This window comes from Kribbella sp. NPDC002412 (genome assembly GCF_053592935.1).
Map to the genome: position 1 here is coordinate 1 of NZ_JBSFBL010000017.1, position 55932 is coordinate 55932.

Below are 55932 nucleotides of genomic sequence, written 5' to 3' on the forward strand. Positions count from 1 at the left end.
GTCACCACGCTCCGCTCAGCTGGCCAGGGCCAGGCGGCGGCGAGATGCGGTCGACCAGCCGGGCGGCTTGTTTGTGGGGGAGACGCATAGGGGTGTTTGTTCAGGTGGTGTGGGCCTCCAGTCCGGTGAGGATGAGGTTCAGGCCGAAGGTGAAGCTGTCGCGGGGCTGGTTCTGGGTGGCGGCCCGGAGGCGGAGCTGGGTGGGGATCCGGTCGGGTGGGAGGGCGGCCAACGCCTCGTCGAAGGCGGTGGTGGCTGCCTGACTCGAGGTGCTTGCCGCGGCTTCGGCCAGGACCACACCGTGGATGAAGTCGACGATGGTGTCGGCGCCGCGGACGGCATCCAGGGGATCCAGGCCGGCTCGGTCCAGCGCGGCGTACAGGGACTCGTTCGCCTCGGTCGCGGCGATCGCGACCGACTCCAGGTCCGACAGGATCCGCAGCGCGAGGTTGGGATGCGCGAGCGCCATCGCCCGGTACGCCGTCGCCCACGCGATCACCTGCTCACGCCACGACTTCCCGTCCGGCTCGACCCGCAGCCCGCCGTACACCTCGCGCACCACCGCCCGGAGGACGTCGTCCTTGGTCGGGATGTGGTGGTAGATCGCCATCGGATCCACGCCGAGCTCCCGCCCGAGTCGCCGCATGGACAGCGCGTCCAGGCCGTCCGCGTCGATCACCCGCAACGCGGCGGCGACGATCGCCTCCCGCCGCAACGGCGGCTGTCCGGCTCTCCGTGCCATCCAGGTCTCCTTGAACGAGGTTATTCTACGCCGTAGAGTAGCAATTCTACGGCGTAGAACAGGAGATCGACATGCTCGTCGCGGCTTTCGCGGTTCTGTGCGCAGCGCAGGTCATGCTGATCGTCGATGTCGTCGTACTGACCGTCGCCCTGCCGACGATCCAGGCCGCGCTCGGCATCCCCACCGATCAACTGCACCTCGCGGGCATCGCCTACACGCTCACCTTCGGCAGCCTGCTGATCGTCGCCGGCCGCGCCGGTGACCTGTACGGACGGCGCCGCGTCTTCCGGATCGGCCTGCTGGTCTTCACCATCGCGTCCGCCCTGGCCGCGTTGTCCCAGGAGGGCTGGCACCTCTTCGCGGCCCGCGTGCTGCAGGGCGCCGGCGCGGCGATGGTCTCGCCGACTGCGCTGGCGTTGGTCACGTCGCTGTTCCAGGGCGACCAGCGCAACCGCGCGCTCGGCATCTGGGCATCGGCCGGTTCGGTCGGCGCCGTCCTCGGGCAGGTGCTCGGCGGTGTCCTCACCGACCTGTTCGGCTGGCAGTCGATCTTCCTGATCAACCTCCCGATCGGCATCGCCGGTCTCGCACTCGCCGGACGGCTGCCCGACGACCGCACCACCGATCGGCCTTCGTTGGATGTTGCCGGGGCACTCCTCCTCGCCGTCGGGGTGGCCGCATTCAGCATCGGCTTGATCGGTGCGCCGCTGAGCCTGCTGATCGCGGCCGTCGTACTGGCTGCCTTCTGGTGGCACGAGCGGCGGCGGCCGGAGCCGCTGGTGCGGTTCGGCCTGCTGCGAATGCAGGCGGTCCAGGCGGGAAACGGCGTACTCGCGGTCCTCGCGGGCACGACCGCCGCCGCGCTGTTCTTCGCGACGCTGTACCTCCAGGACGTGACCGGGTACTCCGCTCTCCAGGTGGGGCTCGCGTTCGCGCCGATCACGGTGGTCGTGCTCGTGGTCTCGCCGTACGCGGGTCGGCTGGCCGGCCGCTTCGGAGCGCGTCCCCTGATGGCAGTGGGTACGGCGACGACAACGGCCGGACTGCTGTTGCTCGCGTTCGTATCTCCGGACGGCAGCTACTTCACCGACGTGCTGCCCGGTCTCACTCTGGTGGCCCTGGGCAACGGTCTGGCGTTCGCGCCGACCATGATCGCCGCGACCGCGGTGGACGCGGCCGACTCGGGGCTGGCGTCCGGGCTGCTCAACACCGCGCAGGAGCTCGGATCGGCGACCGGCCTCGCCACGCTCGCTGCGATCGCGGCCGTCGCTGCTCAGCCGGCCGTCGGGTATCGCGCCGGCTACCTGGCGGCTGCTGCGCTGGTGCTGCTTGCCACCGTGCTGGCTCTTCGCACGCCGCGGTCGACGGGTGTGGTTGGGTTGGGGAGTGATTCGGGAGCGGCGCGAGGCGGATCTCGCGGGGTGTGTCGAGATCCTGCGGGAGGTGCATGAGGCCGCGGGGTACCCGGTCAACTGGCCGGAGGATCCGACGCGATGGTTGACGCCGCCGGAGATGCTCGGGGCCTGGGTGATCAGCGCGGCGGACGGTCGACCGGCGGGTCACGTCGCGCTCACCGCGGACGGGCCGGACAAGGCGCTGGTGGAGCGGTTGTTCGTGGATCCGAAGGCGACCGGTGGTGGGTTGGGGCGCCGGCTGCTGGAGCACGCGCTGGCGGTGGCTGACCGGCCCGTCGCGCTGGAAGTCGCCGACAACTGCCGCGCCGCGATCGGGCTCTACCAACGGGCCGGTTGGCGGGAGACCGGTCGCACCCCCATCGACTGGGGCGGCGGCCAGGCATCCGCCGTACTCCACTTCGAATCGCCGAACCCGCGGGTAGTGACAGATCGTGACCAAAAACCTCGAGCGATCACGAATTGCCACTAGGCAAGAGAAGATGAGCGCCTTACTATCTTTCAGGCTGACCGGTCCAACACGAGGGGGCGAGGGGTGACCGAGGTCCAAGTACCGCACACCCACGACCGGGTCGAGCTCAGGGATCTTGCCGCGCTTGCGAGCGAAGGCGACCGGACAGCTCTCAACGACCTGTTGACAAGGGTGCGGGCCGTGGCTCACCGCTATGTGCGGTCCCGGCTCTGGACGTACCCCGGCGGCGCCGACATGGTCGACGACGTCGCTCAAGAAGTTTGTGTCGCCGTGTTCGGCGCGCTCAGCCGGTACCGTGATGAGGGGAGGCCCTTCGAGGCTTTCGTCTACGGCATCGCGGCCCGCAAGGTCGCCGATGCCCAGCGTGCGTTCGCGGTGGCCGACGTCTCGACGCCGGACCTGCCGGACGGCGCGGACGAGTCACCGACGCCGGAGGAGCACGCAGTCCGGCACTCGGAGGTCCAGCACATCATGGGCCTGCTGGACAAGTTGCCGGAGAAGTTGCGGGAGATTCTGCGGCTCCGGGTGGTAGCGGGGATGTCAGCCGAGGAGACCGGCCGGGCACTGGGCATGACACCGGGGGCGGTGAGGGTCGCACAGCATCGAGCGTTGAACACGCTCAGGGGGTTTGTGGGGCATGAGGCACAGCTGGAACGAGGAGCAGGGGAGGGGAACCATGGCTGACCGTTTCGACCTTGACGCGATCGATGCCGATGACGCGCTTCTCGACCTGCTGGCCGCTGGTGGGGAGTCCACGCGTACCGCGGGAGAGCACGACCCGGCCGTGAAGCTGCTGGCCGAGCTACGGCTCGCGGTAGAGGTCGAGGACGAGCTCCCGGTGGAGACGATCGACGACCCGGAGAGCTTCCTGGCGCGCTGCGCGGCGCTGAACCCGGTCACGGACCCGTTCGCCCGCAAGGTGGCGGCGCGTGGTCTGGCGCTCGGGGTCGCCGCGGTGGCCGCGCTGTCGGTCTCCGGGGTCGCCGCGGCCGTGACCGGTGATCCGCTGTCGCCGTACGAGAAGGTCATCGAGAAGATGGTCGACGCGGTCCGCCCGCAGACCAGCTTCCCGAAGGAGCAGCTCGACGGCATGCCCGTGGTCGACAAGACGAAGATCGTCAAGGTCGCCAAGGACTTCCAGAAGAAGCAGGAAGAGCGTCGCGAGGCCGAGGAGAAGGCCGCCGAGAAGGTCGCGCCGACGCCGCCGGCGACGGTCGAGCACGCCCTGCCGGAGGTGCTCCAGCGGGTCGTGCCCGAGCAGAACCCGACCGTCACCATCGTCTCCCCGAAGCCGGTCGAGACGACCAAGCCGGCCGAGCAGACCGACACCGGGAAGACGGACGAGGAGAAGCCGGCCGACGACCCGACGACCGAGCCGTCCACGGACCCGACGACCGAGCCGTCCACGGACCCGACGACCGAGCCGTCCACGGATCCGACGACCGAGCCGTCGACCGACCCGACCACGCCGCCGCCGGACCCGACCACGCCGCCGAGCGAGCCGACCGGGGACCCGACGACGACGCCGACCACGCCGCCTGAGAACGGTCAGACCGGTGACACGGGGAACAACCCGACGACGACGCCGACCACGGTGCCGAGCAACGACACCGGATCGGACCAGGGGTCTCAGACCGGCCCGGGCCAGGACTCCTCGGACGAGGGCTCGGACACCAGTGACACCAAGCCGCCGGCCGACGACCCGGCTGAGGACCAGAAGGAGCCGCCGAACGACGGCGCGCCGCTGGAGGGCCTCACCGAGATCATCGAGAAGGTCCTGCCGGACGTGCTTCCGACGCCGACCGGTTCGGCGGTCGAGGTGCCGAGCGCGACGGAGTTCATCGGCAGCGCCGCGACGGCGGAGGCGAAGCATTCCAGCGGCAAGCTGGTGACCGGCTCGGTGAAGAAGACCTACGCCAAGGGCAAGCACGCCAGCGGCACGTACGCCGAGGGCAAGCACGCCGCCATCGCCCGCGCCCACGGCTCGACGGACGCCACCGAGGTCCTCCAGATCCTGGACGTCGTCAACAAGCCGACCACCCGCTGACACCGTCCGCCCGGCCCTGTGCCGGGCGGACTCCGCGGGGCGTCGTACGGCGCGTGTACGGCGGGTGACGGCCGCCTGTGGATGGCGGATTCGGGGGTTGGGTGCGGGCGGCATAGGATGGTGTCCCGTTCTCGCCGTGCAAAGGTGCCTGTTTTCCCCATGGACATCACACCCGCTGGAGTTCCCGACAAGTTCGCCGTCCTCGGTCTCACCTTCGACGACGTGCTGCTGCAGCCCAACGAGTCCGACGTCATCCCCTCCGAGGTCAGCACCCGGTCCCGGGTGAGCCGCAACGTCGAGGTCAACATCCCGCTGCTGTCCAGCGCGATGGACACCGTCACCGAGGCCCGGATGGCGATCGCCATGGCCCGGCAGGGCGGTCTCGGCGTCCTGCACCGCAACCTCTCGATCGAGGACCAGGCCCAGCAGGTCGATCTGGTCAAGCGCTCCGAGTCCGGCATGATCGCGCAGCCGATCACCATCGGCCCGGACGCCAGCATCGGCGAGGCCGACGCGCTCTGCGGGCAGTACCGGATCTCCGGCGTGCCGGTGGTCGACAACGCCGGCGTCCTGGTCGGCATCGTCACCAACCGCGACATGCGGTTCGAGACCGATCTGTCCCGGCCGGTGCACGAGGTGATGACCAAGCAGCCGCTGATCACCGGCAAGCAGGGCATCTCCGCCGACGACGCGATGGCGCTGCTCAGCCGGCACAAGGTGGAGAAGCTGCCGCTGGTCGACGACGCCGGCAAGCTGACCGGCCTGATCACGCTGAAGGACTTCGTCAAGCGCGACAAGTTCCCGCTGTCCACCAAGGACGCGACCGGCCGGCTGATGGTCGGCGCCGCGATCGGCTTCTTCGGCGAGGCGTACAAGCGGGCCATGACCCTGGTCGAGGCCGGCGTCGACGTGCTGGTCGTGGACACCGCGCACGGTCACTCCCAGGCCCAGCTCGAGATCATCCGCAAGCTGAAGGCCGACCCGGCCACCCGCGGCGTGGACGTGATCGGCGGCAACATCGGCACCCGCGCGGGCGCCCAGGCGCTCGTCGAGGCCGGCGCGGACGGCGTCAAGGTGGGCGTCGGCCCAGGCTCGATCTGTACGACGCGGGTCGTGTCCGGCGTCGGCGTACCGCAGGTCACCGCGATCTACGAGGCGTCGCTGGCGTGCAAGCCGGCCGGAGTCCCGGTGATCGGCGACGGCGGCCTGCAGTACTCCGGTGACATCGCCAAGGCCCTCGTGGCCGGTGCCGACACGGTCATGCTGGGGTCGCTGCTGGCCGGTTGCGAGGAGTCGCCGGGCGACCTGGTGTTCATCAACGGCAAGCAGTTCAAGGCCTACCGCGGGATGGGTTCGCTCGGCGCGATGTCGTCCGCCGGCGGGCTGCGCAAGTCCTACTCCAAGGACCGCTACTTCCAGAGCGACGTCGGCTCCGACGAGAAGCTGATCGCCGAGGGCGTCGAGGGCCAGGTCCCGTACCGCGGCCCGCTGTCCGCCGTCGCCCACCAGCTGATCGGCGGCCTCCGCCAGTCGATGTTCTACTGCGGCTCCCGCACCGTCCCCGAGCTGCAGGACAAGGGCCGCTTCGTCCGCATCACCTCAGCCGGCCTCCAAGAGTCCCACCCCCACGACATCCAAATGACCGTGGAAGCCCCCAACTACTCCGGCCGCTGACCCTCAGACCACCCCCGCGCACCCCGCGGGGGTGGTCTTTGCGGGGCGGGCTCGCGCGGCGCGGCCTGAGCGGTCGGTGCGGGAGTGTGCGGAGGCGCGGGTGGTTCTGCCGCCGGTTGGACTCGGTGTCTGGGGAAGCGGGGAAGATCGGTAGATTGTCGGCATGAACGAGATTGAGATCGGGCGGGCCAAGCGGGGGCGGCAGGCGTTCGCGTTTGACGACATCGCGATCGTGCCGTCGCGGCGGACGCGGGATCCCGAGGAGGTCTCGGTGGCCTGGCAGATCGACGCCTACCGGTTCGAGCTGCCGATCCTGGCCGCGCCGATGGACTCGGTGATGTCGCCGGCCACCGCGATCGCGATCGGCAAGGCCGGCGGTCTCGGTGTGCTCAACCTCGAAGGCCTGTGGACCCGGTACGAGGACCCGTCGAGCCTGCTGGAGGAGATCACCTCCCTCGGCAAGGAGCAGGCGACGCACCGGCTGCAGGAGATCTACTCCGCGCCGATCAAGCCCGAGCTGATCTCGCAGCGGGTCCAGGAGATCCGCGACTCCGGCGTCACCGTGGCCGGCGCGCTCTCGCCGCAGCGGACCAAGCAGTTCGCCAAGCACGTCGTGGACGCGGGCGTCGACCTGTTCGTCATCCGCGGTACGACGGTCTCGGCCGAGCACGTGTCGGGTCAGGCCGAGCCGCTCAACCTCAAGCAGTTCATCTACGACCTCGACGTACCGGTGATCGTCGGTGGGTGCGCGACGCACCAGGCCGCGCTGCACCTGATGCGGACCGGGGCAGCCGGCGTGCTGGTCGGGTTCGGCGGTGGCGCCGCGCACACGACCCGCAAGGTGCTCGGGGTCGCGGTGCCGATGGCGTCCGCGGTGGCCGACGTGGCTGCGGCCCGGCGGGACTACATGGACGAGTCCGGCGGCCGGTACGTGCACGTGATCGCGGACGGTTCGGTCGGCCGGTCCGGCGACGTGGCGAAGGCGATCGCGTGCGGTGCCGACGCGGTGATGGTCGGTTCGCCGCTGGCCCGGGCGAGCGACGCCCCGGGCGGCGGGTACCACTGGGGCGCCGAGGCCTGGCACGCGGATCTGCCCCGCGGCGAGCGGGTCGAGGTCGGTGTCACCGGGACGCTCGAGCAGATCCTGTTCGGCCCGTCCTGGGTGCCGGACGGCACGATGAACCTGGTCGGCGCCCTCAAGCGCGCGATGGCCACCACCGGCTACACGGAACTCAAGGAGTTCCAGCGAGTCGAGGTCGTCGTCGGTTGAGGACCGGCGTGCTGCTCCTGCACGGATCCAGCGGTACGCCGGACCTGGAGCGGGCCGGGATCCTCGCGGCGGAGGGGTACGACGTACTCGCGCCTCGATGGTTCGACCAGAAGATCAGCGAGGTCCCGCTGGAGACGTTCCCGCTGGACGAGCTCGAACAGCGCAACGACCGGATCGTCGTGATGGGCACGTCCCGCGGCGCCGAGGCGGCGCTGCTGCTCGGCGCGCTGGACGACCGGATCGACGCCGTGGTCGCGCTGTCACCGAGCGCCTACGTGTGGGGCTGGATCGAGGACGGGCAGCAGACGTCGGCCTGGACCTGGCAGGGCGAACCACTTCCGTTCGTCCCGTTCGACCAGGCGTGGGAACCGGACGACGACCCGCCGAGCTTCACCGGGTTGTACAGCCGGAGCGTCCAGACGTACGCCGCCGAGGCCGAAGCCGCTCGGATCCCGGTGGAACGGATCCGCGGTGAGGTGTTCCTCACAGCCGGCGGCGACGATCGGGTCTGGCCGTCGGCGGAGTTCGCGGAGCGGATCGCGTTGTCGCGGGGCGAACTGCCCACCCGCACCGCCATCGCGGCACGCGCCGGTCACCGGCTGATCCTCCCTGGTGAGACACCGAAAGCCGGCGGCCAGCGGATGGCAAGGGGCGGGACCGAGGAGGCGGATCGGGAGCTCGGAGCCCTTGCCTGGCCGGAGATTCGCAAGCTCCTCGCCGGGTGAGCCAGGTCGCCGGCGCGACGTGCGCCGGGTGCTCGTCGCTTGGGGAGTTCTGGAAGGATTGCCGCATGGGACTGTTCAGCCGAAGGAGCGACCAGGACGCCGACAACGTTGCCCTCGCCGCCGCGCGGGCCAGACTCTCCCCTGACGACGTGGACCAGGTGCGTTTCCTGCTCACCACGAAGAAATCGGTGCACGCGGTGAAGCTGGTCCGGGAGCGGACCGGCCTGGACCTGAAGAACGCCAAGGGCCTCGTCGACGACATCCGGCTCGGACGCTACGTGCCGCCGGTCACCGACACCCCGGTCGTCCGTGTGCCCGGCACGAACCTGGCCGAGCGCACCCGCGCCCTCAAGGCGCAGGGCGAGCTCCACCAGGCCACCGCCCTGGTCGTCTCCGAGACCGGGATGACCGAGGCCGAGGCCGGCCTGTTCGTCGGCGCTCTGAAGACCGACGTACCGGATTAGCCCTTCACGTAGGACATCTTCTCCGCGATCTTGCCGTCGCGCAGGCGCAGTACGTCGACACCGCGGACGTGACCGCGCTGACCCGACGGCTCCCGCCACGAGTACGTCCAGCGCACCACCCCACGGTCACCCAGCACGACGGTCTCCTCGGTCTCGAACCGCGGGTCGTCGGTGTTCGCGAACAGCTTCTCCCACTCCGCGCGTACGGCGGCCGCGCCCTCGAACCGCACTCCGTCCGGCGCGGGTGACGTGGACTCGAAGACGCAGTCCTCGGTGACCAGCGCCATCACGGCCTCGATGTCCCGCCGGTCGAACGCCGCACCGAACTGTGCGACGACGGAATCCGCCGCCGACCAGCGCGGGTTGCGCCCGAACGCGCCGACCAGTTGGTCGGACGGGTCGGTGAACCCCTCCATCGGATCGGCGACCATGCCGGCCGAGCGGTAGAGATCCGCGCGCTGGGCGAACCAGGTGGCGACCTCGTCCACCAGTTCGGGATCGAGCCGGGCCTCGGCGCCGATCGCCGCCGCCAGGTCCCAACCGTGGACGAGGTGGTCGGCGGCCAGTTGCCGCAAGTACTCCGGCGGATCCTCGTCGCCGTACGACAGGTGAACCTTCTCGATCGAAGCCCCGGCCGCCTCCTGGGCAGCGCGGGCGGCGGCAGCGGCGGCGGCCACCGGGTCGTCACCGAGGAGATCGCCGTCCAGCGAGTCGCCGACCTCCGCGATGGTCTTGCCCTCCATCAGCGGTACCGTCCAGCGCTCCTCGCCGACGACGTGGTTCACCAGCTCACGAACGTTCCAGTCCGTGCAGGGCGTCGGAGCGGTCCACTGGTCGGGCCCCACCTCGCCGACCAACCTGGCGAAGTTGCCGACCGTCCGATTGTGCAGTTCCACCACATGCATGACGATTCCCCCTCTCAAGCGTCAGCGTCCGCCTGGTGAGGGGAGGCGTCAATTACCCGGAGGTTACCGGCCGAGCTGGAGCTGCTGGGCGGCCTCGTGGGCGTGCTGGGACGCCATCACGTCCCCGGTGGCGGCGAGCAGGTCGCCGTGGTGCCGGTAGCAGGAGCCGGCCAGGTCCTTCATCACCGCGTCGTCGTCGGTGAACGGGATCAGCGCGGTCGCGACCTCCGCGCACCAACCGCCCAGGTCCAGGGCGAGGTCCGTCCGGCCCGCCTGGTAGTACGCCTCGGAGATGTCGAGCAGCAGCTGGGCCCAGATCGGCGCGTAGGTGCTGGTCTCGTACCGCATCCGCTGCGACTCCCGCTCGGACGAGATCGCGAACAGGTAGTGCGCCTCCATCCCCAGCGTGAGCGCGGCGTCCACGTCCTGCATCAGCAGCGGCCGGACCAGCTCAGCAAGCTCGGTCGCACGTACGGCGGCCGACTCCGGGTCGGTGCGACCGGACACCGTGGCCAGCGTCATCCCGGGCGCGGGCTCGCTCAGCGCGACCAGCCGGTGGTACTGCTCGAACGGCCCGAGCTTGATCTCCGCGTTCTCCAGCGCCGCGACCAGAGTCAGCGGCAGGCCGCGGTCCAGCTCCTCGGTGACCCGTTGAGCGGTCTCCGCGTCGGTGTCGAACGCCGTCCGCAGGCAGGTCTCGCCTTCCATGATCCGGCCGACGACGCCGAGGTGCTTGCCCTTCCGGGTGAGCGCGGCGACCAGCGTGCGCATGTCGGTCGTCGACTCCGAGTCCGCGAGCGTGTCGGCGGTGGTCAGCCCGACCTCGTCCGCCTCCAGCGCCAGGTCGAGCCGGCCCTCGGCGGCATGGACGTCGGCCGACACGGCGGTCGCCGTACACAGGTAGCGCGCGTAGGACAGCGACTGCGGGCTCTCGTTGATCTGGTCCGCGAGCTGCAGGAACAGCTGGGTCGCCGCGTCAGCGGATGCGACCGCCAGCGCGGGGTCGCCGTACCGCCGCAGGATGAGCGCGTTCATCGCCAGCACCCGGGCGAAGTCCGGCTGGTGCTTCAGCCCGTCCTCGCCGCCGACGAGCTGTCCGTACGCGATCACCGCGCCGTCCATCTCCAGTACGGCGGTCGCGCCGTGACCGCGATGCGCCTGGGTCATCGCCCGCCGGGCCCGCACGTCGGCCAGGAAGGAGGTGGCGTCGAGGACGCCGGCGTCGCTGAGCTCGGTGTAGCCGAGCTGGGCCTCGTGGAGAGCGGCAAGCGCTTCCTCGTGCCGGCCGGACGCGTTCAGCGAGCCGGCCAGCTCGTACTGCGTCGCGGCCATCAGGTGCTTGGCCTCGTAGTGATTCGGGTGCCCCTCGGCCCGCTCCCGGGCCAGCTCGATCACGCGTTGCTGGTACGGCCCGGCCTCGTCGGCACGACCTTCCTCGATCAGCACCTGTGCGGTCTGCAGAGCCTCAGCGAGCTCGTCCTCAGGAGGCGTCCAGAGCCCCCCGCTGTCCACCATCTCGACGTTCCACCCCTTCGCAGGTTCAGCCGTTCAGCTTAGTGGTCTACCGGGTGGAACACTTAGGCCTGACACGGCCGATTTCCGGTACTGACATGGGTATTACCGGCAGGTAGCCTGGATCTATGAGCGAGCAGACCTCGATTCCTGCCGATCCCGAGCTCGACCCGACCGCGTCGTACGCGACCGATCAGTCGGTCGTTCGCCGGCTGTCGGGGCTGCTTCGCGCCTCGGCCGGGGTGCGGACGTCGTACGCGCCGGCCACCGGGCAGCCGATCGCCACGCTGCCGGTGTCCAGCCCGGACGACGTGGTCGCGGCGGTCCGTTCGGCGCGGCGGACGCAGCAGACCTGGCGTCGGGTGCCGCTCGCCGAGCGCGCGGCGATCCTGCTGCGGTACCACGACCTGGTCCTGGACCACCGGCACGAGCTCGTGGACCTGGTGATCCTCGAGTCGGGCAAGGCGCGCAAGCAGGCGTTCGAGGAGGTCGCGCACGTCGCCCTCACCGCTCGCTACTACGGCCGCAAGGCCGCCGAGCTGCTCGAGCCGCAGCGCAAGCTGGGCATGTTCCCGATCCTGACCCGGGCCGAGCAGCGGTTCGTGCCGAAGGGTGTCGTCGGCGTCATCTCGCCCTGGAACTACCCGCTCAGCATGGCGATGGCCGACGGTCTCCCGGCCGTGCTCGCGGGCAACGCGGTCGTCCACAAGCCCGACAGCCAGACCCCGCTGACCGCGCTCCGGGCGATCGAGCTGCTGTACGACGCCGGACTGCCACGCGAGGTCTGGCAGCCGGTGAACGGCGACGGTCCGACCGTGGGCGGCGCGATCATCCAGAACACCGACTACATCTGCTTCACCGGCTCGACCAAGACCGGCCGGCTGGTCGCGAAGCAGGCCGGCGAGCGGTTGATCGGCTGCAGCCTGGAGCTCGGCGGTAAGAACCCGATGCTCGTCCTGCGGGACGCCGACATCAACCGGGCCGCGGAAGGCGCCGTCCGGGCGTGCTTCTCGAGCGCCGGCCAGTTGTGCGTCTCGATGGAGCGGCTGTACGTCGCCGACCAGGTGTACGACGCGTTCGTGACCGCGTTCATCGACCGGGTGAAGAAGCTCCGGCTGTCCGCCGGGACCGGCTGGGACGTCGACATGGGCACGCTGATCTCGAAGGCTCAGTTGGAGACCGTGACCCGGCACGTCGACGACGCTCGCGCGAAGGGCGCCGTCGTACTCGCGGGTGGCAAGGCCCGGCCCGACATCGGCCCGCTGTTCTACGAGCCGACCGTGCTGTCCGGGGTGACGCCGGAGATGGAGTGCTTCGACAACGAGACGTTCGGGCCGGTGGTGTCGATCTACCGGTTCTCCGACGAGTCGGAGGCGATCCAGCGCGCGAACGAGGGCGAGTACGGGCTGAACGCGAGCGTCTGGACCCGGGACGGCCGGCGCGGGCGGGCGGTCGCGGCCCAGCTGGTGGCCGGCACGGTCAACGTGAACGAGGCGTACGGCGCGACGTTCGGCTCGATCGACACCCCGATGGGCGGGATGCGGGCCTCCGGCCTCGGCCGCCGCCAGGGCGCCGAGGGCATCCGCCGGTACGTCGACCCGCAGGCGATCGCCACCCAGCGGGTGCTCCCGATCGCCGCTTCGCACGGCATCTCCGACGAGGCGTACGCCGAACTGATCACCGGCGCCCTGCGGGTGCTGAAGAAACTGGGCCGCGCATGACCTTCGACTACGACGTTGTCATCATCGGTTCGGGGTTCGGTGGCAGCGTCAGCGCCTTGCGGTTGACCGAGAAGGGCTACAAGGTCGCCGTACTGGAGGCGGGGGCGCGGTTCGAGGACGCCGGGTTCGCGAAGAACTCGTGGGACAAGAGCCGGTTCCTGTTCGCGCCGAAGCTCGGCTGGTACGGCATCCAGCGGATCAGCGCGCTGCGGGACGTGATCATCCTGTCCGGCGCCGGGGTCGGCGGCGGCAGCCTGGTCTACGCGAACACCCTGTACGAGCCGCTGCCCGCGTTCTACACCGACCGCCAGTGGGCGCACATCACCGACTGGAAGTCCGAGCTCGCGCCGTACTACGACCAGGCCAAGCGGATGCTCGGCGTCACGACGTACCCGCACTTCACGCCCGCCGACGAGGTGATGAAGCAGGTCGCCGACGACATGGGGGTGGGCGAGACCTTCCACCCGACCCCGGTCGGCGTCTTCTTCGGCGAGCCCGGTGTCGAGGTCGACGACCCGTACTTCGGCGGCGCCGGCCCCCGCCGCACCGGCTGCATCGACTGCGGCGAGTGCATGACCGGCTGCCGGCACAACGCGAAGAACACGCTGACGAAGAACTACCTCTACCTGGCCGAGAAGGCCGGCGCCGCGGTCTACCCGATGACCACGGTCACCTCGGTCGAGCCGCTGCCGAACGGCGGGTACGCCGTCGACACCCGCCGTACCTCGAACCGGAAGAGCACGCGCCGGTTCACCGCCCAGCAGGTGGTCTTCGCCGCGTCCGCCCTGGGTACGGCGAAACTCCTGCACCGGCTCCGGGACGAGGGCAAACTGCCGCGGCTGTCCGACCGGCTCGGCGTGCTGACCCGGACCAACTCCGAGTCGCTGCTCGGGGCCATCGCGCGGGACCGCGACGTCGACTACAGCCGCGGGGTCGCGATCACCTCGTCGTTCCACCCCGACGACATCACCCACATCGAGCCGGTCCGGTACGGCAAGGGCAGCAACGCGATGTCGCTGCTGCAGACCGTGCTGACCGACGGCGACGGGGACCGCCCGCGGTGGCGGACCTGGCTGCGCGAGCTCGGCGTCCAGCGGAAGAACATCCGCCGGCTGTACGACCTCAGGCACTGGTCCGAGCGGACCGTGATCGCGCTGGTGATGCAGACCGCGGACAACTCGATCACCACCTTCGGCCGGCGGGACCGGTTCGGCCGCTGGCGGCTGACGTCGAAGCAGGGGCACGGCGCCCCGAACCCGTCCTGGATCCCGGTCGCGAACCAGGTGGTCCGGCGGATGGCGAAGCTGATGAACGGCACGCCGGGCGGGACCATCGGCGAGCCGTTCAACGTGCCGATGACGGCGCACTTCATCGGCGGCTGCGCGATCGGCGACTCGGCCGAGACCGGCGTGGTGGACCCGTACCACCGGGTCTACGGGTACGACGGCCTGCACATCCTGGACGGGTCGACGATCTCGGCGAACCTCGGCGTGAACCCGTCGCTGACCATCACCGCGCAGGCCGAGCGGGCGCTCTCGTTCTGGCCGAACAAGGGCGAGGCCGACGTCCGGCCGCCGGTCGGATCGGCGTACCGGCGGGTGCAACCGGTGAAGCCCGGGCATCCCGTCGTACCGGCCGATGCGCCGGGGGCGCTGCGGCTCCCGATCGTCCCGAAGCAGTCTGTGACGAAGCCGTAACACAACGACAATAGTTCACCGGCAGTCAGGTGAAATGAAGAAACCTCAGCAAACTCGTGGGGCTGCTGAGGTTGGTGTGATTTGCGAGGCCGGCCCATTTCGGTAAAGGGCCCAGAAAAGGGAGCAGGTCCCTCGGGAACGTTTCCGCCCAAATCGTTTCCCGAGGGACCCACTCAAGCCGGGGTGAGGCGCCCGGCGCTTTGGGATCGGGTCACCAACCACAGCTGGCGACCCGAGCTCTTGGTACCCCACTTTACATCCGATCCGGAGAGTTTCGAGGTTTCGCGAGTGGTTGTGACCACTCTGCGTGCTGATCGTAATGATCGGCTTTTCGTTGCTCCCTGTAACCGAGTGGCGGTCTTCCCTGCGGTAACCGCCTCTGCACACATCAACGAGCCCTTCTACGGGGGGTTACGAGGTTCCGCGGAAAATTCCAGAAAGTTTTCTGAGGGCTGCGGAGAGTGCTGAGTCACCTGGGTCCGGGGTGTTCCACGTGACGCCCCTCGCAGCCCGGCGGCGGCCGGCTGACTTACTGTGGGCCGGACCGTCAGATGAGGCAGGAGAACGATGAGCGACATCCTCGAGGTGGCCCGGGAGCAGGTTCTGGAGCAGGGCGTCGGCCTTTCCCAGGAACAGCTGGTCGAGGTCCTGCAATCACCGGACGACCAGCTGGCCGGCCTGCTCGCGCTCGCGCACGAGGTGCGGGTCAAGTGGTGCGGCGAGGAGGTCGAGGTCGAGGGGATCATCTCGCTGAAGACCGGCGGCTGCCCGGAGGACTGCCACTTCTGCTCCCAGTCCGGTCAGTTCACCTCGCCGGTGCGCTCGGTCTGGCTGAACATCCCGGAGCTGGTCGAGGCCGCCAAGGAGACCGCGAAGACCGGCGCGACCGAGTTCTGCATCGTGGCCGCCGTCCGCGGTCCGGACCAGCGGCTGATGTCGCAGGTGAAGGCCGGCATCGAGGCGATCAACGCCGAGGTCGACATCAACATCGCCTGCTCGCTCGGCATGCTGACCCAGGAGCAGGTCGACGAGCTCAAGGCAATGGGCGTGCACCGCTACAACCACAACCTCGAGTCGGCCCGGTCGTACTTCGGCGACGTCGTCACCACGCACTCCTTCGAGGAGCGCTGGGACACCTGCCTGATGGTCAAGGAATCCGGCATGGAGCTGTGCTGCGGCGGCCTGGTCGGGATGGGAGAAACCCTCGAGCAGCGCGCCGAGCTGGCCGCGCAGCTGGCCGAGCTGGACCCGCACGAGGTGCCGCTGAACTTCCTCAACCCGCGGCCGGGGACGCCGTTCGGCGACCTGGAGATCATGGACGGCAAGGACGCGCTGCGCACGATCGCCGCGTTCCGGCTCGCGATGCCGCGGACAGTGCTCCGGTACGCCGGCGGCCGCGAGCTGACCCTGGGCGACCTGGGCACCCGCGACGGCCTGCTCGGCGGGATCAACGCCGTCATCGTCGGCAACTACCTGACCACCCTCGGCCGCCCGGCGACCGCCGACCTCGACCTGCTGGCCGAGCTGAAGATGCCGGTCAAGGAACTCCAGAAGACGCTGTGACCACGCTCGTGTACTGCGGTCACTGCGGCCGCGAGCTGGCCGACGGCAGCCACGAGGACTGCCGCCGGGCCCTGGCTCTGGAACCACCCCGCTACTGCGGCGAGTGCCGGCGGCGGATGATCGTCCAAGTCCACCCGATGGGGTGGTCAGCACGTTGCTCCGTGCATGGAGTGCTGTCCAGCTAGGTAGTGAGAAGGGGTGGCGAGAGGTGGCCAGTGAATGGCTGCAGCGGGACGCCGAGCGGCTCTGGCATCCGTATTCCTCGCTGAGTGAGCCGTCGCCGGTCCGCCTGGTCCGGGGTGCGTCCGGCGTACGCCTGCGGCTGGACGACGAGGCCGGCGGCACGGTCGAGGCGATCGACGCGATGGCGTCCTGGTGGTGCATGATCCACGGCTACCGCAACCCGGTGCTGGACGCCGCGGTGAAGAGCCAGGTGGACGACTTCAGCCACGTGATGTTCGGCGGGCTGACGCACGAGCCGGCGATCCGGCTGGCCGAGCGGCTGGTCGAGATCACCCCGGATCCGCTGCGGCACGTGTTCTTCTGCGACTCGGGCTCGGTGTCGGTCGAGGTCGCGATCAAGCTCGCCCTGCAGTACCAGGTTGCCCGCGGCAACAGTGGACGCACCCGGATGCTGACCGTCCGGGGCGGCTACCACGGCGACACGTTCGCGCCGATGAGTGTGTGCGATCCGGTGAACGGGATGCACTCGCTGTTCACCGGCGCCTTGAAGGAGCAGGTGTTCGGCCCCCAACCGCCGGCCGGGTTCGATCGCCCGGACGACGATCCGGAGCTCCGCGCCTGGACCGCGGCGCTGACCGCGCTCGCGGACGAGCGCGCAGGGGAGATCGCCGCGATCGTCGTCGAGCCGGTCCTGCAGGGCGCGGGCGGGATGTACCCGTACAGCCCAGCGTGCTTGCGGGTCTTGCGTGACCTCGCTGATCGTCATGGGTTCCTGCTGATCCTGGACGAGATCGCCACTGGCTTCGGTCGGACCGGGACGCTGTTCGCGTCCGAGCACGCGGGGATCGACCCCGACATCCTCTGCGTCGGCAAGGCGCTCACCGGCGGCTACCTCTCGCTGGCTGCGACCTTGTGTACGACGGACGTCGCGCACACCGTGTCCAACGGTCCGGGCGGTGCGCTGATGCACGGGCCGACCTTCATGGCGAACCCGTTGGCCTGCGCGGTCGCGCTCGCGTCGATCGACCTGCTGCTGTCGCAGGACTGGGCGGGGCGGGTTGCTCAGATTTCTGCGGGTTTGTCGGCCGGCCTGGCGCCTGCGGCCTCGATGCCGGGGGTCAAGGACGTCCGCGTGATCGGTGCGGTCGGCGTCGTCCAACTGGGTGGTCCGGTCGACATGAAGCGGATGACGGACGCCGTACTGCGGCGGGGCGTGTGGGTGCGGCCGTTCCGCGATCTGGTCTACACGATGCCGCCGTACGTCTGCACCTCCGAGGAGATCGCGACGATTACCTCGGCGATCACCGGCGCGGTGCAGGAGGTCGGCTGATGCTCGAATCTTGGCTCGCGCCGAAGGCCGCTGCTCTGGAGTCGCGGGGCCTCACCCGCCGGCTCCGCGCTCGGTCTGCCGGTGATGACCTGATCGACCTTGCGGGCAACGACTACCTCGGCCTGTCGCGCGACCCGCGCGTGGTCTCCGCCGCGGCCGAGGCCTTGCAGACTTGGGGAACGGGCTCGACGGCGTCCCGCCTCGTCACCGGTACGACGGCCTTGCACGAGCAACTGGAGTCGGCGCTGGCCGCGTACGTCGGTCAGCAGTCGGCGCTGGTGTTCTCGTCCGGCTACCTTGCCAACCTGGGCATTGTCACCGCCCTTGGCGGACCGGGCACGGTGCTCGTGTCCGACGAGCACGTGCATGCCTCGCTGATCGACGCCGGGCGGCTGGCGCGGTCGCGCGTGGAGGTCGTCCCGCACAACGACGTGGATGCCGTAGAGAAAATCCTTGCCGAGCGCAACGAACCGCATGCGTTGGTGATGACCGAGTCTGTGTTCAGCGTGCTGAGCGACGAGGCGCCGCTGACCTCGCTCGCCGCTGTCGCTCAGGCTCACGACGCCGTACTCCTGGTGGACGAGGCCCATGGCCTGGGCGTCACCGGCGGCGGCCGGGGTTCGGTGGCGGCGGCGGGGCTGGCGGGACTCGACCACGTGATTGTCACCATGACGTTGTCGAAGTCCCTGGCCTCGCAAGGCGGCGCTGTCCTCGGCCCGTCGTTGCTGCGTGAGCATCTGGTCAATCGGGCGCGGCCGTTCATCTACGACACCGGCCTCAACCCGGCCGCCTGCGCGGCTGCCCTGGCAGCGCTCCAGGTGTTGCAGGCCGAGCCTGGGCGCCCCGATGCCGTCCACCGCGCGACTGCCCAACTCGCGGCAGCCTGCAACGTTCCGCCGCCGTCCGGCGCAGTCGTCTCCGTCCCGATGCCCGGCCCACGCGAGACCGTCCAGGCCGCGGACCTCTGCCTTGCCGCCGGCGTACGCGTGGGCAGCTTCCGCCCGCCGTCCGTCCCCGACGGCATCTCCCGCCTGCGCCTGACCGCCAACGCGGGATTGACTCCCGCCGACCTGGACCGCGCCTGCACCGTCGTGGTCGACGCGATCGGCCAGGTCTCATGATCATCATCGTCACCGGCACGGACACCGGCGTAGGCAAGACGATCGCCACCGCAGCCCTAGCTGTCCGCGCGGCCGCCGCCGGCTCGGTCGCCATCGTCAAACCCGCCCAAACCGGGGTGACCGCCGAAGAGCCTGGTGACCTCGACGACGTACGCCGCCTAACCGGGTTCTTGACCACCTTCCATGAAGGCATCCGGCTCCGCGACCCGCTCGCGCCCACGACAGCCGCCCGCCGGGAAGGCGTCCCGCTGCCCACCGTCGAGGATCATGCCAAGCTGATCGACAACCTGGCCGCGACCCACGACACCGTCCTCGTCGAAGGGGCTGGCGGCCTGCTCGTCGGTCTCGATGCGGAGGGCCGGGGTCTGGCTGACCTCGCTGCTCACCTGACCACGCCTTTCGGGTTCGTGGTGGTCACCCGCTCCGGGCTCGGCACGCTCAACCACACCGGTCTCACGGTCGAGGCGTTGCGCCGCCGCAACCTTCCGATCGAGGGGCTGATCATCGGCTCCTGGCCGGACGAGCCCGACCTGGCCGAGCAGTGCAACCTCGAGGATCTGCCGACGACGACCGGCGTACCGGTGATCGCTCGCATCCCGGCCGGCGCCGGTCAACTGGCGGATTTCGCGAGCGCCGCCCCGGGCTGGTTCGCGTGACCGGCTGTCCTGCGCGGTACGACGAGAAGCTCGGGTACTGGGTGGTCGACGACCCGGTGCTTGCCCGGGAGGTGTTGCTGGACCCGGAGACGTTCCGGCCGGACAACGCCGTACTGGCGCACACGCCGTTGTCGGTGAAGGCGCTGCGGGTCCTGTCGGCGGTCGGCTTTGCACTCCCGCCGACGCTCGCGAACAACGCAGGCGAGTCCCACCGCCCGATCCGTGCAGCAGTCGCCCGCTTCTTCAGCCCCGCCCGCGTCGCGGCCGTCGAGCCCCTGACCCGATCACTCGTCTCCGCCCGGGTCGCCGCGGCGACGTCCGCCCTGACCGCCGGCGAGCAGATCGACCTGGTCGAAACAATCGCCGCCGAGCCGCCCGCCCTTGTACTCCTCCACATGCTCGGCCTCCGCGATGTCGACGTACCGTCCCTCAAGTCCTGGAGCCAAGACTCCCTGGAACTCTTCTGGGGCTGGCCCGACGAGGACCGCCAACTGGAACTCGCCCACACTGCAGCCGAGTTCTACACCTGGCTCCGCGCCCGCACGACCGCCGCCCGCCGAATACCGGGTGACGACCTGTTCGGCGTACTGGTCGCCCTCGGCCTCACCGACGAGGAAGTCTGCGCCGTCGCCTACTTCCTCCTGATCGCCGGCCAGGAAACAACGACCCAACTCATCTCCACTGCCTTTCAGCGGTGCCTCGGGAGGTCGGTGGAGCCTGCTGAAGTGGTCGAGGAGGTGTTGCGGGAGGCCTCCTCGGTGCCTACCTGGCGCCGAGTCACGGCGAGGGCTGCTGCGGTCGGCGAGGTCGAGCTACCGGCCGCGGCTCCCGTCCTGCTCGGGCTGACCGGCAACGGCGGACCTGCGGACCTCGCCTTCGGGGTTGGCATTCACCGGTGCCTCGGCGCCGGGCTGGCACGCCTCGAGGCCCGGGTCGCCCTCGAATGCGCCGCAGAGTTGCTGGCCGCCGTACAACTGGTGGAAGAGCCGCCCATGATCGACCTCCTGTCATTCAGAGCGCCGAAGCGACTTCGGGCCGTAACGCGGAGTAATACGAGCGACAACTGGCGGCGATAGCGTCCCGCGGGTGAGCTTCCCACCTCGCCGCCGGGTGCGCCTGTGGTTCGGCCGCCACCTGATCGCCGACTACATCGGCGAGCCCGCCTCCGCCGACCGCCACGAGGCCGCCATGCGCCGCCGCTTCCCCGGCCTCCACATCACCAACGAGCCGCTCCGGACGGCGGATTACAGCCCTGCTGACCTGCACCGATAGGCTTTGCGGGTGAGCGAGCATGAGTTGGTACTGGTCGTCGACTTCGGGGCGCAGTACGCGCAGCTGATCGCGCGCCGGGTCCGCGAGGCCAAGGTGTACTCCGAGATCGTGCCGCACTCGATGCCGGTCGAGGAGATGCTGACCCGGAACCCGAAGGCGATCATCCTGTCCGGCGGTCCGCAGTCGGTGTACGCCGAGGGGGCGCCGCGGGTCGACTCCGGGCTGTTCGAGGCCGGGGTGCCGGCGTTCGGGATCTGCTACGGGTTCCAGGCGATGGCGCAGACGCTCGGCGGCGAGGTCCGCCGGACCGGGCTGCGCGAGTTCGGCCGGACCCCGGTCACGGTGGGCTCGGCGGGCAGGCTGCTGGCCGGGATCCCCGAGGACCTCAACGTCTGGATGTCGCACGGCGACGCGGTCCACGCGCCGCCGGCCGGCTTCGCCGTACTGGCTGCGTCCGAGGGCGCCCCCGTCGCGGCGTTCGAGGACCTGGAGCGTCAGCTCGCCGGTGTGCAGTGGCACCCGGAGGTCCTGCACTCGCAGGCCGGGCAGGCCGTGCTCGAACACTTCCTGTACGACATCGCCGGCTGCCACGGCGACTGGACCACCACGAACGTCGTGGAGGAGCAGGTCGAGCTGATCCGCCGGCAGGTCGGCGACAAGCAGGTGCTGTGCGCGCTGTCCGGCGGCGTCGACTCCGCGGTCGCGGCGGCCCTGGTGCACAAGGCGATCGGCGACCAGCTCACGTGCGTGTACGTCGACCACGGCCTGCAGCGCGCCGGTGAGTCGGAGCAGATCGAGAAGGACTTCGTCGCCGCGACCGGGATCCGGCTCGAGGTGGTCGACGCGGAGGACCAGTTCCTCGGCGCGCTGGCCGGCGTGACCGACCCCGAGCAGAAGCGGAAGATCGTCGGCCGCGAGTTCATCCGGACCTTCGAGGCGACCGCCCGCAAGGTGGACGCCGAGCGGCACATCGAGTTCCTGGTCCAGGGCACGCTGTACCCCGACGTGGTCGAGTCCGGTGGCGGCGCGGGTGCCGCGAACATCAAGTCGCACCACAACGTCGGCGGTCTGCCCGACGACCTGCAGTTCAGCCTGATCGAGCCGCTGCGCACCCTGTTCAAGGACGAGGTCCGCGAGCTGGGCCTGGCCGTCGGCCTGCCGGAGGCGATGGTCTACCGGCACCCGTTCCCCGGCCCCGGCCTGAGCATCCGCATCATCGGCGAGGTCACCAAGGACCGCCTCGACATCCTGCGCGCCGCCGACCTGATCGCCCGCACCGAGCTCACCGCGGCGGGCCTGGACCGCGACATCTGGCAGTTCCCGGTCGTCCTGCTGGCCGACGTCCGCTCGGTCGGCGTCCAGGGCGACGGCCGCACCTACGGCCACCCGGTCGTCCTCCGCCCGGTCACCAGCGAAGACGCCATGACCGCCGACTGGGCCCGCCTCCCGTACGACGTCCTCGAACGCATCTCCACCCGCATCACCAACGAGGTCAACGAGATCAACCGGGTAACCGTCGACATCACCAGCAAGCCCCCAGGCACCATCGAGTGGGAGTAGCTGGAAGCAGAGCAGTAGGTAGACAGCCACAAGGCCGTGACCACTTGGTCACGGCCTTGCGCCTTCGTGCGACAGGTTGGCGCGCAGGGTTCCCCGACGTGAGGCCGCGCATGACGAGAGGAGCGCGGCGCAGCACGCGTGGGTCAACTACTCGGTCAGGCGGGACTCCAAGGTTGTGGCTTCCTGCTCCCGCCCCTGGGTGCGCAGACGGTCGACCAGGAGCCAGCCCGCGCGGTGCCAGAGGTCGTGGCCGGTCGGGAGAGTGGTGAAGATCTGCTCGACCAGCTTCTCGTCGGTGGTGCCGTGCTCGGCGACCAGCAACCGCGCGTTGGTGTGCTGGTCCTCGAAGCCGCCTCGTTCGTAGTGCTCGGCGGCCTGCGTGGCGTGCTGTACGGCGGTCTCCGTCTCGCCTTGCTGTAGCGCGATCACCGCAAGATCCCAGTGGATGCCGGCAGTCTGGAAGAGCACGCGCTGGTCAGCCGACGGCAGCGCCTCCAGCAACGGGCGTGCCCGCTCGACCAGCTCCACCGCCTGCGTGAAGTTGCCCGCATAGCGCGCCGACTGCGCCGCCAGCCGGATGGCCTGCGCCTGCTCCACCGGCTGCTCACCGGCCTCGTAGTACGCAGCAGCCGCCACCAGAGCGTCGACTGCCTCCTCGTCGCGGTCGAGCTGGCTCAGCAACATCCCCTCGTCCTGCCGCACCATGCCCAACCACGCCGGGTGCGCCTCCTCAGGCGCCGCGGCCAGCAGCTCGCCAACCTTCGTCAGCGCAGCCTGCAGCTCACCCAGTGCCTTGTAGGCATCGATCAGCACACCACGCGCGTCCGCCAGCGGCTCAGCAAGCTCCGGACTGCTCCCGAGCCCCGGCAGCGCCTCCTCAGCGGTCTCAGCCGCCTCCAACGGGCGCCCGGTCAGCAGGTAGGCACGAGCCAGCTCGAGCTGGGTCAACGCCACGTGCACATCCAGCTCAGGCGTCCCCACCGCCAGCGCCACCGCCTCGACCAGGTCCTCGACTGCCTCGGCCGGACGCTCTAGCTCGAGCCGAAGCCGCCCACGCTGCTTGTACGCGAACGACCGCGCCAGATCAGACGGCGTACCAAGACCAACCGTCGCAGCAGCCTCCGCCTCCTCGAAGCGCCCCAGGTTCGCGAGCAGGTTGCACTCCAGGATCGCTCCACCCGCCCGCAGGTCTTCCTCGATGTCAGTACGCTCGCGGAGCTCAGCCAGCTCGCGTACGGCGTCCTCCAGCCGGCCGGCCTGCGCGTACATGGTCGCCAGCGAGTACTGCCAGTGCCCGCGACGCTGTGGTTCGTCGTTGGCCACCAGCCAGCGAATCGGCTCCTCACCGGTCGCAAGGCCCTCGTCGAGCTGGCCGGTCTCACACAGCAGCCGGCCGATGCGACCGCGGTCGCGCAGTACGCGGACCTCCTCGCCCGCCTCGGCGTACAACGCCAGCGCCTCGCGCCACGCCTCCAGTGCAATCTCCGCCTGGTCGTGCGCAACCAGACCGCGACCGTCCAACACCCGCGCCCGGTCCACTGGGGTCCACTCGCTCTCCGGCACCTCCTGCTCGAAGGCACGCCACGCGGCCTCCGCCTCCTCCGGCTGAGCCTTCTGCCAGGCCTCCTCGGCCCGGTCCAGCCAGCCACGGCCAGTCGGCGCAGGCTGCTCCACGTCGGCCTGCTCCGGCTCCGCCTGCTGAGCGGCAGCCTTGACCACCTGCGCCCGCCGAGCCGTCTCCGACAGCGGCAGGTACTCCACCCACGGCTCAGCCGTCAGCATCCCCTGGATCAACGAGCTGCGGTGAGTCGTGCCGTTCCGCGCATCGAACTGCGCGGCCAGCTCCAGCGCCCGCCCAGCCAACATCTCACTCAGCTCTGCCGCCGGCACGGAGTCAGCCTTCGGCAGCCGGATCATCAGCCCATCCACCCGCCCGAGCGCGTGCGCGGCCGCCGCAGCGAACGTCATCTCCGCGTACGGCGACGGCGGGTCGTCGAACTCCGGCAGGTGCCGCTCGATCAGCTCCACTGCCTTCAGCTCATTGCCAGTGCGAGCCAGGAACTCCACGTGGTCCGCGTGCTCACTCAGCTCACCGACCCGGCTGCGCAGGAGCCGGTAGCCCTTCCGGTGCGCGTCGATCGCCTCGGTGTACATGCCTTCGGCAAGGTACGCGGGCAGCAACGCGGTCAGCATCTGTTGCGGCTGCTCGGCGCAGGTCAGCTGCCCGTCCAGCACGTTCACGGCCAGCGCTACGGCGTCCGCCGTACGTCCGACGCTCGTCAGGTGGTGCACCTTCGACGTGGGGTCGCAGCCGACGCAGTCCGACAGGTCGTCGCGCGGTGCGGTCGACCACAACCGGAACTGCTCGGCCGCCGCCTCGGTGTCACCGATGTGGTGGGCGACCAGCCACCGGTGCTGGTGTACGGCGTGCATGCTGTGACCGCTGAGCTGCCAACGCCGCTCCATGTCGTCCAGTACGGCGTACGCACGGTCCAGTGGGACCTCGGGGAACTTGGTCAGCGTGCTGGGCGCGTACTTGAAGCACCAGTGGAAGAGGTGGGAGTAGTCCTGGTACTTGCCCGGGTCTGCGTCCCAGGCCGCCACGCACCGGGCGAACGGCACCAACGACTTCCGCGGCTCCCCACCCATCACGTACGCCGTCACCAGCGCCAGCCGGCTGTAGAACGCCAGGTCGTCCGCGCCGTCGGCGTCGGCCCGCCGTACGACGTCCTCCAGCAGAGCGGACCGTGCTTTCCCGTACGGCGTGCTCTCGGCACGCTGCAGCCGGTCGATCAGGTCCTGGTTCATCGGGTCGGGTCCTCCTGCGTGGGGACGGCCTGGTCCAGCAGGCCGAGGAACGAACGGTTCACCAGCGCGGAGTCGGCCGGGCTGATCGGGTGGTAGCCGAGCATCAGCGCGTGCCCGTACAGGCCTTCCACGGCGAGCTGTGCGAGCTCACGGTCGTTCAGCGAGGCCATCCGCCGTACCAGTGGACTGCGGTGGTTCAGCACCAGCTGCGGACGGCTGTCGTCGTGGGTGTCGAGTGCGCCGAGCACCTCCGACCACAGCGCGTCGGCACGGTCCTTGGTACTGCGAAGCTCTCTGGCGAACTGTGCGGACCTGTCGACGAGGTAGAGCGCGGGCAGACTGGCCGGCTCGAACGCACGGACCACCACCTCGCAGCCGACCGGGTCCAGCGCGTCCTGCGCCAGCTGGACGAACGGGCGGAGCTGCAGCTCGGTGTCCGGGTCCAGGCTGTCGAAGCTGGTGCTCAGCTCGGTCGGGTCGAACCTGGTGGTGACAAGGTCCGGCACTACCTTCGGCAGCCGCTCCAGAAGCTCGCTGTCGTAGGTATAGCCCCCGTTCACCACAGTGATCTGCTGTGCGGCAGCCACTGCGGCCAGCTGGCGGAACTCCTCGATAGTGGCGACGTACCGGATCTCACCAGTACGTTCCTGGAGCTCTGCGGTCGTCATGCGGCCATGGTTCGTCTCGAAGCGCAGCCAGCGGTGGACCAGCCGGAGCATCTCGTCGTCGTGCAGCGCAAGGGCCTTCACACCGAGCTGGTGGATGCCCAGGAACTTGTCGAGCTTGCCCGGATCCGTGCTGCCCAGCCGGACCAGCCAGCCACGCAGCTGCGCGCCGAGCGCTTCCCGAGTGGCCTCGAGGTTGCCGTCGTCGAACAGTGCCTCCCGGCTCGCGGTCGGGCGCAGCTCGGAGGTGTCGATGACTGCGCGCACGAAGAACGCCCAGTCCGGCAGCAGCCCTTCGACGTTCTCCGCGAGCAGCATCCGCTTCAGGTAGACGCGGTGCGTCGCGCGCTCGGCCGGGTTCGCCGCGAACGGCAGCACGAACGCGACACCCGTGAGCCCGGCGGCCGGGTTGTTCAGGTGGATCACGTCGAACGGCGTGAACCCGAGCTTGTCCTGGGCGTAGCCGACCAGGTCGGCCACGCCGGCGCCCTCCCAGGGCGCCTTGCCGTCGGTGACCTGCTCGTCGTCCACGCGGATCTCGATCGGCAGCAGCGCGCCGAACAACCGGATCAGCTCGACCACCGTGGCCTGCTTGTACCACTGCTCCGCACCACGCCGGGCCTTGAGCGTGACCGTCGTACCGACCTCGGCGCGGTCCGCGGTGTCCGCGATCGTGTAGCGGCCGTCCGCCGTACCGATCCAACGGGTCGCCGGGCCGCCGGCCGGCTGGGTGACGACCTCGATCTCGTCGGCGACCATGAACGCGGACAGCAGGCCGATACCGAACTGGCCGAGGAACTCGGTCCGCGCGAACCCGATCTCGTCGCGTTTCGAGCTCCGGCCGATCGTCGCCAGTAGCTCCCGGACCTCGTCCGGCCGCAGCCCGATCCCGGTGTCGCTGATGGTCAGCACGTCGTCCGCCGTCCGCACCTCGATCCGCTTCGGCGCCTCGGGATCCGTGGCCTGCCGGGCGGTGATCGCGTCGACCGCGTTCTGCAGCAACTCCCGCAGGTACACCCGCGGGCTGCTGTACAGGTGGTTGCTCAGCAGGTCGACGATTCCTTGCAGATCGACCTGGAAGTTCTCGCTCACCCGGGCAACCTACGGCATTCCGGGGGCCCACCCGGAAGTCGGCGACTGTTCGCTTCGAGTTGGTGACGGGCGGTGGCGAACGGCGTACTTTCAGGAGTAGTTCGTCTGTCGGAAGGGGTGGGTGACATGACGCTGACGGTGGGGACGTTCAACCTCAACAACCTGTTCGACCGCTGGAACTTCGCGGGTGCCGTGGACGTGCTCGCGCAGGGCACCAGCTCGGTGCCGGCGACGTACACGTTCGACGACGAGCACCGCCGCCGGTTGCAGCTGGACGGCCGCGGCAAGCTGCTGGTGGCGAAGAAGCCCGAGGACACGAACCGGGTCGCCGAGCGGCTGCTGGCCGCGGACGTCGACGTGTGGGTCGTCCAGGAGGTCGAGAACGCCGACGTACTGCGCGAGTTCAACCGCGAGCACCTGAACGGCGCCTACGAGCACGTGATGGTGATCGACGGCAACGACTCGACCCGGTTCATCGACATCGGCATCCTGTCCAGGCGGCCGCTCGGCGGCGTCACCAGCTACCAGCGCACGTTCCACCCGGCCGTGCCGGACCGGCCGATCTTCTCCCGCGACCTGGTCGAGGCGGAGATCCTGGACGCCCAGGGGCGGAGGGTGCTGACCGTGTTCGGCACGCACCTGAAGTCGAAGTTCGTCGACTTCACCGTCGAGGACCCGGTCGCGGCGTTCGAGGCTGCGCAGCTGCTGCGGACCCAGCAGGCGGACACGATCATGCGGATCATCGCGCAGCGGACCAGCACCCGGCAGCGGTTCCTGCTCTGCGGCGACATGAACGACACCCCGGACTCGCCCGCGCTGGCGGCGTACCATAAGGCCGGGATGGTGAACGCGCTGCTGACACCGACCGAGGTCGGCACGGTCACGACGACCGTCGAGCTGCCGGCGAACCCGGCCTGGACGTCGACGTTCAAGGAGTCCGGGCAGCCGCGGACGTTCGACCTGATCGACCAGATCTGGCTGTCACCGGCGCTGGCGCCGCGGTTGCGGGACGCGTTCATCGGCCGGCGCCGCAAGCTCGCACGGGACGGGACCGATCACGATCCCGCCTGGATCTCCCTTGATCTATAGGGGTTTCGCCTGGGCCTCGATCCCGTCGAGGAGGCGGTCGAGGCCGTAGCGGTACGCGTCGGTGGCGGCCTCGCGGACGGTCTCCTGGTAGCCGTTCGCGTTCCAGATGGCCGTCATCGCGGGATGTCTTTCGACGTCGAAGTACGTCTCCCAGAGGTCGTTGCGGTCGTACCACCACGCCTCGTTGCTCTGCCCGGTGGCGCGCTCGACCAGCTCGTTCTCGGCCAGCAGTCCGGCTGCGGAGTCGACGTACGTCGTGATGGCGAGCGCGGCTGTGTTCGTGTCGCGTGGGCTGAGGCTGAGTGGGAGCAGCGTGGAGAGCAGGTACTCGCGGCCGGCCAGCATGCCGGGCCCGACGGGTGGGCGGACGGTGGAGACGCGGGCCAGCCAGGGGTGGCGTTCGTACATCGCTCTGGTCTGCTCGGAGTACACCTCCACCTGCTCGCGCCAGTCCGACGGTCTGGGCTCGCCAGGTCCTGGTAGCTGCCGCTCAGCCAGGGCCTCGTCGACCATGAGGTCCAGCAGCTCTTCCTTGGACGGCACGTAGGTGTAGAGCGTCATCGTGCCTACACTTAGTGCCTTTGCGACTCCGCCCATGGAGGCTGCCTCGAGTCCACGCTCGTCGGCCAACTGGATGCCGGCTCGCACCACTCCGTCGACGTCCAGCGACGGGCGCCGGCCGGCGGTGCGCCGTACCCGCTCTCGCTGGTTCCGCCAGAGCAGGGCGAGCGTGCGCTCGGGCTGGCCTCCACCGCTGTGCCGCACTGTCACAGTGCACAGCGTCCCATGTGTCAGCGGAACGCGTCGGCGTTGGCTACCGCCCACTCGCGGTAGGTGGTCGCCGGGCGACCGGTCAGCTGCTGCACTGTCGGCTCAGGAGTCATGGGGTGCTCAGCCATCATCCGGAAGCCGTCGAGCAGCCACTGTGCGGTCTCGGTGCCCACGATCGGCGTCCAGACGGCCATGTACTCCTCAGGGGACTGCTCCTCGAACTTCACCTCGCGGCCGAGTGCCTGAGCGATGTACTCAACCTGCTGTGGTGCGGTCAGCCCTTCCGGCCCGCTCATGGTGAGCTTCTGGCCGGTGTAGCTCTCGCTGTTGATGACGACTCTGGCGACGGCGGCGATGTCCTTGAGGTCGATCGGCGTCTGGACCGCCGCCGGGTAGGGCGCGCGGACGACGTTCTCCGCCTTGATCGACGCCGCCCAGTCGAGGGTGTTGTTCATGAACTGGCCCGGTCGCAGGTGCGTCCACTCGAAGCCGCCCTGCTCGATCGCACGCTCGACCTTGTAGTAGTGCCACTCGGCCGGATCGCCTTGCGCTTCGTACTCCGCGGGCTCACCGGACAGTACGACGACCCGACGTACGCCGGCCTGTTGCGCGGCAGCCACGAAGTCGTCGACGTACGCCGGAAGCGGCGCGAGGTAGACGGTGTCGATGCCGCGCAGTGCGGCCGGGAGGGTCTCCGGCTTGCCGAGGTAGCCCTTCGCGACCTCGACGGATTGCGGGAGCGCGGCCTTCCTGGGGTTGTTGGTGAGTGCTCGCACCGGCGCGTCTGCCGCCACGAGCTCGTCGACGAGGAGCCGGCCGACGCTGCCCGTCGCGCCGGTCACCAGGATCGTCATTGTGTCCTCCCTTGCTGGCTATTTCCGTAGGGTATACGGGAATAGCTCGGTGCGCACCTGGCCGACTTGAAGATCTGGGGAACATATGTTCGACTGTGGTGCATGAGATGGGCTGGTCAGCAGGTCGACGCGGAGACTCCGGGGACGTTGCCGGGGCTCGGGTCGATCGCGGGCCTGGTCCGGTCGGTGACCACGCCGGAGTTCCGCGGTGTCACCTTCCATGAGGTGCTGGCGCGCTCGGCGCTGAACTCGGTGCCGGGGACGTCGCTGCCGTTCGACTGGACGATCAATCCGTACCGCGGCTGCACGCACGCCTGCCGGTACTGCTTCGCGAGGCCGACGCACAGCTATCTCGAGCTCGACCAAGGCGAGGACTTCGACCGTCAGATCGTCGTGAAGACGAACGTGGCGGACGTGTTGCGGCGAGAGCTCGCCCGGCCGTCCTGGCGTGGCGAGCAGGTTGCCTTGGGCACCAATACTGATCCTTATCAGCGGGCCGAGGGTCGGTATCGGCTGATGCCGGGGATCATCGAGGCCTTGGCGGGTTCCGGTACGCCGTTGTCCGTGCTGACCAAGGGGACATTGCTCCGGCGTGATCTGGACCTGTTGGTGTCGGCGGCGTCGGAGGTGTCTGTCGGCATCGGTGTCTCGCTGGCGCTGGCGGACGAGGAGCTACGCAAGCTGGTCGAGCCCGGCGTACCGTCCGTCCGCGGTCGCCTCGACCTGATCCGCTCCATCCGGGAGGCCGGCCTGCCGTGCGGCGTCATGGTCGCTCCGGTCCTGCCCTGGCTGACCGATTCCGCTGAGCAGTTGGACTTCCTCTTCAGCCAGCTGGCCGACGCCGGCGCCACTGGAGTCACCACTCTCGTGCTCCACCTGCGTCCTGGCGTCAAGGAGTGGTTCATGGCGTGGCTCGCGCGTGAGCGCCCGGACCTGGTTGCGCGCTACGAATCGCTCTACAGGCAAGGCGTCAACGCCGCCCCGAGCTACCAGAACGCCTTCGAAGCAAAGGTCCGCCCCCTCCTCGACAAACACGGCTTCGGCCGCTCCTCCCGCCATCGCGCAGACCCGATGCCCCCTTCGAGTTCCTCCACCCCTCCACGCCCATCCACCCGTTCCAACCCCACCACCGCCCGCTTCCGCAACCCCTACCACCGCACCCCAACCCCCACCCCCGACACCAACCAACAAACCCTGTTCTAGCCGCTCATCGGCCGCTCCCACCGGGATGCTCGATGGTGCCGTAGCCGCCGATGCGGATGATGACCAGGTCCAGGACGCTCCAGCTGAGTGCCTTGTAGAGCTGGGTGTTCGGGTCGTCCGGGGATTGCAGGTCGTCTGGTCCCGAGGCCTGCTCACATGCATCCGCGGCGGCGGAGGTCACTTCTCGGAGGGCGTGGTCGAAGGTGTCGTCGATCCCGGTTCCGCTTGTCTGCAGCTCGCGGGACAGCTCGTCGAGGCGGCCGGCCAGATCGTTCCGGCCGAGGTGCTGCATGTGCGTTCGGGCATTGGTCAGCACTTGTGCGAGGCGAGTCAACGCGAGCTCGACTGCGGCAGGGTCCTCGATCAGCTCTGACATGCGGTAGCCGTTCACCTCGAAAGTCACGGTCACAACGTGACAGGTCCGCGGGAAAGGAACAAGAACCACACCCCCAGCGCGATAAAGGAGTGCACACGCGAAGGCCACGGCGGTCAACGGGATTGCCGGTTGGCCGATCCGATCCGTAAGGCGGAGGGGAGCTTGACCAGGGTCGCGGTGCCCGGGGGACCAGGCTGGTTCCGCCGCCGCCGCCGTCGGACCGGCCCGGCGATCGAGTCGCCGAACACGAACTCGATGTCCTCGCCGGTGTAGCGGGCGCGTGGGGGATTACGCGAGGGTGAGGATTTCGGGGCCGGATTCGGTGATGGCTACGGTGTGTTCGGCGTGGGCGCCTCGGGTGCCGTCGGAGGAGCGGAGGGTCCAGCCGTCGTCGTCGATGACGTAGGTGGTGGTGGAGCCGGTCCAGAACCACGGCTCGATGGCGAAGACGTGGCCGGGGCGGAGTTTGAGGCCGCGGCCGGGGCGGCTGTTGTTGGGGACGTGCGGGTCCTCGTGCATGCGGCGGCCGATGCCGTGGCCGCCGAAGTCCAGGTTGGTGCCGACGCCGGCCGCCTTGCCGATCCGGCCGATCGCGGCGCCGATGTCGCCGAGGCGGTTGCCCGGGACGGCGGCGGCGATCCCGGCCGCCAGGGCCTCCTCGGTGGTGGCGATCAACTCGAGGTCTTCGGCGCGCGGCGTACCGACGCAGAAGCTGATCGCCGAGTCCGCGCACCAGCCGTCGACCGAGGCTCCGCAGTCCACGTTCAGCAGGTCACCGTCCTGAAGCACGAGGTCTCCGGGCAGACCGTGCAGTACGGCGTCGTTCACCGACGTGCAGATCACGCCGCTGAACGGCGTCGTCGCGAAGGTCGGCTGGTAGCCCTCGAACAGCGACACCGCACCCGCGGACCGCAGCACCTCGCGGGCCACCGCGTCGAGCTCGCGCAGCGACATCCCGACCGCGGCTTCCTTCTTCACCGCGGCCAGCGCGCCGGCGACCGCCCGCCCGGCGGCCCGCATCCGCTCGATCTCCGCCGGAGTCTTCAACTCGACCATGCCCGCTCCTCGACCTCGGCCTCTCGGCCACTGCACCTTCCCGGATAACTATACCGGTACTATTATCACGGTCATGGTACGACCACCTCTGTCCAGCTGGGACCGCGAGCGCGGCCGGCAGCTCGGCGCCCTGCTGCGCGAGGCGCGCGGCGAGCGCAGCATGGTCGACGTCGCGGCGGCCTGCGGCGTCTCCGTCGACACGCTCCGCAAGATCGAGACCGGCCGGATCCCGACCCCGGCGCTGTTCACCGTCGCCGCCGTCGCCGCGACCCTGGACCTGTCCCTCGACGCCCTGGTCGCGGCCTGCGCGGACCACCCGGAGACCCAGGACGACTCCAACCTGATCGCCTGACCCGCGAACCAAACCGCCGGCCCCGGCGTCTCCCAAGCAACTGGGGAACGAAGCTTGGGGGCTTGGAATGGCGGTACGACGTCGTGCTGTGCTGGGGGCGATGCTCGCCGGAGCGGGAGCGTTCGCGACGACCGGCTGTATCGCGGACACCGCCGCCGACACAGGTAGCGCAAGTGACACCAAAGCCAAGCCGAAGCCCAAGGAAAACAAGGCGAATCAGCCCGACCGGATCACCTTGGTGGCGACCGGCGACGTACTGCTGCACGAGCGCCTGTGGACCACCGCCAAGCGTGACGGCCGCAAGGGCGGGTGGGATTTCGCGCCGGTGATGAGCAGCGTCAAGCCGATCGTCCAGGACGCCGACCTCGCGATCGCCCACCTGGAAACCCCGCTGGCTCCACTCGGCGGCCCGTACCGCGGCTACCCGCTCTTCCAAGGCCCGCCGCAGATCGCCGCGGCCCTCAAGCAGACCGGGTACGACGTCTGTACGACAGCCAGCAACCACAGCTTCGACAGCGGCGCGGCCGGGGTCGACCGCACCCTCAAGACGCTCGAGCAAGCCGGCCTCCGCCACGCGGGGATGGCGCGCACCCCGGACGAGGCCGAGACCCCAACGATCATTGACGTTCGTGGTGTGAAGATCGCCGTGCTCAGCTACACCTTCGGCTTCAACGGCCTGCCGTACCCCGACGGCGAGACCTGGCGGGCCGGCAAGATCGACGTACCGAAGATCAAGGCGATGGCGCAGAAGGCGCGCAACCGTGGCGCCGAGATCGTGGTCGTCAGCTGCCACTGGGGCGCCGAGTACTCGAGCAAGCTCAACGACCAGCAGCGCGAGGTCGCCCCGCAACTGCTTGGCGACAGCAACATCGACCTGCTGCTCGGGCACCACGCCCACGTCGTCCAGCCGATGGAGAACATCGACGGCAAGTGGGCCGCGTACGGTCTCGGCAACCTGATCGCCGCGCACCGCGAGCCCAGCACCACCAAGGCCGAGGGCATGCTGGTCCGCTTCACCTTCCAACGCGACGGCGACCGCTGGACCACGGCCGACGCCGAGTTCGCCCCGCTGCTGATGACGGACGCGTTGCCGGTCCGGGTTCTCGACGTACGGCGGGAGCTCGCGAAGCCGGGGCTGGCCGTGGCTCGCCGTACCCGGCTGGAGCGCGCCGAACGCCGTACGACGGCGACTGTCAAGTCACTCGGTGCCACACCGAAGGCCCTCGGTCAGTGAGTGCGCGGAGCTGATCCGCGCGTACCACGTCCCGGGCCCGGTCGCGGGCTGGAAAATGCTTTGAACCCGCGCGGGCCGGCTGTCTAGGGTCGGGGTCATGGTTACGTACTTCGTGATGGTCCGTCGTGCCCGCCTCCGGGCAGGCGAGGGGTGCCTGGGGATGGCATCCGCTCGATAGTCGTTGGGCCCAACGCGTCGTCGACGCCGCCGGGGTCAGACCCGGTGAGCTCGTCCTCGACGTCGGAGCCGGACTCGGCGCGCTGACCGCGCCGCTGGTCCGGGCCGGAGCCCAGGTGATCGCCGTCGAGCTCCACCCCGGCCGTGCCGATCGGTTGCGCCGCCGGTTCGCGGACGCGTCGGTCACGGTGGTCCGTGCCGATGCCGCCGACCTGCGGTTGCCGGCCCGGCCGTTCCGGGTGGTGTCGAGTCCGCCGTACAACGTCTCCACCGCACTGCTGAAGCGCTTGCTGGCGCCGGGTTCCCGCCTGGTGTCGGCCGATCTCGTGCTGCAGCGGGCGGTGGCGAACCGGTGGTCTCGCGGTGACGCGCCTGGTGCGAACCGGTGGCTCCGCCACTACGACCCGTCGATCGGTCTCCGCCTTCCCCGCAAGGCCTTCACCCCGCCGCCGCATGTCGACTCAGCAGTCCTGGTGCTGCGCAAACGGTAGAGAGAGCAGAACCCCCGCCGGTCAGAGGTGACCGCCGGGGGTTCTTGCTGTCAGCAACTATCCGTGCCAGGAGTTCCACAGGGCGGCGTACGAGCCCCGGCGCGCCACCAGCTCGTCGTGGCTGCCCAGCTCCGAGATGCGGCCGTCCTCGACCACCGCGACCCGGTCCGCGTCGTGCGCCGTGTAGAGCCGGTGCGCGATCGCGATCACCGTCCGGCCTTCCAGTACGGCGGCCAGCGACCGCTCCATGTGTCGCGCAGCGCGCGGGTCGATGAGCGACGTCGCCTCGTCCAGCACCAGCGTGTGCGGATCCGCCAGCACCAGTCTCGCCAGCGCCAGTTGCTGAGCCTGGGCAGGTGACAACGCCAGCTGCCCGGACCCGACGCGCGTCTCCAGGCCGTCCGGCAACGCCTCGGCCCACTCGCGCGCATCCACTGCGCCGAGCGCGTCCAGCAGCTCCTGGTCAGAGGCGCTGGGCCGAGCCATCGACAGGTTGTCCCGCAGGGTGCCGACGAACACGTGGTGCTCCTGGGTCACCAGCGCGACCTGCTTGCGCAGCTCGTCCAGCGGCAGCTCGGTCATCCCGACGCCGCCGACCGTCACCGAACCCGTCCGCGGCGGATGGATCCCCGCGACGAGTCGGCCGAGCGTCGACTTCCCGGCGCCGGACGGGCCGACCATCGCGATCCGCTCACCCGGCTCGATGGTCAGATCCACGCCATGCAGCACGTCGCGACCCTCGACGTACGAGAACCGAACGTCCTTCGCCTCCACCAGCTCACCGTCAGGTGACCGCCCGGACGGCGTCCGATCGTCCTGTACGTCGCTGATGCCCAGCAACCGCGCGAACGCGGCGCCGCCGGACTGCAGCTCGTCCAGCCAGGACAGCAACCGGTCGACCGGGTCGATCAGCTGGTTGACGTACAGCACCGCGGCCGTGACCGCGCCCAGCGAGACGTGACCGTTGATGTGCAGCCAGCCGCCGAACACCAGCGTCCCCACGACCGGCACGAGGTACCCGATCTCGGCCACCGGGAAGTAGATCGTGCGCAGGAACAGCGTGTATCGCTCGGCAAGGTAGGAGCCGCGGATGTCGGCATCGGTCCGTCGGACGCGCTCGTCGTACCGCCGCAGGGCCTCGACCGTACGGGCGCCCTCGACCGTCTCGGCGAGCGAGCTGGTCATCTGCGCGTACGCCGCGTTCTCCCGCAGGTAGCCGTCCTTCGCCCGGCGCAGGTACCACCACGTGCCCAGCCAGAGCGCCGGCACCATGGCCAGCAGCGGCACCAGCACCCAGACGCCGACGAGCAGCGTCGCGCCGACCGTGAACAGCACGGTGACGAACGCGATGATCGTCTCCGGTACGGCGAACCGCACCGTCCGCGACAGCGTGTCGACGTCCCGCGAGGTGCGGGACAGCAGGTCGCCGGTGCCGGCCCGCTCGACCGTGCCGATCGGCAGCGCGAGCGCGTTGTCGACGAAGTCCTCCCGCAGCTCGGCCAGCACCTGCTCGCCGAGCGCGAACGACTTGAACCGGGCCCATCTGGTCAGCAGCGACTGCGCCACGATGAACACCGCGATCACCAGGATCACCTGGTTGACCTTGGCGGCGGTCGTGCCGCGCTGGACGTCCTCGACCAGGCCGCCGATCAGCCGCGGCGCGGCCAGGCCGGTGACCGCGGCCAGGCCGTGCAGCAGCAGCGCGACCAGCAGCGTGCGCGGGTGCCGCCGGGCCAACCGGCGCGCGTGCCGGCGGATCTCGGCGGGACCCGCGACCGGGAGGATCTGCCTCATCTGAGCGCCTCCTCCGCTTCGGTCTGACGGGTCACGGTCCGGCGGTACTGCGGGTCGGTCTCGAGCAGCGTGCGGTGCTTGCCAGTGGCGACCACTCGGCCGGCGGCGACGAAGATCACCTCGTCGACCCGGTCCAGCAGCAGCGGGCTGGCGGTCAGTACGACGGTGGTGCGCCCGGCCCGGTGGTCGCGCAGCCGGTCCGCGATCCGCGCCTCGGTGTGCGCGTCGACCGCGGAGGTCGGCTCGACCAGCACCAGCACCGACGGGTCGGCCAGCAGCGCGCGGACCAGCACGAGCCGCTGCCGCTGGCCGCCGGAGAACGACCGGCCCTTCTCCTCCACCTCGGAGTCGAGCCCGTCGGTCAACGCGACGAGCACGTCCTCGGCAGACGCCGTGCGCATCGCTGCCATGACTTCTTCGTCGGTACGGCAGTTGTCCGGGTCCAGCTCTTCGCGCAACGTCCCGGTGAACAGTTGGGAACCGGTGTCGCTCACCAGGATCCGCCGCCGGATGTCCTCACGAGTCGCGCTGGCCAGGGTCACTCCGCCGTACCGCACCTCGCTGGTCTCGTCGTACCGACCCAGGCGGTCGGCCAGCGTGTTGTAGGTGTCCGGCTCGGCCGAGACGATCGCCGTGAGCAGGCCGTCGCGGGCCCGGATCCCGGAGACCGGGTCGACCAGGTCGCCGCCGTCCGGCAGCCGCACGGGCTGCACCGGCTCGGTGATGTCGGGCTGCAGCGCCAGCACGCGGATCACGCGGCGTGCGGCGACCAGACCGCGCATCAACTGGTTGGCGAACTCGGTGGCGGTGCGCAGCGGCAGCACCAGGAACGTCGCGTAGCCGTAGAAGGCGACGAGCGAGCCTGCGCTCAGCGTGCCGCGCAAGGCGAAGTGTGCGCCGATGCCGACCACGAGGACGACGAACACACCAGGCAGCAGCACCTGCGCGGCGTCCAGCACGGACTGGATCCTGGCGACCCGCACACCGGCCTGCCGGACCTGCTGCGACTCACCGCGGTACCGCCGGGAGAACGACTCCTCGCCGCCGATGCCACGCAGCACGCGCAGACCGGCCACGATGTCCGAGCCGAGCGAGTTCAGCTCGCCGACCGCTTCGCGTTGCGCGGACTGCCGCCGGTGCAGCGGCCGCAGCATCGGGCCGAGGCAGAACAGCATCACCGGCACGCCGATCAGCACCACCAGGCCGAGCGTGGTCGAGGTGGAGAGCAGGATCGCGGCGACCACCACGAACGCCACGATCGCGCCGCTGAACCGGGCCGAGATCTCCATCAGGTTGCCGATGTAGGCGAGGTCGCCGGCGCCGATGCTGACCACCTCGCCGGTGGCCAGGTTCTTCGGCAGGGTCGCGCCGAGGTCGGCCGACTTCCGGGTCACCACCTGGACCGTGCGGTAGGCGGCCATCAGCCAGTTCGTCACCGCGAACCGGTGCCGCATGATGCCGGCCAGCGCCTGCACCACGCCGACCGCGAACAGCACCGCGGTCCACTGCAGCAGCCGGTCGCCGTCGCGCGCGGCGATGCCCTCGTCGATCGCCTTGCCGAGGATCGCCGGAATGAACGCCTGCGCACCCATCCACAGGATGCCGAACGCCATCCCGCCGGCGAGCGTGCGCGACTGACCGCGCGCGACCCAGAGCAGGTAACGGGTCGGCGAGCGGTGGTCGGGAACGCCGGGATCGGCGAGGGGCAGCTGTCTCATGGCCCCCTCAGGCTAGGTGTGGCCACCGACGTTCCGCATGCGAATTACTCGCACCTGGGGACCGTCACGGTGCGTGCCGCCACGGTCTCCCCGCGCATCAAAAGACCTTCACCTTGCGTTGGGCAACGAGTTCCCGGGCCGCCATGTCGGCCGCCTGTCCTGGATCCATGCTGGTGATCGCGCATCGGGGAGCGAGTGGCTACCGCCCGGAACACACGCCGGCGGCTTACCGCCTGGCTGCGGCCCAGGGAGCCGACTACCTGGAACCGGACCTGGTCGCCACCCTCGACGGCGTCCTGGTCTGCCGGCACGAGAACGAGATCTCCGGTACGACGGACGTCGCCGACCACCCGGTGTTCGCGGACCGCAAGGTCACCAAGATCGTCGACGGCACCGCGGTGACCGGCTGGTTCGTCGAGGACTTCACGTACGAGGAGCTGCGGCAGCTCCGGGCGCGGGAGCGGATGCCCGCGCTGCGGGCCGGCAACACGGCGTACGACGGGCTGGAGACGATCCCCACCTTCGACGAGGTGGTGGCACTGGCCCGGCAGGAGTCACTCCGGCTCGGGCGGCCGATCGGCGTACTGCCGGAGATCAAGTACCCGGCGTACTTCCGGCGGCTCGGACTGCCGCTGGAGGAGTTGCTGACCGAGCGGATCCTGACGCTGGGCCTGCGCAACGACGAGATCATGGTGCAGTCGTTCGAGCCGACCAGCCTGCGCCGGCTGTCGGTGATGACGCGGGTGCCGCTGGTTCAGCTGGTGGACGCGGAGAGCGCCCCGAACGACTTCCTGCGGACCGGCGACGGCCGCACCTTCGCGGACCTGATCGAACCCGCCGGCCTGCGCGAGGTCTCGACGTACGCACAGGTCTTGGCGCCGCACAAGGACCTGGTCATCCCGCGCCGCGCCGACGGCTCCCTGGGCGAGCCGACCCGCCTCGCCGACCAGGCCCACCGCCTCGGCCTCGCAGTCCAGCTCTGGACCTTCCGGGCCGAACGCCGCTTCCTCCCCACCGGCACAGACTTCCGCACCGAGCTCACAACCTTCACCCGCCTAGGCATCCAAGGCATCTTCACCGACCACCCAGACCTGGCAGTAGCAGCGGTTCGTCGATCCGCTCTGAAGGTCTAAAGCGCACTGCGAAATGCGGCCAGGACCGTCTGACCAGCAGGTGCCAGCTCCGCGTCGACGTTCCTGCTCTCGTCGAGCCCGAGCACGACTCTCGCGCTGGTGGCGGGCCTGGCCCGGATCAGTCTGGTCCGCAGGTACGTCGGCGGATGCATGGCATCGGTCCGAGTCTCACGGCTCCGGCTGGCCCTGACCCGCCGCTCGATCTCGCGCCTCGGCACCTCGTTCACCGCGCGCCGGACGGCCTCCAACGGCTCGATCTCGCTGCCGAACCGCAGTGCTCGCTCCATCGCCCGGAAGGCGGTGTCGCTCAGCAGCAACCGTTCCAGCGCGTGTGCGGTCGCCTCCGAGCCCGCGATCTCACCTGCCCTCCGGTCAGCCAGGTACTCGGCCCGCTGGCTGCCGCGGAAGTACGCCCGGTCCAGCAACCAGCCGTACCCACGCACCAACCCGCCGACCGTGGCGTTCACCAGGCGCGTGATGAATCCGACGTACGTCGCATCCGCGTTGATCTGGTAGCTCAGGTCCTGGCGGTACCTGTCGAGCGGCTGCTCGGAGAAGGTCAGCCGCAGCTCGTGCAGGATCGACTCCGCCGCACCGATCACCCAGCCGTGGTGGGCGTCGCCGTTCCGGCCGTGTCCCAGCTCGTGCGCCAGGACCGCGACGCGCTCCTGTGGGCTCAGGCTGGTCCACAGCGGCAGGCCGATGCCGATCACCGGGCGGAAGCGCCAGCCGATTCGGCCGAACCACAGGTTGGCTTCCGCGTCCACGACCACGGCCGCGATCTTCTGGGCGCCGAGAGCGTCGGCGATGCGGTCCAGGACGCCGTACAGGCTCGGGGCTTGGTCGCGGAGGACGAGTTGGGCGTCAGGAGGCAGCTTGTCGGCGCGAGGGCGGAAGAGGTGCGCGACGGCGAACGCGAGCAGGGCCAGGGGAACGCTGAGCCACAGTGGCCGGTAGAAGAGCAGGAGTGCGATTCCGCCTGCGAGTGCCAGAAGCGGCAGTACGAGGACGAGCGCCGAGAGCAGATAGGCGGCGACGCGGGCCGCGTCCAAGCCGGGGCGGTGGATGCTGCCGGTCTCCAGCTCGCGGTAGAGGGCGTCGGCGAGCCTGTGCTCGAGCCGAAGCCGCCAGGCAGGCGTGGGGTCTGTTTGCGGAGACGGGTCGATGTTCCAGTCACACTGGTCGCACCAGGTGACGTAGTGCTGTTCGACCCTGATCTGGTGCCCACAGTCGGGGCAGTTCGTCACGTCCTCGGTGCTCTGCACGCGAGAAGTGTGCCAGGGCGGGCAGCAGGGCGACGGTCGCTCGCGACTGGGTCACCCTGCTGCTGCGTCGGTCATGCCGCCGGGGGCTTGTTGTTGGTGGGGTTGGTGTCGTCGTAGATGCGGGAGGCGATGTCGGCCTCGGGGGTCGGCTGCGGCTGGTTCACGGACTGCTGGACGTTCTGCCAGACGGCCTTGCCGTCGGACTCGGGGATCACGACCCAGGCGATCACGTAGCCGATCAGGGCGGTGCCGCCGGTCAGCAGGGTCAGGCCGACGATGCCGAGGCGGACCAGGGTCACGTCGATGTTCAGGTACTCCGCGATGCCGCCGGAGACACCCGTGAGCATCCGCTGGTCGCGGGAACGCCGGAGAACCTTGCCGGACAGGTTGGAGAACGGTGCGTTGGAGTTCGTCATGGCTCAACTCTCCCGCCTGAGGGGCCCCCACCACATCCGGATCGGTACCGACCCACCCCTGACCCGACCCCGGGCCCGAACCTCCAGACCCCCGTACGACTTTCGGGCCGGAGCAGGGGCGGAACTGTCGGTGGGGGTGGTTACGGTCGGGGGATGGATGGTGGTGTGCTGGTGAAGGTCGTGCTGGGGTTGCCGGGGGTGGAGGAGCATGAGGGGTGGGCGGGGCAGCCGGTGTTCAAGGTGCGGAACAAGAGCTTCGCGTACATGTCGGAGGACGAGACCAGGCTGCTGCTCAAGTCGCTGCGCGAGGAGCAGGAGGCCCTGGTGGCCGAGAACCCGGAGGTCTTCGCGCCGTCCTGGGCCTCCGGCCGGTTCGCCTGGCTCGACGTCGACATCGAAGCGGCCGACGACGACGAGCTCCGCGAGCTGGTCACCGAGGCGTGGCGCCTGACCGCGCCGAAGTACCTGATCACCCAGCTGGACGCAGCACAGTCGTCAGGTCCCTGAACCACACGCGCGGCCGCAACCCGCTGACGGACTGGCCGAGGACGTTCCAGGTGGGTGTGCCCTCCACGCCGTACTTCTTCGCCTCCCGTTCGGACCGGTCCAGAGCGGCGTACGCCGTTCCGTCGGCCAACGCGGCCCGCAGCCGCGCGGGGTCGCCACCCGCCGCCTCGGCCAGGATCGCGAGCAGGTCGACCGACTCGATGTCCTGCCCCTGAGCGAAGTACGCGGCGAACACCGACTCGGCGAACCGCCGGGCCACCCTCGGCCGGGTGTTCTTCAGCCACTCGAACGCGGCCAGCGCGCGACGCGTGTTCGGCATCCGGCTCGACCAGCGCAGCGGCAGACCGGCCGCTTCGGCCTCCCGGGCCAGGAACTCGTACGTCGGTCCGACCCGCGGCCCGGCCGGCTTCCCACCGGGCGGGATCTCGGGATGGATCCGGATCGCGTGCTCGACCACCTCGATCCCGCGTTCGCGCAGGATCCGGTTCCGGTCCTGGGCGATGTAGCAGTACGGACAGACGAAGTCGAACCAGTGCTCGACGACCATCAAGAAACTCCTCGAATGTTCAACTACCTGCCTCGGTACAACGCGCCCGAGGGCTGGTTCAGTCCCGCGCCGCCTGGCGGTACGCGGACGGGGTGGTGCCGACCTCGCGGCGGAAGGTCTCGCGGAACGTGCTCGCGGTACCGAAGCCGGCCGCGGACGCGATCCGCTCGATCGTCCAGTCCGAGGTCTCCAGCAGCCGCCGTGCGCTGAGCAGCCGCTGCTCCACGACCCAGCGCATCGGCGGTACGCCGGTCTCGTTCTCGAAGTGCCGGATGAAGGTCCGCCGCGGCATCGTGGCGTGTGCGGCCATCCGCTGCACGGTCAGCGGCTCGCCGAGGTGCTCCAGCGCCCAGGCGCGGGTGGCGGACAGGTCCGACCGCGGTGGCGTGCGCAGGTCGACGTACTGCTGCTGGTCCCCGCCGCGGACCGGTGCCGCGACGATCCCCTTGCCCGCCTCGTACGCCGCGGTCTCGCCGAGGTCGGTGCGGATGACGTGCAGGCAGGCGTCGATCGTGGCGCCGCCGCCGGCCGACGTGAGGATCTTGCCGTCTTCCACGAACAGCTTGTTCTCCAGCACGTTGATCCGCGGATGCAGTCGCCGCAGCGGTGCGACGTACTGCCAGTGCGTGGTCGCGTCGCGGCCGTCGAGCAGACCTGCGTCGGCCACGGCGAACGCGCCGGTGCAGACCGCGACGATGCGTGCCGAGCTGCCCGCGAGCAGGTCCAGGTACGGCGTCGGCAGCGGCTCCTCCGGATCGTCGTACCCGGGTACGACGATGATGTCGGCGTCCGCCGCCGCCGCGACGACCTGGTAGCCGGGACAGCCACCGAACAGGTACGACGGGATGCTGAAGTCGATCGGGATCACGCGCGGCAGGTCCAGCACCGCCACCGTCAGCTTGGTCGCCACCCGCTCACCGCCTTCCTCTCGACATCCCGGCACGAACCCTGCGGGATCTGGCACGGCTGCCGCTGTTCGACCCACCGTGCGCTCACTAGGTTGATTGAATCTTAATCTTGTGAACCAAAAGGGGTGCCGAGTGACCGAGAACTTCGGAGTGCCGTGGGAGACCGCCTACGGGTACGTGCAGGCCATCAAGTCCGGCGACACCATCTATCTGTCCGGCCAGCTGTCCCACAAAGGCGCCGAACTGGTCGCGCCGGCGCCGGTCGACGAGTCGGGGGTGGCGACCGACTTCTCCAGCATCGGCGACCAGCTCCGGCAAACCTACGCCAACGCGCAGGAGCTGCTGGGACGGTACGGCGCCTCGCTCGACAACGTGGTCGAGGAGGTGGTCTACGTGCTCGACATGGACGCAGCCTTCGAAGTGGTCGGCCAGATCCGCAAGGAGGCCTACGGCCGCGAAGATCCCCAGGTCGCCAGCACCATCGTCGGCATCACCCGCCTGGCATTCCCCGAGCAGCTGGTCGAAATCAAGTTCGTCGCGAAGGTCTAGAACGTCTTGCGGACCAGGACCCAGCGTGGGTTGGTTCGGCTGATCTCGGTGAAGCCGGCGGTCAGGTAGACCGTGAGCGGGCCGCGGTAGAGGTCGGCTGAGGAGGTGCGGTCTACCTCCTCGACGTCGACCGCGCACGCTTCGACGGCGGAAGCGCCGTACGACTGGGCGAAGTCGGTGGCGCCGAGGGCGAGCTCGCCGGCGATGCCCTGCCGGCGGTGGCCGACGGGTACGACGAAGCAGGTGATCACCCAGGCGTCCGGCTGGTCGGTGCGCCAGTTGGGGGAGGCGACCACCCGTGGGTACGCCGTTCGCGGGGCGACCGCGCACCAGCCGACCGGCGCGCCGTCGTCGTACGCCAGGACTCCAGGTGGGACCTCGCCGTGGCAGACCTGCTTGCGGAGGTCGCTCCGGTTGCTCTGCTGCGTGGCCGCGTTCCATTGCTTTCCGCGCAGGCGGAAGTACTGACAGAAGCAGCGCGCCGGGTCGCCGCGCTCACCCATCACGGCGGCGACGTCCTGCCACGAGTCCGGGCCGGCCGCTCGCACCTCCACCATGGGGCCTACCGTAGCGGGGGCCGGCTTGCACTCGCTTGGGGCGAGTGCTAATACTTGGTTAGCACTCCATGGGTGAGAGTGATAAATCTCGTGCCCGCGGAGTGTGACAGAAGACGGCCTCGATGAGGTGCCGGAGCGTGGCGGGACGTGACCGCCGCGGTGTGGCGCCGTCCGTCGCGGGCATCTCGGCCGGCTGAACACAAAGACTCGACGCGGGAGGACTCGCGGAGAATGCCCAAGCTGATTTCTTTCAATGAAGAGGCGCGCCGCGGCCTCGAGCGGGGGATGAACACCCTCGCCGATGCGGTCAAGGTGACGCTCGGCCCGAAGGGCCGCAACGTCGTCCTGGAGAAGAAGTGGGGCGCCCCCACGATCACCAACGACGGTGTCTCCATCGCCAAGGAGATCGAGCTCGAGGACCCGTACGAGAAGATCGGGGCCGAGCTCGTCAAGGAAGTTGCGAAGAAGACCGACGACGTCGCGGGTGACGGCACCACCACCGCCACCGTGCTGGCCCAGGCTCTCGTCCGCGAGGGTCTGCGCAACGTTGCGGCCGGCGCCAACCCGATGAGCCTGAAGAAGGGCATCGAGAAGGCGACCGAGGCGGTCAGCGAGCAGCTGCTGGCGCTGGCCAAGCCGGTCGAGACCCGGGAGCAGATCGCTGCGACCGCGTCCATCTCGGCCGCCGACAACCAGGTCGGCCAGATCATCGCCGAGGCGATGGACAAGGTCGGCAAGGAAGGCGTCATCACCGTCGAGGAGAGCAACACCTTCGGCCTCGAGCTCGAGCTCACCGAGGGTATGCGCTTCGACAAGGGCTACATCTCGCCGTACTTCGTCACCGACACCGAGCGGATGGAAGCGGTCCTCGACGACCCGTACATCCTGATCGTGAACAGCAAGATCTCCAGCATCAAGGACCTGGTCCCGGTGCTGGAGAAGGTGATGCAGACCGGCAAGCCGCTGGCCATCATCGCCGAGGACATCGAGGGCGAGGCGCTGGCCACCCTGGTTGTCAACAAGATCAAGGGCACCTTCAAGGCCGTCGCCGTCAAGGCGCCGGGCTTCGGTGACCGCCGCAAGGCCATGCTGGTCGACATCGCCGTCCTCACCGGCGGCGAGGTGATCTCCGAGGAGGTCGGCCTCAAGCTCGACTCCGTCGACCTGGAGCTGCTCGGCCAGGCCCGCAAGATCGTCGTCACCAAGGACGAGACGACCATCGTCGAGGGCGAGGGCGACGCGGACCAGATCGCCGGCCGGGTGAACCAGATCCGCGCCGAGATCGAGAAGTCGGACTCCGACTACGACCGCGAGAAGCTGCAGGAGCGGCTGGCCAAGCTGGCCGGTGGCGTTGCGGTGATCAAGGTCGGCGCGGCCACCGAGGTCGAGCTGAAGGAGCGCAAGCACCGCATCGAGGACGCCGTTCGCAACGCGAAGGCGGCCGTCGAGGAGGGCATCGTCGCCGGTGGTGGCGTGGCGCTGCTGCAGGCGTCGGTGATCGCGTTCGAGAAGCTCGAGCTCGACGGTGACGAGGCCACCGGTGCCGCCATCGTGCGGTCCGCGGTCGAGGCGCCGCTGAAGCAGATCGCCGTGAACGCCGGCCTCGAGGGCGGCGTCGTGGTGGAGAAGGTTCGCAACCTCGAGCCGGGTCACGGTCTGAACGCCGCGACCGGTGAGTACGTCGACCTGATCGCCACCGGCATCATCGACCCGGCCAAGGTGACCCGGTCGGCGCTGCAGAACGCGGCGTCCATCGCGGCGCTGTTCCTCACCACCGAGGCCGTCATCGCCGACAAGCCGGAGAAGGCCGCGGCCGCTCCGGGTGGCGCGCCTGACATGGGCGGCATGGACTTCTGATCCACTGAAGTCCAGCAACACCACAGCACCACAAACGGTCCCGGGCCTCGCCCGGGACCGTTTGCTGTTGACGGGAGGAGGCCCCGCAGCGCTCCGAGCAGTCAGTTGCGCAAGCCGCTGTCGAGTCGGTGCGTGAGGAGGCCGACCCGGCTGCGGGAGGGTTCACGGGCCGGCCAGTGACGTACGACGTCCCGGACGGCTGCCGACGCGTGGTCGATGGCCCAGTCGATCTGGCTGTCGCCGGGCTCGTCGGTAGCCAGCTGGTAGGCCTGTGCCATGGCGACCGCCGGCCCGAGCACATGGTTCAACTGGTGCGGGGACTCGAGGTCGTGGATGTACGGCGCCCCGGCGGCACCGACCGCAGCGCGCGCCGCGTACTTGGCGGCCGGGTCGTCGACCTCGCCTGCGGCCTTCTGCGCTGCCCAAGCGGCTGAGCGCTGGCGCTTCGACCGCTCCCCGCCGTTCGCGTAGTCGCGGGCGGCTTCGATCGCCTCGCGAGGCCGGGTGTCGCCGGGAGCCGCTGCCTCGAAGAGCGGCAACGCCCGCTCGGCACAGTCGACGGCGAACTGGGTGATGGCACGACGGTCTTCGTCGGTCAGCTTCATACGTGTCAACCGTATCGTTGAACCTGTCGGTTGAGACTTCACATTCCGGCGATCAGGCGCTTGGCGAGGGTGGCCGAGAAGGTGCCGGCCGGGATGCCCTTGCCGATCCCGCAGTCACCGTCGGAGTCGCCGGGGACCTTGAGCCAGAGCAGCAGGTCCGCGCCGCCGCCGACCTGGGACGGCGCGCCGAGCTTGCGACCAGCCGGGTTGCACCACTCGCCGTTCGAGCCGTTGCCGTTCCGGCTGGTATCGACGACGAACTGGGTGCCGCCGCCGAGTGCGTTCTTGATCGCGTTGCCCTTCGTCACCGACTGCTCTGTGGTGTAGTAGTTCGACACGTTCAGCGCGAAGCCGCGGATCTTGCCGACGTCGGCCAGCCGCAGCCGGCGGGCCATCTCACCGGCCTCGATCCAGTTGGCGTTGCCGCCGTCCAGGTAGGCCCAGGTGTTCGGATTCTTGGTCGCGATCTGGTTGACCGCGTACTTCAGCAGGTCGATCCGCACCTGCCGCTGGTTCTCCGCCATGCAGTCGAGCTGCGCCAGCGCGTCCGGCTCGATGACGACCACGGCCGGCCGGTTGCCGATCCCGTCGGCGAACTTGGCGATCCAGTCCCGGTACGCCGCCGGCGACCCGGCGCCACCGCCGGAGTGGCCGCCGCAGTCGCGGCCCGGGATGTTGTACGCGACCAGGATCGGCAGCTTGTCCGCCCGGTCCGCGGCGGTGGTGTACGACGTGACAGCCGCCTTGATGTCACCGCTCCAGCTGCCGAACCAGCGCCCGCCGGCCTTGGTGGCGATCTGGTTCTTGATCTCGGTCTCGTTCGGGTGCTGCTTCATGTAGACGGCCGGGTTGGAGTTCGGGTCGACGTAGAAACCGTTGGTGAGCTGGACCGGGTTGCCGGCGGCCGGCCCGGGAACGAGCTGGCCGCCGAGGGTGAGCATTCCGGCGGTGAGCAGGGCGGCCGTGGACAGGAGAGCCATCGCGGGTAGGTCCTTCCGTGAGGGAGTGACTACTCAACGTGCCCACGACATTACCCTGCGGGATCAGCTGTCTTCGTCGACCGCGCAGAAGGACGAGTAGTGGTCGTCGGTGTAGTAGACGTACTCCGGCGTGGTCTTCGCGCCGCCGCCGACCAGCCGGCGGGCCCCGCGGTCGTCCGAGCCGGGCGTCTTCACGGTGTACTCGTGGTAGTAGCCACTCGCCTCGTCCGGCAGGATGCCCTCCCGGTTCTGGAACACGGTCCCGTCCTGCGGGTACGGGAACGGCCCGCCGGAGTGGACGAGGTCGAGCGTGTCGGAAGCCTGCGACGGCAGCGAGCTCAGTGCGCAGGTCGGGATCGCGGCAACAGTGCTGACGGACGTCGGCTCAGCGGGTACGGCGTACGCCGTCGAGCCGAGCGTGGTCGCGGTGGCGAGGGTGAGGGCGGCGATGAGGGTTCTCATGTCCGGGAGGCTTCCCGGGCGGAGGTGCCCCGGTACATCTCAGCTGTGAATAACCGCTGGACTATGACCCCGCCCAGCACCTAGTGTCTGCGGCGGCGAGAAGGATTCCCGGAGTGGAAGGAGCGACCGATGAACACACTGACTTGTTTCCCGGCGCGCCCGGTCCGCTCGCACAGCTCGCACTGAGCGGACGATCGCGCCTCCTGCTGGAGGATTCGTGAACATCCGCACCACCGTCGAGGCAGACCTCGACACCATCCTTGCTCTGATCGAGCAGAAGTCCGTCAACACCGTCACGCTCGAGCGCTACCGCGAGTACATCGAGGCCGGCTACTACCGGCACGACTGGACCTGGGTCGTCGAGGACGACGGCAAGATCCGAGCCCTCGCCATCTGGTGGGGCGCACCTGACGAGGACCACCCGTTCAGCGTCGACGGCCTGTACTACGTCGGCGACGGCGACCCGGTCCCGGTCTGGACGGCCCTGATCGAGCACACGCTCGCGGTGCGCCCGGCCGACGCCGAGCCGCCGGAGTACCACTTCTTCCTGGACAGCGACTGGCAGGACGATCCGGACGTGGTCGCCGGGCTCGACTCGCGCAGCCGGGCCGCCGCGGCCGCCGGGCTGACCGAGATCACCGACCGGCTGCGGTACGAGTGGAAGCCGTCGTACGGACTGCCGGAACGGTCCACGCGGCTGCGGTTCGAGCCGGCCGACGACGAGGCGTTCGTGGACGTGTTCGCCCGGGTCGCCGAAGGCAGCCTGGACGCGGCCACCGCGCGGGAGATCGCCCGGCTCGGCGTCGAGGGCGCGGCCCGCGCGGAGCTCGAGTTCTACAAGTCGATGCCGGGCGACCGGAGTTGGTGGCGGCTCGGGTACGACGCCGACGGAAAGCTGATCGGGTTCGCGCTGCCATCGGCCAACGCGGGCGGGCCGACGGTCGGGTACCTCGGGGTGCTGCCCGAGCACCGCGGCAAGCGGTACATCGACGAGCTGCTTGCCGAGATCACCCACGTCCACGCGGAGCTGGGCGCCGAGCGGGTGACGGCGGACACCGACTTCGGCAACGTGCCGATGGCGAAGAGCTTCGAACGCCAGGGATATCGAACCTTCGCGGTCCGCCGGGTCCTGTCCTTCCCGGAGAGCTGATCCGAGCCCTATGCTCCCTGACATGTCAGGGGGCATAGGGGATCGCGATGCGTGACATCGCGCTGATCCTGCATGTCGCGGCCGGCGTCCTGGCGGTGCTGCTGGGTCCGCTCGCGATCGTCCTCACGCTGCGCCGCCGCGGCCTGAACTGGGCCGGCGAGACCTACCACTGGGCGATCGCGCTGGTCTGCCTGACCGCCCTCGTGATGGTTCCGTACGACTGGGGCCGGCTGTGGTTCTTCTGGCCGATCTCGCTCGCGTCGTACCTGTTCGTCTACCTCGGCCAGCGCGCCGCGGAGGCGCCCGGCGGCCTCTGGTACCGCGGCGTCCTGCGCGGGTACGGCGGCGGCTGGATCGCCTTGTGGACAGCGATCCTCGTGGTCAGCGCACCCCGGCAGCCGTGGTCGTGGGTGACCCCGATCGTGGTCGGCTCCGCGATCATCGAGTGGCTGTGCTTCAAGCCGATGCCGGGCTGGACCAAGGCGGTCCAGCCCGAGCAGTGATCAGGCGTGGCCGGCCTTCTCCTCCGGCGTGGCCTTGCGTACGACGAGGCGCGTCCAGGCGCCGACGTAGACCCGGTCGTCCGGGTTCAGCTCGCGGCGCTGGCCGGGGACGATCGGGTCCTCGGGCAGCGGTCCGGCGGCCGGGGCGACGTACGTGCCGTTGGAGGACTGCAGATCCTCGACCCACCAGCGGGTGCCGTCGGTGCTCAGCTGGGCCTGGCGGCGGCTGACGCCGGTGTCGTCGCCGCAGTCGATCTCCGGGTTGATGTTCCGGCTCCGGGACGGGCGGCCGATCAGCACGCTCTTCTCGGTCAGCGGGATCACCACCGGCAGGCCCGGCGACGGACACGGGTCGTCACTCTGCTGTACGGCGTACCAGTCGGGATCGACCCAGCGTTCGACCACCCAGTCGGGGGTCTCGGCCGGCGCCGGCGGGACCGGGGCCGGTGTGCCCAGGTCGAGGGACGACGCCGGGCGCGGCATGGTGCCGGTGGTGAAGTCGTAGCCGCAGCTCTCGCAGAACAAGGCGTCCGCGGTCGCAGACTCCGAGCAGTTGGGGCAGGTCTGCGTCGCCGGCGCGGCCGGCGGAGCGGGAGCCGCGACGGCCGGCGCCGGGACCGATGCCGCGGCCGGAGTGGCCCCGGCGCCGATCGGCAGGCCGCAGACGTCGCAATAGTCGGTCGAGACGGACGGGTGCCCGCTCGGACAGCTGACTGTCGTCATTTCTTCACCCGGGTGGTCTTGGTGGAGGCTGTGTCGAGGGCCATCTCGTCGGCCTTCTCGACGGTCCGCTTCAGCCGCACCGTACCCGCTTCCTGGTCATCGATGTCCACGACCTTGCGCAGCCGCGTGGTCGCCTCCTCGTTGCCGGTCTGAGCCGCCAGCTGGACCGCGCGACCGAGTTTGGTGGTCGCGGTCGCGGTGTCACCCGCGGCCTTCGCGGCCAGGCCTTCCTGGATCGCCTCAGCCAGCTCGGTCTGCCCGGTGTAGTGCGCGACCTCCGGGCTGATCCGGGTGGTCAGCCCCTCGTCCGCGGACCACAGCGCCTTGACCAGGCCCTGGGCGACCACGTCGTCGCCGATCGCCAGCTGGACGCGGGCGGCGAGCTGCTCCTGCCCGATCGCCTTGGCGGCCAGCCGGATCGCCACGTGGTAGTCCCGCGACTCGTCACCCCACGAGCCGGTCGGGTACGAGCCGGTCAGCGGGTTGAGCGCCGTACGGCGGGAGGTCAGGTCCTCGACCGTGGGAGCGACCTGGCGGACGAACAGCACCTCGGCGCCCTGCGGCGCCCAGACGCGCAGGTCGGCCTGGGCGACACCGCGGCTCATCGCGTTCTGGATCAGCTTGGAGAACTCGGCGGCCAGCTGGTCCGGGGCCGGGATGATGTCGACGGTGCCGAGCAGGGCCTGCGCGATCCGCCGTACCTCGTCGACCTGCCAGGCGACGCCGACACCGCGGCAGTCGCACTGGAACTCGCCCGTGACGGCCTCGATGGTCTGGGTCAGGACCTGGGGCGTCTCGTGCTGGTTCTCGCCGTCGGTGAGCAGGATGGCGTGCTTCTGGGTCAGCGACGGCACAGTCTTGAAGACCCGCGACGCGAGCCGCAGCCAGGTGCCCATCGCGGTCCCGCCGTCGGCGTAGAACCGGGACACCGCGTCCTTGGCCTGCTGCCGGGTGAACTGGTCCATCCGCACCATCACCGGCTCCGGCGACGGCGGGAACGCCAGCTGGGCCCGGTCGTTGCCGGAGATCACCGCGAACCAGACCCCGTCGAGGATCTGGTCGAGCGCGGTCTGCGCGGCGTACGCGGCGGCCCGGACACCGTCGGCGCCCATCGAGCCGGAGGTGTCGACGATGATGATCTCGCCCGCGTCACCGCTGCCGGACTGCCCGGCCGCACCGGCGCCGCTGCAGTCCACCGTGATGATGGCGTGCACGTCGGTTCCGCCGTCGGGCAGGAACTCGTTCTGGTAGACGGAGGCGGTGAAGTCGGCCATCTGTCGACGTTCCTTTCTTAGAGCCGCGCCAAGGCGACGGTGATGTTGTCCTGGCCGCCCTGGGCGTTGGCCCAGTCGACCAGGGCGGACGCGGTGGCCAAGGGCTCGCCACCGTGCGCCGCAGCGGTCTGACGTACGAGGTCGGCCAGCGGTGCCGCCTCGGAGCAGTAGTTCCACAGTCCGTCGGAGCAGACCACGATCCACCCCGGCCCGGTCACCTTGACGGTCGTCGTCCGGGGCGTGTGGTCCGGGGCGTCCTTGCCCAGCCACCGGGTGATCGCGTGCGCGTGTGGCCCGGACTCGGCCTCCGCCCGCGGGATCCCGGTCGCGATGAGCTCCGCCGCCCACGAATCGTCCACGGTCAGCGCGACCGCCTCGGCGTCGTCCGGGAACCAGTACGCGCGGCTGTCCCCGACCACGCCGGCCACGAGCAGCCCGTCCTCTAGCACCGTCGCTACGAACGTGCAGGACGCCGGGTTCGGACTGTCTGGGCTGGTGTTCTCCAGTACGGCGTCGTTGGCCGCATCGGCAGCCGCCTTGAGCCGGGCGGCGATCGCCGCGCTGCGAGACGACTCGGTGCCGATGCCCTGCGCGTGACCAGCCTGCAGTACGTCGCGAGCGGCCCGGGCAGCCGCCAGACTGGCGACGTCGGAGTCGAGTGACGAGCTGACGCCGTCGCAGATGACCAGCAGAGCCCGGCTGCCCGGCTCCTCGTCGGCGGCCAGCGCCATGGCGTCCTCGTTGCGGGTGTGCCGGATGCCCCGGTCGCACACCCCGGCCACCCACGGGGTGGGCTGCTCGTCGAAGTGGTCGCGTGGTTTGGCCGCCTTGGTGCCGCAGGTCTCGCAGTAGCCGTCGGCACCGACCACCCCGCCACAGGACTGGCACGGGCTCACCGGGGTCGTGTTGATCTCGACCGTCGGCTCGGTGTCGGTGTCCAGCGCCGGCGTGCTGGGTGCGGTGGGCTTGAGCTCGGCCCCGCAGGCCTCACAGAAGCGGTCGGCCTCGGACACCGGGCCACCACAGCTGGGGCAGACGGTCTGGGTCGTACTCGTCATCGCAACGTCCATCCTCGAACTTCGTTGGCCTGGTCGACCAGGGCGATCCGTTCCTGCCGGCTCTGCGCATGATCCGCCAGTTGACGGTAGGTGGCCTCGAGTCCGTCCCGCAGGTCGGGCTCGGTCGCCTCCCGGCCGTCGATCCGCAGCCCCTGCTGCGGACCGGACTGCTGGACCTCCGCCAGCGCGGTCCGGAACACGTCCGCGGCCAGGTTGGCCCGGTCGACCGGGTCGATGGTCAGCGACTCGATACTGTCCATCGCGTCGGCCAGCGCGGGCAGGCCACGACCCGATCCTGCCAGCAGACCGGCTCGCTGGCGACGAGCCCGGACGTACGCGCCGCTGGTTCGCGGCACCAGGTCGAGCGCTGCGATGGCGCCGTCCAGGTCGTTCCGGGCAGTGCGGATGGCGGCCAGCCCGAACGCGGACGGTGCGATGTAGTTGGCGTCGGTGCGGGCGCAGGTGAGGTAGAGGCCTTCGGCGACGTCGTACTCGCCGCTGAGCTCACAGGCGATCGCCAGCGCGAGCTTGGGGGCCAGCTCCCCGGGCACTTGGCCGTAGACGGCGTTGAAGGCCGACTGGGCCGCGGCGTTGTCGCCACGGGCCAGTGCGACCAGTCCGGCCATCCAGACCGCGCGCCACTCCCACGGGTCGCCGGCGAGCAGGTCGGAGACCGCGGTGTCGACCATGTCGTAGCGGTACTCGCCCACCTCGAGGGCAGCCTCGGCGATCTCCAGCAGCGTCTGTGGCGAGGACTCCGGCGCGTCGACGAGCAGCTCGAGCCGCTTGGACGGGTCCGGCACGCTGACCGTCTTCAGCCAGCCGGCCATCTTGTCGCTCTCGTCCGCCGCCAGCGACGGCAGCTGCTGCCAGGGCGCGGCCTTGTCGCCCAGTCCTGCGGTCTTGTCGCCCGGGGTGCCGAACAGCAGCGACGACGCGGAGTGCTGCGCCGCCTTCGTGCCCTGCCGGTCGGCGACGACCTCGCGCAGGACGCCGAGCAGCTGCACCCGGAACTCGTCGGCCGTCTGGAACCGGTCCGCCGGGTCCTTCGCACACGCCTTGGCGAGCAACCGGTAGACCGAGTCGTACTTCTGGAACAGCGGTACGTCGTTCACCGGCGGCAGCGAGCCGACGTACCGGCCCTGGTAGCCGCGGAACTCCATCGCCAGCACGCACAGCGTCCGGCCGAGCGTGTAGATGTCGGAGGCAACGGACGGCCCGACCTCGGCCACCTCGGGAGCCTGGAAGCCGACCGTGCCGTAGATCGCCGAGTCCAGGTCGTCGATCCGCCGGACCCCGCCGAGGTCGATCAGCTTGACCGCGTCGCCGACCTGGATGATGTTGTCCGGCTTGAAGTCGCAGTACACCAGGCCGAGGTCGTGCAGGTAGGAGAAGGCCGGCAGGATCTCCAGGATGTACGCGATCGCCTGGTCGATCGGCAGCGCGTCGTACTGGCCGCCGTTGGCCGCCATCCGCTGCTTGAGCAACGTCTTCAGCGAGGTGCCGCCGACGTACTCCATCACGATGTAGCCGGCGCCCTCGTGGGTGACGAAGTTGTAGATCTCCACGATCAGCGGGTGCTCGACCCGGGCCAGGAACTGCTGCTCCGCGATCGCGGACGCGACGGCGTCCGGGTCCTCGGAGTTGAGCAGGCCCTTCAGCACCACCCAGCGGTCGGAGACGTTCTTGTCCCGGGCCATGTAGATCCAGCCGAAGCCACCGTGCGCCAGGCAGCCGGCCACCTCGTATTGGCCGGCGACGAGGTCGCCCGGGTGCAGCTTGGGCGAGAACGAGAACTTGCTCCGGCACTTCGGGCAGAACCCGTCGGTGCGGCCCGGCTGGTCGCCCCGGGAGCGGCCGACCGGGTTGCCGCAACTGGGGCAGTTCCGGCGGTCCTCGGGAACCATCGGGTTGGCCAGGATCGCTTTGCTGGCGTCGATCGCGGGGATCGACGGCACGTGCGTCAGGCCGGCGCCGAGGCGGGCGCCGCGCAGCCGGGTGGACGACGTACCCAGGCGGCGCGTCAGCTTCGAGCCGGCCGCGGCCGCGCGGGCGGAGCCGAGTGGCGTCGAGGCGAGCCGGTTGGACGCGCGGGAGACCGTCGACGGGGTGCTGAGCGGCGCCGCATCGCTGACCACGGCCGGAGCGCCGGTGACGGCAGACGGGCTGGCGGTGCCGTCGGGTGCGGGAGCGCCACAGACGTCGCAGTAGCCGTCCACGAAGGTCCCGGTGCAACCAGGCTGGTTGCATGCGCCGGCGGCCGGAGACGGAGCCGCAGTACCGGAGGATGCTGCGGGGGAGCCGCAGACATCGCAGTACCCGTCCAGGATCTTCCCTGTGCAACCTGGTTGCGTGCAGGCGGTGGTCGTGGTCATCTGGTCCCTCCTGTGCTGTCCAGGTAGGCCTGGTACGCGGTGACGAGCGCGGCCAGCCGGATCAGGTCGACCGGCTCCGACTCGATCACCGCACGGCCCCGCCGGTACAACTCGGCCAAGTCCTCGTTGCCCGGGGCAATCACGGACGCCTTCACCTGGTACGCGTCCAGCCGGGCGTCCAGCTCATCCCGTCGTTCGAGTGCGGCGCCGTACGCCGCTTGCGCCTGCCCCAGCGCCCGCCGGACGGCGTCCAGCCGGCTCAGGTACTTCTCCAGCTCGGCCGGGGTGTTCGGCACCGGGCCAAGCGCAGTGACGTTCGGTACGGCGAGCCGCGGCGCCGGCGTGACACTGGCAACCGCCTTATCCGCGAGTGCGCGTAGCGCCGTCCCTTGCGCCTCCAGCTCACTGCGCAACGACCGGGCCCGCGCGACATCGGCCGCACGTTCCTTGCGGGTCGCGGCGCCGACGATCAGGTCGCGCTCGGTCCGCGCGGCGTCGATCTCCAGCGGACCGATCAGGCCGCCGATGTCCGCGCCGCGTTTGTTGCGCTCGGCAAGATCCGTGACCCGGCGGTCGAGGTCGTGGTGCTCGGCGATCGCCGCATTGCGGGCGCTCGCCGGCTCCTGCTTGACCAGGTCGCTGATCCGCTCGACCTGCGCTCGCAGGTGCCGCAGCCGGGCGGCCAGGTCGGCGTCACCAGGCTCCAGCGCCAGCTTGGCGCGCAGGCTGGACGCCAGCGCGTCCGACAACTTGCATGCCTCGGGCAACGAGACGGCGAGTGACCCACCGGCCCCGCCGGTGTCCAGACCGCCCCAGATCAAGGTCGAGATCCGCTCTGTCTCGGCCGGCCCGACCCGCCCGGAGTCCCAGGTGACCAGGATCAGCTCGTACCGATCCGACACCGCCTTCCACACCGCCATACTCAGTACGACGTCCGCGCTCAGCGCATCGGCGTCGGGGGAGTGCAGCGCGGCCTGGTCCAGCTCGTCCAGCTCGGCCTTCCGCCGATCCCGCCAGGTGCCCAGCGCATCGAGGAACGAGAGCAGCTCCGTCGCCG

The 55932-nt window shown here is 69.9% G+C and carries 53 protein-coding genes (1 of these 53 only partly in view); 29 read left to right on the plus strand and 24 right to left on the minus strand.

Annotated features, from left to right (window positions below):
• Positions 1-100: 100 nt before the first annotated feature.
• Complete coding sequence (locus tag ACWCOV_RS15900; protein WP_449829980.1) at positions 101-742, minus strand: TetR/AcrR family transcriptional regulator; 642 nt, start codon at positions 740-742, stop codon at positions 101-103.
• A 71-nt stretch (positions 743-813) separates the two neighbouring features.
• Here ACWCOV_RS15900 and ACWCOV_RS15905 point away from each other — a divergent pair, with 71 nt between their 5' ends.
• The 8 genes from ACWCOV_RS15905 to ACWCOV_RS15940 all read left to right on the plus strand — a co-directional run bounded on the left by ACWCOV_RS15905 (position 814) and on the right by ACWCOV_RS15940 (position 8806).
• Positions 814-2193 (plus strand): MFS transporter, encoded by a 1380-nt coding sequence (locus ACWCOV_RS15905; protein ID WP_449829981.1) that lies wholly within the window; start codon positions 814-816, stop codon positions 2191-2193.
• A complete protein-coding gene (locus ACWCOV_RS15910; RefSeq protein ID WP_449829982.1) occupies positions 2186-2626 on the plus strand; it encodes a GNAT family N-acetyltransferase in 441 nt (146 codons plus the stop codon). Before ACWCOV_RS15905 ends, ACWCOV_RS15910 begins: the two co-directional genes overlap by 8 nt.
• Before the next feature lie 63 nt (positions 2627-2689).
• Complete coding sequence (gene shbA / locus ACWCOV_RS15915; protein WP_360530661.1) at positions 2690-3310, plus strand: RNA polymerase sigma factor ShbA; 621 nt, start codon at positions 2690-2692, stop codon at positions 3308-3310.
• Positions 3303-4673 (plus strand): hypothetical protein, encoded by a 1371-nt coding sequence (locus ACWCOV_RS15920; protein ID WP_449829983.1) that lies wholly within the window; start codon positions 3303-3305, stop codon positions 4671-4673. The genes shbA and ACWCOV_RS15920 overlap by 8 nt, the downstream gene beginning before the upstream one ends.
• A 159-nt stretch (positions 4674-4832) precedes the next feature.
• On the plus strand, positions 4833-6347 hold the full coding sequence (guaB, locus tag ACWCOV_RS15925) for an IMP dehydrogenase (RefSeq protein WP_449829984.1): 1515 nt from the start codon (positions 4833-4835) through the stop codon (positions 6345-6347).
• A 163-nt stretch (positions 6348-6510) separates the two neighbouring features.
• The gene (locus tag ACWCOV_RS15930) at positions 6511-7617 is read left to right on the plus strand and encodes a GuaB3 family IMP dehydrogenase-related protein (protein WP_449829985.1); all 1107 of its coding nucleotides are present in this window, start codon (positions 6511-6513) and stop codon (positions 7615-7617) included.
• Between the two features lie 8 nt (positions 7618-7625).
• Positions 7626-8342, plus strand: a complete 717-nt coding sequence (locus ACWCOV_RS15935; protein ID WP_449829986.1) for an alpha/beta fold hydrolase — start codon at positions 7626-7628, stop codon at positions 8340-8342.
• Between the two features lie 65 nt (positions 8343-8407).
• Positions 8408-8806 carry a hypothetical protein gene (locus tag ACWCOV_RS15940; protein WP_449829987.1) on the plus strand — a complete coding sequence of 133 codons (399 nt, stop codon included), beginning with the start codon at positions 8408-8410 and terminating at the stop codon, positions 8804-8806.
• On the opposite strand, the gene ACWCOV_RS15945 is transcribed toward ACWCOV_RS15940, so the two are convergent.
• A complete protein-coding gene (locus tag ACWCOV_RS15945; protein ID WP_449829988.1) occupies positions 8803-9711 on the minus strand; it encodes a TIGR03086 family metal-binding protein in 909 nt (302 codons plus the stop codon). The genes ACWCOV_RS15940 and ACWCOV_RS15945 overlap by 4 nt on opposite strands.
• Before the next feature lie 63 nt (positions 9712-9774).
• A complete protein-coding gene (locus tag ACWCOV_RS15950; RefSeq protein ID WP_449829989.1) occupies positions 9775-11226 on the minus strand; it encodes a hypothetical protein in 1452 nt (483 codons plus the stop codon).
• 125 nt (positions 11227-11351) lie between these two features.
• Between ACWCOV_RS15950 and ACWCOV_RS15955 the strand changes: the two genes are divergently transcribed.
• The 10 genes from ACWCOV_RS15955 (at position 11352) to guaA (ending at position 22326) form a co-directional block, all read left to right on the plus strand.
• Positions 11352-12944 carry a succinic semialdehyde dehydrogenase gene (locus ACWCOV_RS15955; protein WP_449829990.1) on the plus strand — a complete coding sequence of 531 codons (1593 nt, stop codon included), beginning with the start codon at positions 11352-11354 and terminating at the stop codon, positions 12942-12944.
• Positions 12941-14641 (plus strand): GMC oxidoreductase, encoded by a 1701-nt coding sequence (locus ACWCOV_RS15960; protein ID WP_449829991.1) that lies wholly within the window; start codon positions 12941-12943, stop codon positions 14639-14641. Before ACWCOV_RS15955 ends, ACWCOV_RS15960 begins: the two co-directional genes overlap by 4 nt.
• A 567-nt stretch (positions 14642-15208) precedes the next feature.
• Positions 15209-16204, plus strand: a complete 996-nt coding sequence (gene bioB, locus ACWCOV_RS15965) for a biotin synthase BioB (RefSeq protein WP_449829992.1) — start codon at positions 15209-15211, stop codon at positions 16202-16204.
• Complete coding sequence (gene bsaP / locus ACWCOV_RS15970; RefSeq protein WP_449829993.1) at positions 16201-16389, plus strand: biotin synthase auxiliary protein BsaP; 189 nt, start codon at positions 16201-16203, stop codon at positions 16387-16389. The genes bioB and bsaP overlap by 4 nt, the downstream gene beginning before the upstream one ends.
• 23 nt (positions 16390-16412) lie before the next feature.
• Positions 16413-17717 (plus strand): adenosylmethionine--8-amino-7-oxononanoate transaminase, encoded by a 1305-nt coding sequence (locus tag ACWCOV_RS15975; protein ID WP_449829994.1) that lies wholly within the window; start codon positions 16413-16415, stop codon positions 17715-17717.
• Entirely contained in the window at positions 17717-18838 is a 1122-nt protein-coding gene (locus ACWCOV_RS15980; RefSeq protein ID WP_449829995.1) for an 8-amino-7-oxononanoate synthase, read from the plus strand. Before ACWCOV_RS15975 ends, ACWCOV_RS15980 begins: the two co-directional genes overlap by 1 nt.
• Positions 18835-19494: a dethiobiotin synthase gene (bioD, locus tag ACWCOV_RS15985; RefSeq protein ID WP_449829996.1), complete on the plus strand. Its 660-nt coding sequence runs from the start codon at positions 18835-18837 to the stop codon at positions 19492-19494. Before ACWCOV_RS15980 ends, bioD begins: the two co-directional genes overlap by 4 nt.
• Positions 19491-20570, plus strand: a complete 1080-nt coding sequence (locus tag ACWCOV_RS15990) for a hypothetical protein (RefSeq protein WP_449829997.1) — start codon at positions 19491-19493, stop codon at positions 20568-20570. Before bioD ends, ACWCOV_RS15990 begins: the two co-directional genes overlap by 4 nt.
• Before the next feature lie 10 nt (positions 20571-20580).
• Positions 20581-20766, plus strand: a complete 186-nt coding sequence (locus ACWCOV_RS15995; RefSeq protein WP_449829998.1) for a hypothetical protein — start codon at positions 20581-20583, stop codon at positions 20764-20766.
• Between the two features lie 9 nt (positions 20767-20775).
• Positions 20776-22326: a glutamine-hydrolyzing GMP synthase gene (gene guaA / locus ACWCOV_RS16000; protein WP_449829999.1), complete on the plus strand. Its 1551-nt coding sequence runs from the start codon at positions 20776-20778 to the stop codon at positions 22324-22326.
• Positions 22327-22473: 147 nt separating this feature from the next.
• Here guaA and ACWCOV_RS16005 read toward each other — a convergent pair whose 3' ends face one another.
• Both ACWCOV_RS16005 and ACWCOV_RS16010 read right to left on the minus strand, forming a co-directional pair.
• Positions 22474-25134, minus strand: a complete 2661-nt coding sequence (locus ACWCOV_RS16005; RefSeq protein ID WP_449830000.1) for a tetratricopeptide repeat protein — start codon at positions 25132-25134, stop codon at positions 22474-22476.
• On the minus strand, positions 25131-26891 hold the full coding sequence (locus ACWCOV_RS16010) for an HSP90 family protein (protein WP_449830001.1): 1761 nt from the start codon (positions 26889-26891) through the stop codon (positions 25131-25133). The genes ACWCOV_RS16005 and ACWCOV_RS16010 overlap by 4 nt, the downstream gene beginning before the upstream one ends.
• 126 nt (positions 26892-27017) lie before the next feature.
• Here ACWCOV_RS16010 and ACWCOV_RS16015 point away from each other — a divergent pair, with 126 nt between their 5' ends.
• Complete coding sequence (locus ACWCOV_RS16015; protein ID WP_449830002.1) at positions 27018-27980, plus strand: endonuclease/exonuclease/phosphatase family protein; 963 nt, start codon at positions 27018-27020, stop codon at positions 27978-27980.
• Here ACWCOV_RS16015 and ACWCOV_RS16020 read toward each other — a convergent pair.
• Together ACWCOV_RS16020 and ACWCOV_RS16025 are read right to left on the minus strand one after the other, a co-directional pair.
• Entirely contained in the window at positions 27975-28751 is a 777-nt protein-coding gene (locus tag ACWCOV_RS16020; protein ID WP_449830003.1) for a TetR/AcrR family transcriptional regulator, read from the minus strand. The two genes, ACWCOV_RS16015 and ACWCOV_RS16020, sit on opposite strands and share 6 nt — an antisense overlap.
• Before the next feature lie 20 nt (positions 28752-28771).
• On the minus strand, positions 28772-29605 hold the full coding sequence (locus ACWCOV_RS16025) for an NmrA family NAD(P)-binding protein (protein WP_449830004.1): 834 nt from the start codon (positions 29603-29605) through the stop codon (positions 28772-28774).
• Between the two features lie 102 nt (positions 29606-29707).
• Here ACWCOV_RS16025 and ACWCOV_RS16030 point away from each other — a divergent pair, with 102 nt between their 5' ends.
• Positions 29708-30808 (plus strand): Rv2578c family radical SAM protein, encoded by a 1101-nt coding sequence (locus ACWCOV_RS16030; RefSeq protein ID WP_449830005.1) that lies wholly within the window; start codon positions 29708-29710, stop codon positions 30806-30808.
• A gap of 4 nt (positions 30809-30812) precedes the next feature.
• Here ACWCOV_RS16030 and ACWCOV_RS16035 read toward each other — a convergent pair whose 3' ends face one another.
• Together ACWCOV_RS16035 and map are read right to left on the minus strand one after the other, a co-directional pair.
• The gene (locus ACWCOV_RS16035; protein ID WP_449830006.1) at positions 30813-31211 is read right to left on the minus strand and encodes a hypothetical protein; all 399 of its coding nucleotides are present in this window, start codon (positions 31209-31211) and stop codon (positions 30813-30815) included.
• 261 nt (positions 31212-31472) lie between these two features.
• Positions 31473-32240, minus strand: coding sequence for a type I methionyl aminopeptidase (gene map / locus ACWCOV_RS16040; RefSeq protein WP_449830007.1), 768 nt, complete (start codon positions 32238-32240; stop codon positions 31473-31475).
• A gap of 73 nt (positions 32241-32313) precedes the next feature.
• On the opposite strand from map, the gene ACWCOV_RS16045 reads away from it, so the two are divergent.
• The 3 genes from ACWCOV_RS16045 to ACWCOV_RS16055 all read left to right on the plus strand — a co-directional run bounded on the left by ACWCOV_RS16045 (position 32314) and on the right by ACWCOV_RS16055 (position 34494).
• A complete protein-coding gene (locus ACWCOV_RS16045) occupies positions 32314-32592 on the plus strand; it encodes a helix-turn-helix domain-containing protein (protein WP_449830008.1) in 279 nt (92 codons plus the stop codon).
• 67 nt (positions 32593-32659) lie between these two features.
• Positions 32660-33826 (plus strand): CapA family protein, encoded by a 1167-nt coding sequence (locus ACWCOV_RS16050; protein ID WP_449830009.1) that lies wholly within the window; start codon positions 32660-32662, stop codon positions 33824-33826.
• Positions 33827-33951: 125 nt separating this feature from the next.
• A complete protein-coding gene (locus ACWCOV_RS16055) occupies positions 33952-34494 on the plus strand; it encodes an rRNA adenine N-6-methyltransferase family protein (RefSeq protein WP_449830010.1) in 543 nt (180 codons plus the stop codon).
• Between the two features lie 57 nt (positions 34495-34551).
• Here ACWCOV_RS16055 and ACWCOV_RS16060 read toward each other — a convergent pair whose 3' ends face one another.
• Together ACWCOV_RS16060 and ACWCOV_RS16065 are read right to left on the minus strand one after the other, a co-directional pair.
• Positions 34552-36288 (minus strand): ABC transporter ATP-binding protein, encoded by a 1737-nt coding sequence (locus ACWCOV_RS16060; RefSeq protein ID WP_449830011.1) that lies wholly within the window; start codon positions 36286-36288, stop codon positions 34552-34554.
• The gene (locus tag ACWCOV_RS16065) at positions 36285-38006 is read right to left on the minus strand and encodes an ABC transporter ATP-binding protein (protein ID WP_449830012.1); all 1722 of its coding nucleotides are present in this window, start codon (positions 38004-38006) and stop codon (positions 36285-36287) included. The genes ACWCOV_RS16060 and ACWCOV_RS16065 overlap by 4 nt, the downstream gene beginning before the upstream one ends.
• Before the next feature lie 167 nt (positions 38007-38173).
• On the opposite strand from ACWCOV_RS16065, the gene ACWCOV_RS16070 reads away from it, so the two are divergent.
• The gene (locus ACWCOV_RS16070; RefSeq protein ID WP_449830013.1) at positions 38174-39139 is read left to right on the plus strand and encodes a glycerophosphodiester phosphodiesterase family protein; all 966 of its coding nucleotides are present in this window, start codon (positions 38174-38176) and stop codon (positions 39137-39139) included.
• Here ACWCOV_RS16070 and ACWCOV_RS16075 read toward each other — a convergent pair.
• A complete protein-coding gene (locus ACWCOV_RS16075; RefSeq protein WP_449830014.1) occupies positions 39136-40404 on the minus strand; it encodes a M48 family metallopeptidase in 1269 nt (422 codons plus the stop codon). The genes ACWCOV_RS16070 and ACWCOV_RS16075 overlap by 4 nt on opposite strands.
• 71 nt (positions 40405-40475) lie before the next feature.
• Positions 40476-40820, minus strand: coding sequence for a PspC domain-containing protein (locus ACWCOV_RS16080; RefSeq protein WP_449830015.1), 345 nt, complete (start codon positions 40818-40820; stop codon positions 40476-40478).
• Between the two features lie 153 nt (positions 40821-40973).
• On the opposite strand from ACWCOV_RS16080, the gene ACWCOV_RS16085 reads away from it, so the two are divergent.
• Complete coding sequence (locus tag ACWCOV_RS16085; protein ID WP_449830016.1) at positions 40974-41327, plus strand: MmcQ/YjbR family DNA-binding protein; 354 nt, start codon at positions 40974-40976, stop codon at positions 41325-41327.
• On the opposite strand, the gene ACWCOV_RS16090 is transcribed toward ACWCOV_RS16085, so the two are convergent.
• Both ACWCOV_RS16090 and ACWCOV_RS16095 read right to left on the minus strand, forming a co-directional pair.
• Entirely contained in the window at positions 41290-41874 is a 585-nt protein-coding gene (locus ACWCOV_RS16090; protein ID WP_449830017.1) for a DsbA family oxidoreductase, read from the minus strand. The two genes, ACWCOV_RS16085 and ACWCOV_RS16090, sit on opposite strands and share 38 nt — an antisense overlap.
• 58 nt (positions 41875-41932) lie before the next feature.
• Positions 41933-42784, minus strand: a complete 852-nt coding sequence (locus ACWCOV_RS16095; RefSeq protein ID WP_449830018.1) for a GlxA family transcriptional regulator — start codon at positions 42782-42784, stop codon at positions 41933-41935.
• A gap of 130 nt (positions 42785-42914) precedes the next feature.
• Here ACWCOV_RS16095 and ACWCOV_RS16100 point away from each other — a divergent pair, with 130 nt between their 5' ends.
• Complete coding sequence (locus ACWCOV_RS16100; RefSeq protein WP_449830019.1) at positions 42915-43331, plus strand: Rid family hydrolase; 417 nt, start codon at positions 42915-42917, stop codon at positions 43329-43331.
• Here ACWCOV_RS16100 and ACWCOV_RS16105 read toward each other — a convergent pair.
• Positions 43328-43888, minus strand: a complete 561-nt coding sequence (locus tag ACWCOV_RS16105; RefSeq protein ID WP_449830020.1) for a GNAT family N-acetyltransferase — start codon at positions 43886-43888, stop codon at positions 43328-43330. The two genes, ACWCOV_RS16100 and ACWCOV_RS16105, sit on opposite strands and share 4 nt — an antisense overlap.
• A 231-nt stretch (positions 43889-44119) precedes the next feature.
• Here ACWCOV_RS16105 and groL point away from each other — a divergent pair, with 231 nt between their 5' ends.
• Positions 44120-45745 carry a chaperonin GroEL gene (gene groL, locus ACWCOV_RS16110; RefSeq protein ID WP_449830021.1) on the plus strand — a complete coding sequence of 542 codons (1626 nt, stop codon included), beginning with the start codon at positions 44120-44122 and terminating at the stop codon, positions 45743-45745.
• A 101-nt stretch (positions 45746-45846) separates the two neighbouring features.
• On the opposite strand, the gene ACWCOV_RS16115 is transcribed toward groL, so the two are convergent.
• The 3 genes from ACWCOV_RS16115 to ACWCOV_RS16125 form a co-directional block, all read right to left on the minus strand.
• Positions 45847-46350 carry a putative immunity protein gene (locus tag ACWCOV_RS16115; protein ID WP_449830022.1) on the minus strand — a complete coding sequence of 168 codons (504 nt, stop codon included), beginning with the start codon at positions 46348-46350 and terminating at the stop codon, positions 45847-45849.
• 38 nt (positions 46351-46388) lie between these two features.
• On the minus strand, positions 46389-47330 hold the full coding sequence (locus tag ACWCOV_RS16120; RefSeq protein WP_449830023.1) for a glycoside hydrolase family 6 protein: 942 nt from the start codon (positions 47328-47330) through the stop codon (positions 46389-46391).
• A 63-nt stretch (positions 47331-47393) separates the two neighbouring features.
• Positions 47394-47792, minus strand: a complete 399-nt coding sequence (locus ACWCOV_RS16125) for a ribonuclease domain-containing protein (RefSeq protein ID WP_449830024.1) — start codon at positions 47790-47792, stop codon at positions 47394-47396.
• Positions 47793-48009: 217 nt separating this feature from the next.
• On the opposite strand from ACWCOV_RS16125, the gene ACWCOV_RS16130 reads away from it, so the two are divergent.
• Together ACWCOV_RS16130 and ACWCOV_RS16135 are read left to right on the plus strand one after the other, a co-directional pair.
• Complete coding sequence (locus ACWCOV_RS16130) at positions 48010-48942, plus strand: GNAT family N-acetyltransferase (RefSeq protein ID WP_449830025.1); 933 nt, start codon at positions 48010-48012, stop codon at positions 48940-48942.
• A 47-nt stretch (positions 48943-48989) separates the two neighbouring features.
• The gene (locus ACWCOV_RS16135; protein ID WP_449830026.1) at positions 48990-49445 is read left to right on the plus strand and encodes a hypothetical protein; all 456 of its coding nucleotides are present in this window, start codon (positions 48990-48992) and stop codon (positions 49443-49445) included.
• Here the strand turns inward: ACWCOV_RS16135 and ACWCOV_RS16140 are convergent, their stop codons facing one another.
• The 5 genes in view from ACWCOV_RS16140 to ACWCOV_RS16160 are tightly spaced (at most 17 nt apart) and all read right to left on the minus strand, a layout consistent with a single transcriptional unit that may run on beyond the window.
• Positions 49446-50168: an FHA domain-containing protein gene (locus tag ACWCOV_RS16140; protein WP_449830027.1), complete on the minus strand. Its 723-nt coding sequence runs from the start codon at positions 50166-50168 to the stop codon at positions 49446-49448. It lies immediately after the preceding gene.
• Positions 50165-51442, minus strand: a complete 1278-nt coding sequence (locus tag ACWCOV_RS16145) for a VWA domain-containing protein (RefSeq protein WP_449830028.1) — start codon at positions 51440-51442, stop codon at positions 50165-50167. The genes ACWCOV_RS16140 and ACWCOV_RS16145 overlap by 4 nt, the downstream gene beginning before the upstream one ends.
• 17 nt (positions 51443-51459) lie before the next feature.
• Positions 51460-52500, minus strand: a complete 1041-nt coding sequence (locus tag ACWCOV_RS16150; protein WP_449830029.1) for a protein phosphatase 2C domain-containing protein — start codon at positions 52498-52500, stop codon at positions 51460-51462.
• Complete coding sequence (locus ACWCOV_RS16155) at positions 52497-54875, minus strand: tetratricopeptide repeat protein (RefSeq protein ID WP_449830030.1); 2379 nt, start codon at positions 54873-54875, stop codon at positions 52497-52499. The genes ACWCOV_RS16150 and ACWCOV_RS16155 overlap by 4 nt, the downstream gene beginning before the upstream one ends.
• Positions 54872-55932 carry the 3' portion of a hypothetical protein gene (locus tag ACWCOV_RS16160; protein WP_449830031.1) on the minus strand. 64 nt of this gene lie beyond the right edge of the window, so the window shows 1061 of its 1125 coding nt (coding positions 65-1125); its start codon lies off the right edge, out of view; the stop codon is at positions 54872-54874. Before ACWCOV_RS16160 ends, ACWCOV_RS16155 begins: the two co-directional genes overlap by 4 nt.

Excerpts from the sequence above, each read along its gene's own strand:
- ACWCOV_RS15900 (WP_449829980.1), bottom strand. The coding sequence starts at position 742 with ATGGCACGGAGAGCCGGACAGCCGCCGTTGCGGCGGGAGGCGATCGTC.
- ACWCOV_RS15905 (WP_449829981.1), top strand. The coding sequence starts at position 814 with ATGCTCGTCGCGGCTTTCGCGGTTCTGTGCGCAGCGCAGGTCATGCTG.
- ACWCOV_RS15920 (WP_449829983.1), top strand. The coding sequence starts at position 3,303 with ATGGCTGACCGTTTCGACCTTGACGCGATCGATGCCGATGACGCGCTT.
- guaB (WP_449829984.1), top strand. The coding sequence starts at position 4,833 with ATGGACATCACACCCGCTGGAGTTCCCGACAAGTTCGCCGTCCTCGGT.
- ACWCOV_RS15930 (WP_449829985.1), top strand. The coding sequence starts at position 6,511 with ATGAACGAGATTGAGATCGGGCGGGCCAAGCGGGGGCGGCAGGCGTTC.
- ACWCOV_RS15940 (WP_449829987.1), top strand. The coding sequence starts at position 8,408 with ATGGGACTGTTCAGCCGAAGGAGCGACCAGGACGCCGACAACGTTGCC.
- ACWCOV_RS15945 (WP_449829988.1), bottom strand. The coding sequence starts at position 9,711 with ATGCATGTGGTGGAACTGCACAATCGGACGGTCGGCAACTTCGCCAGG.
- ACWCOV_RS15950 (WP_449829989.1), bottom strand. The coding sequence starts at position 11,226 with ATGGTGGACAGCGGGGGGCTCTGGACGCCTCCTGAGGACGAGCTCGCT.
- ACWCOV_RS15955 (WP_449829990.1), top strand. The coding sequence starts at position 11,352 with ATGAGCGAGCAGACCTCGATTCCTGCCGATCCCGAGCTCGACCCGACC.
- ACWCOV_RS15960 (WP_449829991.1), top strand. The coding sequence starts at position 12,941 with ATGACCTTCGACTACGACGTTGTCATCATCGGTTCGGGGTTCGGTGGC.
- bioB (WP_449829992.1), top strand. The coding sequence starts at position 15,209 with ATGAGCGACATCCTCGAGGTGGCCCGGGAGCAGGTTCTGGAGCAGGGC.
- ACWCOV_RS15980 (WP_449829995.1), top strand. The coding sequence starts at position 17,717 with ATGCTCGAATCTTGGCTCGCGCCGAAGGCCGCTGCTCTGGAGTCGCGG.
- bioD (WP_449829996.1), top strand. The coding sequence starts at position 18,835 with ATGATCATCATCGTCACCGGCACGGACACCGGCGTAGGCAAGACGATC.
- ACWCOV_RS16005 (WP_449830000.1), bottom strand. The coding sequence starts at position 25,134 with ATGAACCAGGACCTGATCGACCGGCTGCAGCGTGCCGAGAGCACGCCG.
- ACWCOV_RS16015 (WP_449830002.1), top strand. The coding sequence starts at position 27,018 with ATGACGCTGACGGTGGGGACGTTCAACCTCAACAACCTGTTCGACCGC.
- ACWCOV_RS16025 (WP_449830004.1), bottom strand. The coding sequence starts at position 29,605 with ATGACGATCCTGGTGACCGGCGCGACGGGCAGCGTCGGCCGGCTCCTC.
- ACWCOV_RS16030 (WP_449830005.1), top strand. The coding sequence starts at position 29,708 with ATGAGATGGGCTGGTCAGCAGGTCGACGCGGAGACTCCGGGGACGTTG.
- map (WP_449830007.1), bottom strand. The coding sequence starts at position 32,240 with ATGGTCGAGTTGAAGACTCCGGCGGAGATCGAGCGGATGCGGGCCGCC.
- ACWCOV_RS16045 (WP_449830008.1), top strand. The coding sequence starts at position 32,314 with ATGGTACGACCACCTCTGTCCAGCTGGGACCGCGAGCGCGGCCGGCAG.
- ACWCOV_RS16050 (WP_449830009.1), top strand. The coding sequence starts at position 32,660 with ATGGCGGTACGACGTCGTGCTGTGCTGGGGGCGATGCTCGCCGGAGCG.
- ACWCOV_RS16060 (WP_449830011.1), bottom strand. The coding sequence starts at position 36,288 with ATGAGGCAGATCCTCCCGGTCGCGGGTCCCGCCGAGATCCGCCGGCAC.
- ACWCOV_RS16065 (WP_449830012.1), bottom strand. The coding sequence starts at position 38,006 with ATGAGACAGCTGCCCCTCGCCGATCCCGGCGTTCCCGACCACCGCTCG.
- ACWCOV_RS16070 (WP_449830013.1), top strand. The coding sequence starts at position 38,174 with ATGCTGGTGATCGCGCATCGGGGAGCGAGTGGCTACCGCCCGGAACAC.
- ACWCOV_RS16080 (WP_449830015.1), bottom strand. The coding sequence starts at position 40,820 with ATGACGAACTCCAACGCACCGTTCTCCAACCTGTCCGGCAAGGTTCTC.
- ACWCOV_RS16085 (WP_449830016.1), top strand. The coding sequence starts at position 40,974 with ATGGATGGTGGTGTGCTGGTGAAGGTCGTGCTGGGGTTGCCGGGGGTG.
- ACWCOV_RS16090 (WP_449830017.1), bottom strand. The coding sequence starts at position 41,874 with ATGGTCGTCGAGCACTGGTTCGACTTCGTCTGTCCGTACTGCTACATC.
- ACWCOV_RS16105 (WP_449830020.1), bottom strand. The coding sequence starts at position 43,888 with ATGGTGGAGGTGCGAGCGGCCGGCCCGGACTCGTGGCAGGACGTCGCC.
- groL (WP_449830021.1), top strand. The coding sequence starts at position 44,120 with ATGCCCAAGCTGATTTCTTTCAATGAAGAGGCGCGCCGCGGCCTCGAG.
- ACWCOV_RS16115 (WP_449830022.1), bottom strand. The coding sequence starts at position 46,350 with ATGAAGCTGACCGACGAAGACCGTCGTGCCATCACCCAGTTCGCCGTC.
- ACWCOV_RS16120 (WP_449830023.1), bottom strand. The coding sequence starts at position 47,330 with ATGGCTCTCCTGTCCACGGCCGCCCTGCTCACCGCCGGAATGCTCACC.
- ACWCOV_RS16125 (WP_449830024.1), bottom strand. The coding sequence starts at position 47,792 with ATGAGAACCCTCATCGCCGCCCTCACCCTCGCCACCGCGACCACGCTC.
- ACWCOV_RS16135 (WP_449830026.1), top strand. The coding sequence starts at position 48,990 with ATGCGTGACATCGCGCTGATCCTGCATGTCGCGGCCGGCGTCCTGGCG.
- ACWCOV_RS16140 (WP_449830027.1), bottom strand. The coding sequence starts at position 50,168 with ATGACGACAGTCAGCTGTCCGAGCGGGCACCCGTCCGTCTCGACCGAC.
- ACWCOV_RS16145 (WP_449830028.1), bottom strand. The coding sequence starts at position 51,442 with ATGGCCGACTTCACCGCCTCCGTCTACCAGAACGAGTTCCTGCCCGAC.
- ACWCOV_RS16150 (WP_449830029.1), bottom strand. The coding sequence starts at position 52,500 with ATGACGAGTACGACCCAGACCGTCTGCCCCAGCTGTGGTGGCCCGGTG.
- ACWCOV_RS16155 (WP_449830030.1), bottom strand. The coding sequence starts at position 54,875 with ATGACCACGACCACCGCCTGCACGCAACCAGGTTGCACAGGGAAGATC.